The 52540-nt window shown below is 68.7% G+C and carries 61 protein-coding genes and 10 pseudogenes (1 of these 71 cut by a window edge); 37 read left to right on the forward strand and 34 right to left on the reverse strand.

Going from position 1 to position 52540, the window contains the following annotated elements:
- From ACWD3E_RS39360 to ACWD3E_RS39370, 3 genes and pseudogenes are all read left to right on the forward strand, one after another.
- A pseudogene (locus tag ACWD3E_RS39360) lies at window positions 1-285 on the forward strand (NF041680 family putative transposase); the annotation flags it as partial.
- A 165-nt stretch (window positions 286-450) separates the two neighbouring features.
- On the forward strand, window positions 451-954 hold the full coding sequence (locus tag ACWD3E_RS39365; RefSeq protein WP_451392297.1) for an N-acetyltransferase: 504 nt from the start codon (window positions 451-453) through the stop codon (window positions 952-954).
- A 271-nt stretch (window positions 955-1225) separates the two neighbouring features.
- Window positions 1226-2020 carry an IS5 family transposase gene (locus ACWD3E_RS39370; protein ID WP_451392364.1) on the forward strand — a complete coding sequence of 265 codons (795 nt, stop codon included), beginning with the start codon at window positions 1226-1228 and terminating at the stop codon, window positions 2018-2020.
- Here ACWD3E_RS39370 and ACWD3E_RS39375 read toward each other — a convergent pair.
- From ACWD3E_RS39375 to ACWD3E_RS39395, 5 genes and pseudogenes are all read right to left on the reverse strand, one after another.
- Window positions 1968-2495, reverse strand: a complete 528-nt coding sequence (locus ACWD3E_RS39375) for a hypothetical protein (RefSeq protein ID WP_451392298.1) — start codon at window positions 2493-2495, stop codon at window positions 1968-1970. The two genes, ACWD3E_RS39370 and ACWD3E_RS39375, sit on opposite strands and share 53 nt — an antisense overlap.
- 576 nt (window positions 2496-3071) lie before the next feature.
- A complete protein-coding gene (locus ACWD3E_RS39380) occupies window positions 3072-3650 on the reverse strand; it encodes a GNAT family N-acetyltransferase (protein WP_451392299.1) in 579 nt (192 codons plus the stop codon).
- A 196-nt stretch (window positions 3651-3846) separates the two neighbouring features.
- Window positions 3847-4023, reverse strand: coding sequence for a hypothetical protein (locus tag ACWD3E_RS39385; RefSeq protein ID WP_451392300.1), 177 nt, complete (start codon window positions 4021-4023; stop codon window positions 3847-3849).
- Between the two features lie 156 nt (window positions 4024-4179).
- A pseudogene (locus ACWD3E_RS39390) lies at window positions 4180-4744 on the reverse strand (transposase).
- Between the two features lie 260 nt (window positions 4745-5004).
- Window positions 5005-5913 carry a LysR family transcriptional regulator gene (locus ACWD3E_RS39395; protein WP_451392301.1) on the reverse strand — a complete coding sequence of 303 codons (909 nt, stop codon included), beginning with the start codon at window positions 5911-5913 and terminating at the stop codon, window positions 5005-5007.
- A 72-nt stretch (window positions 5914-5985) separates the two neighbouring features.
- Between ACWD3E_RS39395 and ACWD3E_RS39400 the strand changes: the two genes are divergently transcribed.
- Complete coding sequence (locus tag ACWD3E_RS39400; RefSeq protein WP_451392302.1) at window positions 5986-6375, forward strand: RidA family protein; 390 nt, start codon at window positions 5986-5988, stop codon at window positions 6373-6375.
- A 270-nt stretch (window positions 6376-6645) separates the two neighbouring features.
- Window positions 6646-6999: an antibiotic biosynthesis monooxygenase family protein gene (locus ACWD3E_RS39405; protein WP_451392303.1), complete on the forward strand. Its 354-nt coding sequence runs from the start codon at window positions 6646-6648 to the stop codon at window positions 6997-6999.
- Between the two features lie 100 nt (window positions 7000-7099).
- Here the strand turns inward: ACWD3E_RS39405 and ACWD3E_RS39410 are convergent, their stop codons facing one another.
- A complete protein-coding gene (locus tag ACWD3E_RS39410) occupies window positions 7100-7450 on the reverse strand; it encodes a hypothetical protein (RefSeq protein ID WP_451392304.1) in 351 nt (116 codons plus the stop codon).
- Between the two features lie 100 nt (window positions 7451-7550).
- Between ACWD3E_RS39410 and ACWD3E_RS39415 the strand changes: the two genes are divergently transcribed.
- Window positions 7551-7757 carry a cold-shock protein gene (locus ACWD3E_RS39415; protein WP_451392305.1) on the forward strand — a complete coding sequence of 69 codons (207 nt, stop codon included), beginning with the start codon at window positions 7551-7553 and terminating at the stop codon, window positions 7755-7757.
- Between the two features lie 441 nt (window positions 7758-8198).
- Window positions 8199-8429 (forward strand): hypothetical protein, encoded by a 231-nt coding sequence (locus ACWD3E_RS39420; RefSeq protein WP_451392306.1) that lies wholly within the window; start codon window positions 8199-8201, stop codon window positions 8427-8429.
- Between the two features lie 368 nt (window positions 8430-8797).
- On the opposite strand, the gene ACWD3E_RS39425 is transcribed toward ACWD3E_RS39420, so the two are convergent.
- A complete protein-coding gene (locus ACWD3E_RS39425; protein ID WP_451392307.1) occupies window positions 8798-9337 on the reverse strand; it encodes a 2'-5' RNA ligase family protein in 540 nt (179 codons plus the stop codon).
- Window positions 9338-9679: 342 nt separating this feature from the next.
- On the opposite strand from ACWD3E_RS39425, the gene ACWD3E_RS39430 reads away from it, so the two are divergent.
- Window positions 9680-10024, forward strand: a complete 345-nt coding sequence (locus tag ACWD3E_RS39430; protein WP_451392308.1) for an SCO0607 family lipoprotein — start codon at window positions 9680-9682, stop codon at window positions 10022-10024.
- 741 nt (window positions 10025-10765) lie between these two features.
- On the opposite strand, the gene ACWD3E_RS39435 is transcribed toward ACWD3E_RS39430, so the two are convergent.
- The 3 genes from ACWD3E_RS39435 to ACWD3E_RS39445 all read right to left on the reverse strand — a co-directional run bounded on the left by ACWD3E_RS39435 (window position 10766) and on the right by ACWD3E_RS39445 (window position 12396).
- A complete protein-coding gene (locus ACWD3E_RS39435) occupies window positions 10766-11257 on the reverse strand; it encodes an RNA polymerase sigma factor (RefSeq protein WP_451392309.1) in 492 nt (163 codons plus the stop codon).
- A 120-nt stretch (window positions 11258-11377) separates the two neighbouring features.
- Window positions 11378-11998, reverse strand: a complete 621-nt coding sequence (locus tag ACWD3E_RS39440) for a class F sortase (RefSeq protein ID WP_451392310.1) — start codon at window positions 11996-11998, stop codon at window positions 11378-11380.
- Window positions 11995-12396 carry a sortase-dependent protein gene (locus ACWD3E_RS39445; RefSeq protein WP_451392311.1) on the reverse strand — a complete coding sequence of 134 codons (402 nt, stop codon included), beginning with the start codon at window positions 12394-12396 and terminating at the stop codon, window positions 11995-11997. Before ACWD3E_RS39445 ends, ACWD3E_RS39440 begins: the two co-directional genes overlap by 4 nt.
- An 847-nt stretch (window positions 12397-13243) precedes the next feature.
- Between ACWD3E_RS39445 and ACWD3E_RS39450 the strand changes: the two genes are divergently transcribed.
- Window positions 13244-13480, forward strand: a complete 237-nt coding sequence (locus ACWD3E_RS39450) for a hypothetical protein (RefSeq protein WP_451392312.1) — start codon at window positions 13244-13246, stop codon at window positions 13478-13480.
- A gap of 16 nt (window positions 13481-13496) precedes the next feature.
- On the opposite strand, the gene ACWD3E_RS39455 is transcribed toward ACWD3E_RS39450, so the two are convergent.
- Entirely contained in the window at window positions 13497-13871 is a 375-nt protein-coding gene (locus ACWD3E_RS39455) for a DoxX family protein (RefSeq protein WP_451392313.1), read from the reverse strand.
- Window positions 13872-13985: 114 nt separating this feature from the next.
- On the opposite strand from ACWD3E_RS39455, the gene ACWD3E_RS39460 reads away from it, so the two are divergent.
- Together ACWD3E_RS39460 and ACWD3E_RS39465 are read left to right on the forward strand one after the other, a co-directional pair.
- Window positions 13986-14465 (forward strand): MarR family winged helix-turn-helix transcriptional regulator, encoded by a 480-nt coding sequence (locus ACWD3E_RS39460; RefSeq protein WP_451392314.1) that lies wholly within the window; start codon window positions 13986-13988, stop codon window positions 14463-14465.
- A 196-nt stretch (window positions 14466-14661) separates the two neighbouring features.
- Window positions 14662-15075: a DODA-type extradiol aromatic ring-opening family dioxygenase gene (locus ACWD3E_RS39465; protein ID WP_451392315.1), complete on the forward strand. Its 414-nt coding sequence runs from the start codon at window positions 14662-14664 to the stop codon at window positions 15073-15075.
- Here the strand turns inward: ACWD3E_RS39465 and ACWD3E_RS39470 are convergent.
- Window positions 15061-15406: pseudogene (locus tag ACWD3E_RS39470) on the reverse strand (IS5/IS1182 family transposase); the annotation flags it as partial. The gene ACWD3E_RS39465 and the pseudogene ACWD3E_RS39470 sit on opposite strands and share 15 nt — an antisense overlap.
- A gap of 12 nt (window positions 15407-15418) precedes the next feature.
- Window positions 15419-15838, reverse strand: coding sequence for a MarR family winged helix-turn-helix transcriptional regulator (locus ACWD3E_RS39475; RefSeq protein WP_451392316.1), 420 nt, complete (start codon window positions 15836-15838; stop codon window positions 15419-15421).
- 98 nt (window positions 15839-15936) lie between these two features.
- Here ACWD3E_RS39475 and ACWD3E_RS39480 point away from each other — a divergent pair, with 98 nt between their 5' ends.
- Window positions 15937-16758, forward strand: coding sequence for an SDR family oxidoreductase (locus tag ACWD3E_RS39480; RefSeq protein ID WP_451392317.1), 822 nt, complete (start codon window positions 15937-15939; stop codon window positions 16756-16758).
- A 33-nt stretch (window positions 16759-16791) separates the two neighbouring features.
- Here ACWD3E_RS39480 and ACWD3E_RS39485 read toward each other — a convergent pair.
- Window positions 16792-17143: pseudogene (locus ACWD3E_RS39485) on the reverse strand (transposase); the annotation flags it as partial.
- 120 nt (window positions 17144-17263) lie between these two features.
- Entirely contained in the window at window positions 17264-17614 is a 351-nt protein-coding gene (locus ACWD3E_RS39490) for a hypothetical protein (protein WP_451392318.1), read from the reverse strand.
- 52 nt (window positions 17615-17666) lie between these two features.
- On the opposite strand from ACWD3E_RS39490, the pseudogene ACWD3E_RS39495 reads away from it, so the two are divergent.
- From ACWD3E_RS39495 to ACWD3E_RS39505, 3 genes and pseudogenes are all read left to right on the forward strand, one after another.
- A pseudogene (locus tag ACWD3E_RS39495) lies at window positions 17667-18035 on the forward strand (helix-turn-helix domain-containing protein); the annotation flags it as partial.
- A 119-nt stretch (window positions 18036-18154) separates the two neighbouring features.
- A complete protein-coding gene (locus tag ACWD3E_RS39500) occupies window positions 18155-18283 on the forward strand; it encodes a hypothetical protein (RefSeq protein ID WP_451392365.1) in 129 nt (42 codons plus the stop codon).
- A gap of 50 nt (window positions 18284-18333) precedes the next feature.
- Window positions 18334-19065 (forward strand): dienelactone hydrolase family protein, encoded by a 732-nt coding sequence (locus tag ACWD3E_RS39505; RefSeq protein WP_451392319.1) that lies wholly within the window; start codon window positions 18334-18336, stop codon window positions 19063-19065.
- Window positions 19066-19767: 702 nt separating this feature from the next.
- On the opposite strand, the gene ACWD3E_RS39510 is transcribed toward ACWD3E_RS39505, so the two are convergent.
- Window positions 19768-20346 carry a TetR/AcrR family transcriptional regulator gene (locus ACWD3E_RS39510; RefSeq protein WP_451392320.1) on the reverse strand — a complete coding sequence of 193 codons (579 nt, stop codon included), beginning with the start codon at window positions 20344-20346 and terminating at the stop codon, window positions 19768-19770.
- Window positions 20347-20618: 272 nt separating this feature from the next.
- Here ACWD3E_RS39510 and ACWD3E_RS39515 point away from each other — a divergent pair, with 272 nt between their 5' ends.
- From ACWD3E_RS39515 to ACWD3E_RS39555, 9 genes are all read left to right on the forward strand, one after another.
- Window positions 20619-21206, forward strand: a complete 588-nt coding sequence (locus ACWD3E_RS39515) for a (2Fe-2S)-binding protein (RefSeq protein ID WP_451392321.1) — start codon at window positions 20619-20621, stop codon at window positions 21204-21206.
- Entirely contained in the window at window positions 21203-22195 is a 993-nt protein-coding gene (locus ACWD3E_RS39520; RefSeq protein ID WP_451392322.1) for an FAD binding domain-containing protein, read from the forward strand. The genes ACWD3E_RS39515 and ACWD3E_RS39520 overlap by 4 nt, the downstream gene beginning before the upstream one ends.
- Window positions 22192-24330, forward strand: a complete 2139-nt coding sequence (locus ACWD3E_RS39525) for a xanthine dehydrogenase family protein molybdopterin-binding subunit (RefSeq protein WP_451392323.1) — start codon at window positions 22192-22194, stop codon at window positions 24328-24330. Before ACWD3E_RS39520 ends, ACWD3E_RS39525 begins: the two co-directional genes overlap by 4 nt.
- A complete protein-coding gene (locus tag ACWD3E_RS39530; protein ID WP_451392324.1) occupies window positions 24323-25465 on the forward strand; it encodes an XdhC family protein in 1143 nt (380 codons plus the stop codon). The genes ACWD3E_RS39525 and ACWD3E_RS39530 overlap by 8 nt, the downstream gene beginning before the upstream one ends.
- 898 nt (window positions 25466-26363) lie before the next feature.
- Window positions 26364-27881: an MFS transporter gene (locus ACWD3E_RS39535; RefSeq protein WP_451392325.1), complete on the forward strand. Its 1518-nt coding sequence runs from the start codon at window positions 26364-26366 to the stop codon at window positions 27879-27881.
- Between the two features lie 339 nt (window positions 27882-28220).
- Window positions 28221-28391, forward strand: a complete 171-nt coding sequence (locus ACWD3E_RS39540) for a hypothetical protein (protein WP_451353233.1) — start codon at window positions 28221-28223, stop codon at window positions 28389-28391.
- A 248-nt stretch (window positions 28392-28639) separates the two neighbouring features.
- Complete coding sequence (locus ACWD3E_RS39545; RefSeq protein WP_451392326.1) at window positions 28640-28906, forward strand: 3-oxoacyl-[acyl-carrier-protein] synthase III C-terminal domain-containing protein; 267 nt, start codon at window positions 28640-28642, stop codon at window positions 28904-28906.
- A 249-nt stretch (window positions 28907-29155) separates the two neighbouring features.
- Window positions 29156-29974 (forward strand): SDR family NAD(P)-dependent oxidoreductase, encoded by an 819-nt coding sequence (locus ACWD3E_RS39550; protein WP_451392327.1) that lies wholly within the window; start codon window positions 29156-29158, stop codon window positions 29972-29974.
- A gap of 700 nt (window positions 29975-30674) precedes the next feature.
- Window positions 30675-30833, forward strand: a complete 159-nt coding sequence (locus ACWD3E_RS39555; protein WP_451392328.1) for a hypothetical protein — start codon at window positions 30675-30677, stop codon at window positions 30831-30833.
- Between the two features lie 259 nt (window positions 30834-31092).
- Here the strand turns inward: ACWD3E_RS39555 and ACWD3E_RS39560 are convergent.
- Window positions 31093-31542: pseudogene (locus ACWD3E_RS39560) on the reverse strand (IS701 family transposase); the annotation flags it as partial.
- Window positions 31543-31568: 26 nt separating this feature from the next.
- Here ACWD3E_RS39560 and ACWD3E_RS39565 point away from each other — a divergent pair.
- Window positions 31569-31846: pseudogene (locus ACWD3E_RS39565) on the forward strand (transposase); the annotation flags it as partial.
- Window positions 31847-32027: 181 nt separating this feature from the next.
- Here ACWD3E_RS39565 and ACWD3E_RS39570 read toward each other — a convergent pair.
- Complete coding sequence (locus ACWD3E_RS39570) at window positions 32028-33311, reverse strand: phosphatase PAP2 family protein (protein WP_451392329.1); 1284 nt, start codon at window positions 33309-33311, stop codon at window positions 32028-32030.
- A gap of 383 nt (window positions 33312-33694) precedes the next feature.
- Between ACWD3E_RS39570 and ACWD3E_RS39575 the strand changes: the two genes are divergently transcribed.
- Together ACWD3E_RS39575 and ACWD3E_RS39580 are read left to right on the forward strand one after the other, a co-directional pair.
- Window positions 33695-33886 carry a hypothetical protein gene (locus ACWD3E_RS39575; RefSeq protein ID WP_451392330.1) on the forward strand — a complete coding sequence of 64 codons (192 nt, stop codon included), beginning with the start codon at window positions 33695-33697 and terminating at the stop codon, window positions 33884-33886.
- Between the two features lie 16 nt (window positions 33887-33902).
- Window positions 33903-34151, forward strand: a complete 249-nt coding sequence (locus ACWD3E_RS39580; RefSeq protein WP_451392331.1) for a hypothetical protein — start codon at window positions 33903-33905, stop codon at window positions 34149-34151.
- A 107-nt stretch (window positions 34152-34258) separates the two neighbouring features.
- Here the strand turns inward: ACWD3E_RS39580 and ACWD3E_RS39585 are convergent, their stop codons facing one another.
- Window positions 34259-35152, reverse strand: coding sequence for a hypothetical protein (locus ACWD3E_RS39585; RefSeq protein WP_451392332.1), 894 nt, complete (start codon window positions 35150-35152; stop codon window positions 34259-34261).
- Window positions 35153-35209: 57 nt separating this feature from the next.
- Between ACWD3E_RS39585 and ACWD3E_RS39590 the strand changes: the two are divergent.
- Window positions 35210-35341: pseudogene (locus ACWD3E_RS39590) on the forward strand (IS630 family transposase); the annotation flags it as partial.
- Window positions 35342-35610: 269 nt separating this feature from the next.
- Here the strand turns inward: ACWD3E_RS39590 and ACWD3E_RS39595 are convergent.
- Together ACWD3E_RS39595 and ACWD3E_RS39600 are read right to left on the reverse strand one after the other, a co-directional pair.
- Complete coding sequence (locus tag ACWD3E_RS39595) at window positions 35611-36414, reverse strand: ABC transporter permease (protein ID WP_451392333.1); 804 nt, start codon at window positions 36412-36414, stop codon at window positions 35611-35613.
- A complete protein-coding gene (locus ACWD3E_RS39600; protein WP_451392334.1) occupies window positions 36411-37373 on the reverse strand; it encodes an ATP-binding cassette domain-containing protein in 963 nt (320 codons plus the stop codon). The genes ACWD3E_RS39595 and ACWD3E_RS39600 overlap by 4 nt, the downstream gene beginning before the upstream one ends.
- Window positions 37374-37588: 215 nt before the next feature.
- Here ACWD3E_RS39600 and ACWD3E_RS39605 point away from each other — a divergent pair, with 215 nt between their 5' ends.
- From ACWD3E_RS39605 to ACWD3E_RS39615, 3 genes are all read left to right on the forward strand, one after another.
- Window positions 37589-38323, forward strand: coding sequence for a helix-turn-helix domain-containing protein (locus ACWD3E_RS39605; protein WP_451392335.1), 735 nt, complete (start codon window positions 37589-37591; stop codon window positions 38321-38323).
- Between the two features lie 233 nt (window positions 38324-38556).
- The gene (locus ACWD3E_RS39610; protein WP_451392336.1) at window positions 38557-39411 is read left to right on the forward strand and encodes an IS5 family transposase; all 855 of its coding nucleotides are present in this window, start codon (window positions 38557-38559) and stop codon (window positions 39409-39411) included.
- Window positions 39408-39812: a hypothetical protein gene (locus ACWD3E_RS39615; RefSeq protein ID WP_451392337.1), complete on the forward strand. Its 405-nt coding sequence runs from the start codon at window positions 39408-39410 to the stop codon at window positions 39810-39812. The genes ACWD3E_RS39610 and ACWD3E_RS39615 overlap by 4 nt, the downstream gene beginning before the upstream one ends.
- Window positions 39813-39837: 25 nt before the next feature.
- On the opposite strand, the gene ACWD3E_RS39620 is transcribed toward ACWD3E_RS39615, so the two are convergent.
- Window positions 39838-40215, reverse strand: coding sequence for a VOC family protein (locus tag ACWD3E_RS39620; RefSeq protein WP_451392338.1), 378 nt, complete (start codon window positions 40213-40215; stop codon window positions 39838-39840).
- Window positions 40216-40298: 83 nt separating this feature from the next.
- Between ACWD3E_RS39620 and ACWD3E_RS39625 the strand changes: the two genes are divergently transcribed.
- The gene (locus tag ACWD3E_RS39625; RefSeq protein ID WP_451392339.1) at window positions 40299-40595 is read left to right on the forward strand and encodes an ArsR/SmtB family transcription factor; all 297 of its coding nucleotides are present in this window, start codon (window positions 40299-40301) and stop codon (window positions 40593-40595) included.
- Window positions 40596-40711: 116 nt separating this feature from the next.
- Here the strand turns inward: ACWD3E_RS39625 and ACWD3E_RS39630 are convergent.
- Window positions 40712-40888, reverse strand: a pseudogene (locus ACWD3E_RS39630) (ATP-binding protein); the annotation flags it as partial.
- A 108-nt stretch (window positions 40889-40996) separates the two neighbouring features.
- Between ACWD3E_RS39630 and ACWD3E_RS39635 the strand changes: the two are divergent.
- Both ACWD3E_RS39635 and ACWD3E_RS39640 read left to right on the forward strand, forming a co-directional pair.
- Window positions 40997-41539: an MOSC domain-containing protein gene (locus tag ACWD3E_RS39635; RefSeq protein ID WP_451392340.1), complete on the forward strand. Its 543-nt coding sequence runs from the start codon at window positions 40997-40999 to the stop codon at window positions 41537-41539.
- A gap of 53 nt (window positions 41540-41592) precedes the next feature.
- Window positions 41593-42627 (forward strand): transposase family protein, encoded by a 1035-nt coding sequence (locus ACWD3E_RS39640; protein ID WP_451392341.1) that lies wholly within the window; start codon window positions 41593-41595, stop codon window positions 42625-42627.
- Window positions 42628-42830: 203 nt separating this feature from the next.
- Here the strand turns inward: ACWD3E_RS39640 and ACWD3E_RS39645 are convergent, their stop codons facing one another.
- From ACWD3E_RS39645 to ACWD3E_RS39665, 5 genes are all read right to left on the reverse strand, one after another.
- A complete protein-coding gene (locus ACWD3E_RS39645) occupies window positions 42831-43790 on the reverse strand; it encodes an ABC transporter permease (RefSeq protein ID WP_451392342.1) in 960 nt (319 codons plus the stop codon).
- Window positions 43787-44743: an ABC transporter ATP-binding protein gene (locus tag ACWD3E_RS39650; protein WP_451392343.1), complete on the reverse strand. Its 957-nt coding sequence runs from the start codon at window positions 44741-44743 to the stop codon at window positions 43787-43789. The genes ACWD3E_RS39645 and ACWD3E_RS39650 overlap by 4 nt, the downstream gene beginning before the upstream one ends.
- Window positions 44740-45090, reverse strand: coding sequence for a transcriptional regulator (locus ACWD3E_RS39655; protein ID WP_451392344.1), 351 nt, complete (start codon window positions 45088-45090; stop codon window positions 44740-44742). The genes ACWD3E_RS39650 and ACWD3E_RS39655 overlap by 4 nt, the downstream gene beginning before the upstream one ends.
- A complete protein-coding gene (locus ACWD3E_RS39660; RefSeq protein WP_451392345.1) occupies window positions 45087-45608 on the reverse strand; it encodes a hypothetical protein in 522 nt (173 codons plus the stop codon). Before ACWD3E_RS39660 ends, ACWD3E_RS39655 begins: the two co-directional genes overlap by 4 nt.
- Window positions 45609-46064: 456 nt before the next feature.
- Window positions 46065-46343: a hypothetical protein gene (locus tag ACWD3E_RS39665; protein ID WP_451392346.1), complete on the reverse strand. Its 279-nt coding sequence runs from the start codon at window positions 46341-46343 to the stop codon at window positions 46065-46067.
- A gap of 99 nt (window positions 46344-46442) precedes the next feature.
- On the opposite strand from ACWD3E_RS39665, the gene ACWD3E_RS39670 reads away from it, so the two are divergent.
- Window positions 46443-47105: a hypothetical protein gene (locus ACWD3E_RS39670; protein ID WP_451392347.1), complete on the forward strand. Its 663-nt coding sequence runs from the start codon at window positions 46443-46445 to the stop codon at window positions 47103-47105.
- Between the two features lie 141 nt (window positions 47106-47246).
- Here ACWD3E_RS39670 and ACWD3E_RS39675 read toward each other — a convergent pair whose 3' ends face one another.
- Together ACWD3E_RS39675 and ACWD3E_RS39680 are read right to left on the reverse strand one after the other, a co-directional pair.
- Window positions 47247-47393 carry a hypothetical protein gene (locus ACWD3E_RS39675; protein ID WP_451392348.1) on the reverse strand — a complete coding sequence of 49 codons (147 nt, stop codon included), beginning with the start codon at window positions 47391-47393 and terminating at the stop codon, window positions 47247-47249.
- Window positions 47394-47410: 17 nt separating this feature from the next.
- On the reverse strand, window positions 47411-47734 hold the full coding sequence (locus ACWD3E_RS39680; protein ID WP_451392349.1) for a DUF6191 domain-containing protein: 324 nt from the start codon (window positions 47732-47734) through the stop codon (window positions 47411-47413).
- 196 nt (window positions 47735-47930) lie between these two features.
- Here ACWD3E_RS39680 and ACWD3E_RS39685 point away from each other — a divergent pair, with 196 nt between their 5' ends.
- Window positions 47931-48710 (forward strand): GNAT family N-acetyltransferase, encoded by a 780-nt coding sequence (locus tag ACWD3E_RS39685; RefSeq protein WP_451392350.1) that lies wholly within the window; start codon window positions 47931-47933, stop codon window positions 48708-48710.
- A 111-nt stretch (window positions 48711-48821) separates the two neighbouring features.
- On the opposite strand, the gene ACWD3E_RS39690 is transcribed toward ACWD3E_RS39685, so the two are convergent.
- The 3 genes from ACWD3E_RS39690 to ACWD3E_RS39700 all read right to left on the reverse strand — a co-directional run bounded on the left by ACWD3E_RS39690 (window position 48822) and on the right by ACWD3E_RS39700 (window position 50315).
- Window positions 48822-49070 (reverse strand): transposase family protein, encoded by a 249-nt coding sequence (locus ACWD3E_RS39690; RefSeq protein ID WP_451392351.1) that lies wholly within the window; start codon window positions 49068-49070, stop codon window positions 48822-48824.
- A gap of 116 nt (window positions 49071-49186) precedes the next feature.
- Window positions 49187-49750: an SMI1/KNR4 family protein gene (locus ACWD3E_RS39695; RefSeq protein WP_451392352.1), complete on the reverse strand. Its 564-nt coding sequence runs from the start codon at window positions 49748-49750 to the stop codon at window positions 49187-49189.
- 199 nt (window positions 49751-49949) lie between these two features.
- Window positions 49950-50315 carry a hypothetical protein gene (locus ACWD3E_RS39700; protein ID WP_451392353.1) on the reverse strand — a complete coding sequence of 122 codons (366 nt, stop codon included), beginning with the start codon at window positions 50313-50315 and terminating at the stop codon, window positions 49950-49952.
- 423 nt (window positions 50316-50738) lie between these two features.
- Between ACWD3E_RS39700 and ACWD3E_RS39705 the strand changes: the two genes are divergently transcribed.
- A complete protein-coding gene (locus tag ACWD3E_RS39705; protein WP_451392354.1) occupies window positions 50739-51677 on the forward strand; it encodes a MerR family transcriptional regulator in 939 nt (312 codons plus the stop codon).
- 44 nt (window positions 51678-51721) lie between these two features.
- Here the strand turns inward: ACWD3E_RS39705 and ACWD3E_RS39710 are convergent.
- Window positions 51722-52540: pseudogene (locus ACWD3E_RS39710) on the reverse strand (IS256 family transposase); it runs 147 nt beyond the window's last position.

A 52540-nucleotide genomic window follows, 5' to 3' on the forward strand; every position in this document is an offset into this window, starting at 1 on the left:
GCCGTCCACACACAACTCCGCCTTGCCCGGCCGCTGACCGAGGACCTCCGCCGCCCCTGGGAGCGGCCCGCCGAGCCCCGCCGCCTCACCCCCGCTCGAGTACGGCGGGGGTTTCGCAACATCCGGCCGACTACCGCTCGCCCAGCGGCGGCACCGAAACCGTCCAAGCCGGGCCCAGGACGGCCTCCCGGCTCGAAGAACAAGCAGAGGGCCACACGTCACGACGTCGGAAAGACGGTCAAACGCTCCGAGTCAATCAAGGAACACCAAGCCCGACGAGGATAAATGCCAAGCTGAGAAGCCGTTGCCATACCGATCATGGAGTCTGTCGATCGAAGGGGAGTCTCGATCGGGTGATCGCGGGCCCTGCCCGGCATGAGAGCAGGACCTGGCGGTATACGGGGAAAATCCAGGGGAGCGGACGGCCGCGCGCTGCTACGGTCGGGCGCCATGAGCTGGCTTCCCGATGACTTCGTCCACCCCGTCCTGGTACCGCTGCCGGGCGGTGGCCATCACCTGCGGCCGATCCGGGAGGCGGACACCCCGCTCGACTATCCGGCTGTGATGGGTTCGCGCGAGCGGCTGTGGACCATCTTCGGCCTGGCCTGGGGCTGGCCCGCGGCCACCATGACCTACGAGGCCGACCAGGCCGACCTGTTGCGGCACGAGAAGGAGATCGCCGCACACCAGTCCTTCAACTACGCGCTGTTCGACGCGGCGGAGACAGCTCTGCTCGGCTGTGTCTACATCGACCCACCGGAAAGGGCCGGCGCGGACGGCGAGATCTCCTGGTGGGTGGTGGACGAGCTGGTGGGCAGCAAGGTCGAGCAGGCCCTCGACGCGCTGGTGCCGCAGTGGATCGCCGCCGACTGGCCGTTCGAGCAGCCGCGCTTCCTCGGCCGCGAGATCTCCTGGTCGGACTGGCTCGCCCTGCCGGAGCATCCCGACACGTAAGTGGTTGTTGCCCGTACCGATCTCGAAGGCTGTCGATCGAACGGGAGTCTCGATCGGGTGACTGCGGCGGTTTCCGCGCGTGAAAGCAGGGCCTCCAGGTAGCTCGGGGGTGCGATCCCATTCCGAGTGGTTCCTGGAGGCTCTGTTGTCTTTGTTGTACGTGCCCGAGCATGTTGACCTCAACTCGCCCGCCGTGTCGTGCGATTGCCTCGCGCACGTGTACGGCAACGCGGCCGACCGTCCGGACCGGGTGCGCCGGTATCCGTCGGACATGACGGACGCGGAGTGGGCGGCCGTCCGGCCGTTGCTGCCGGTGCCGGCCTGGTTCCAGGGGCGGGGTGGACGGCCCGAGGGCTACTGCCACCGGCAGCTGTTGGACGCGATCCGCTACCTGGTCGCGGGCGGGATCTCGTGGCGGGCGATGCCCGCGGACTTCCCCGCCTGGGGCCGGGTCTATGCCTTCTTCCGCCGCTGGCGCGAGCACGGGCTGATCGCCGAGTTCCACGACCGGCTGCGCGGGACGGTCCGTGAGCGCGAGGGCCGCGAGGTCGAGCCCACTGCGGGGATCATCGACGCGCAGTCGGTGCGGGCCGCCGCGACGGTGCCGGCCGCCTCACGCGGCTACGACGGCAGGAAGAAGGTGCCGGGCCGCACGCGGCACATCGTGACCGACACCCTCGGCCTGCTCCTGGCCGTCGCGGTCACGGCTGCGAGCATGGGCGACCGGGACGCCGCGGCGGGCCTGCTGATGCGGCTGCGCCGTCTGCACCGCGACATCACCCTCGTGTGGGCCGACGGCGGCTACACCGGCTCCCTCGTCGGCTGGTGCCGGGACCAACTTGCCCTGACCTTGGATGTCGTCAAGCGCACCGACGACATGGCAGGGTTCGTGGTGCTGCCGAGGCGGTGGGTGGCAGAGCGCACGTTCGCGTGGTTGATGAACTCCCGCCGTCTGGCCCGGGACTACGAGACCCTGCTCGCCACCAGCGAGGCGATGATCCGGTGGTCGATGGTCACGCGGATGAGCCGGCGTCTGGGACGGCCACGGTCCGCCGGACGGCACTGAACGCCCCCGACGCCTCCAGGAGGAGCCACCCACGCTCCGCCAGGCGCCGGGCTTTCGACTGCAGCCCCTCGACCTTCGCTGGCGTCGCGTCAAGGCCCAGCTCCACCGCGATCTCCTTGGCCCGAAGCGGTCCGTGACCCGTGGATCGCTGCTGTTCCAGCACGCCCAGAATGCGCTGATAGCCCGGCGCCAGAACCGTCACCGGCAGCCCTTCCCGCCAGGGCGGCACCGTCGAGCCCGGCACCGGCGCGAGCGGCAGCACCGCTTTCTCCTCGGCCTCGGTCCCGGCGGTGGTCTCGGCAGCCGAGGCTGCCAGGGCCTCGACTAGCTCTTCCCGCGCGATCACCCGCCGGTCCAGCTCGACCTCGGCGGCCTCCAACACCTCAGCCAACCGGGCGACTTCCTCCCGTAGCCCTTCCACCCGCACACGGGCCGCTGTCTCCCGCTCCTCCAACATTCCCAGCACCGACGCCATCGCGCACCCCTCGCTCACGGAGCGGAAACAAGACGCGCTTCCAGGCTGGCTGCACCAGCTCGATGCAGCTCTATCGCGAGTTGCTCGCCCTCGGCTACACCGGCGGATACCACGTCGGAAACCGCTGCTACGTGATGGCCATCCGGGAGGGCATCGCGGTCCCTGCCCGCACTGCTGCCAGACTCCGATCCCCGACGGTCGGCCTGCTTCGGCTGTCGGCTCGGAAGCCTCGGGCCCTCCCGCATGCAGGGACACTCCGGCCCCATCCTGCACGGAAGTTGAGCCGGTCTCCTGGAGGCCAGGATCCATGAGGCGATGTCGTGAGGGCGCGGAGTCGCCGAGCTCCGGCCGCCTGGACCAGTGACGCCCATTCGCCCTCGTTCAGATGAAGGTCGGCCAGCAGATGTCGCACCCATGCCGCGTCGGCAACGAATGCCGCTCGGCAGAGGGCCCGTTCAAGGTGGTCCTTGCCAGAGGATGGTATGTAGCTCTTTGTCTGGTTCGCCGTTGTGTGTGGATGAGGTGCAGTGCTCAGTTGCTTGGGGTTAGCCGATATCGGGTGCCGAGCGACGGAATTCAGTGGGCGCGGATCGGCTCGGACGACGGCTGCCACTCCCGCCTGATCAGCCCATAGACCCACGAGTCAGAGACCTCGCCGTTGACGACGCAGTCTTCCCGCAACGTCCCTTCCCGCACGAAGCCGAGCTTCTCGAGTACGCGGGCAGAAGCCTCGTTGCGCGTATCGGTCTCAGCTTGGACGCGATTTAGGTTCAGCGTGTCGAATGCCCACCGCAGCAGAGCGCGCGCGGCCTCGGTCGCGTAGCCGTGGCCCCACGCTGCATCGTCGAAGCAGTAGCCAAGCGACGCGCTGCGGTAGTCCGGATTCCACCTGTTCAGGCTGCACCAGCCGATGAACGCGCCGTCGGAGACACGATCTACGGCCAGCCGCGCCCCGGTGCCCTCCTGTGCCATCTGCCGGCAAGCCGTGATGAACTTCTCGGCGCGCACGCGTTCGCTCCACGGTGGGGCGTCCCAGTAGCGCAGCACGTAGGCGTTGCTGTGCAGTGCGAAGAGGTCGTTCGCATCCGCGTCTTCGAAGGCGCGCAGTCGAAGGCGAGCGGTGTGCAACGAGGGGGTGGGTAGCGACCTCCTCATGTTCCCTCCCCTGATCGGTGGCCGATCAATCAGACATCCGATGCGGGTCACTCGCAACGGGTTTTCTCGGCGGGCTGGCAGAACGGCATGTCCGCTCATCGGCGCGACCGAGCGTCCCCCAGAGGGCCGCACCTGAGGTGATGCCCGGGGCCTTTCGGCTGGGCTGGGCAGGCTGGTTGCGGCCGGCCGGAGGGAGTTACGGCCGTGGCAGGGTGAACAGCCCCTGCTCGGTCTCGGCCAGGATCCCCCGCTCGGTGAGCCGCTTGAGCTTCAGACGGACGTTGTTGATGTTGCTGGGAGCGATCTCCAAGGCCATCGCCTCACACACCGCCCGCGCCCGCGGCGGGGCATCGGCCGCGGCGAATACTGCCATGATCTGCTGGTAGGCCGGATGGTCCGGCAGCTTCGCGGCCGGCGGCACGGGCAGTGGCGGTTCGGGCAGCTCCAGCAGCGTCTTGCGAGTGATCCGGATCCCCGCTCCCGCTCCTCCAGCCGCGCCAGCAGCGCCCCAGCGTCAGCTCCCCGCCGGTCATGCTCCGCGCCAGGAGGGCGTGGAGGTGCCGGTCAGCATCTTCGACATCCGGTCGCTTATCGCCCCGTACATCCGGCACTCGGCAGAGGCGGGCCGGTGCTCGCAGTCACGCACCAGCCTGCGGTGCAGCATCAAGATCCCGTTCGTCTGCTCCACAATCCACCGCTTGTGCTGGGGCACGAACCCCGTCTCGGCCCGACACGTCAACGGCCAGTCCCCGCTTGCGGCCCGGGACCTTCTTGGCCGCGTCCCGCCCCGTCGTCCCGGCGGGCACCCCGGCGGCGGCGTGCAGGCTCTGGGTGTCGAGCACCACCAGGCTGGGATCGGCTAATCGGCCCCTTTTCTCCCGCACCTGCCAGCGCAGCAGGTCGTGGGGGAAGCAGTCCCACTGGCAGCCGGTCCGGGACTGGTAGAGCAAGGCGTTGACGATCTCCCGCATGTCGTAGTTGCCCTGGTGGCCGCTGACGCAGGGGTGCCGGGCCTTCCGCGAGGTGATCACGGGCCCGATCAGGGTCCAGCGCTCGTCGGATAAGTCGCTCTTGTAGGACCGGCGGTCGCTCACAGGTGACACTCCAGCACCCCCATGCCTCCCGGGCAGCGGAGATGTAGCGATCCCACACGCTCCAGTGACGACAGATACGGCATCACGTCACATACCCCCCTCTCGGGGCCGCTGACCGCCAGGTCTCACGCGTTGTCGGGGTCGGTCGGTGCGGACAGGGCGGCGGCTACGAGCACGAGCCCTAACGACTCGTTCCGGCGTGGATCGATGGATCGGCAGTCAGTCGGAGCAGGTACGGGACGACAGTCGGCATCGTGGCACTAGGACCCGTCCGGCAGATCTTGGCCGAGAGCGGCTAGGAGGCGTGGGACCAGGGGATTTGAGTCGTTCTCACGCCAGGCGACGGCGACTCGTGTGCGAGTGGTGTTGGGCTCGATCCTGCGGAAGGCAACGCCTTTGAGGCGGATGCGGCGGATGCTCTCCGGGGCCACTGACACGCCCAGCCCAGTTTCTACCAGGGCGCAGACGGTCTGCCATTCCACGGCGTGCTGCGCCACCCGGGGCGTGAAGCCTGCCGCGATGCACAGACTGGTGATCTGGTCGTACAGCGGCGGGCCGACGGCGCGAGGCAGAAGCACAAAGGGGCAGTCCGCCAACTGCTCGATGCGGACGGTGTGTTGTGCTGCGAAGGGGTGCGCGGACGGCAGGACAGCCACAAACGGCTCGGTCAGCACGGTCGCGAATTCGAGTTCCGCGTCGTCGGCCGGTGGTTCGCGCAGCAGGCCGATGTCGATCGTCCTCTCGCGTAGAGCGGCCAGTTGCGGCGTGGTGGTCATTTCCTGGATGACCAGCTCCACGGCGGGAAACCGTTCCCGGAAGGTTCGTAGCAGGCCGGGCAGGACGGTCAGGGCGAGGGAGGCGGCGAAGCCGATCCGCAGCCGGCCGACCCTGCCGCTGCCGACGTCTCGGGCTGCGGCCAGGCCGTCCGCGAGGCCGTTGAGGGCGTGCCGAGCGGCAGGAAGGAGTTCTCGGCCCGCCGGGGTGAGGGCGATACATCCTGGTTCGCGGCTGAACAGCGCGTGGCCGACCTTGCCCTCCAGGCGTCGGATCTGCTGGCTCAGTGGCGGCTGGGCGATGCCCAGGCGGGTGGCAGTGCGGCCGAAGTGGAGTTCCTCGGCGAGCATGACGAAGGCGTGCAGTTGCTGAAGAGGAAGTTCAGGGCGTTCCATACGCTCAGAGATATCACTCCATACCCGAAGCTGTATTAGACGTATCTGTGCTGCTCACTTAGCGTTCGGCACATGACGGAGCGACGTTCCATCCTCAGCGGCTCGATGTTCGAAGAGCGGATCGGCTATGCCCGCGCCGTGGTCGACGGCGACTGGGTTCATGTGTCCGGGACGACCGGGTTCGACTACGCCACTATGGCGATCTCCGACGACGTGGTGGAGCAGGCCGAGCAGTGCCTGCGCAATATCGAGGCTGCGCTGGCCGAGGCGAAGTGCACCTTCGCCGACGTGGTGCGGGTGCGCTATCTGCTGCCCGACCGGGCCGACTTCGAGCCCTGCTGGCCAGTACTGCGTCGCGCCTTCGGCCAGGTCCTACCGGCCGCCACGATGCTCATGTGCGGCCTCGCCGATCCCCGCATGAAGATCGAGATCGAGGTGTACGCACGGCGGCCCACCGCGTAACCGTCCGCGCAATCGGCTCTGAGGGAACGGGGCGTTGTGTCTGCGGGCGGGTGGGGCGATCAGCCGAAAGGGCACCGGATCCTACCGGCTCGCCCATACCCGAGCCCAAGCCGAACAGGCCGACTGACCTGGGGCGCGAGGCCAAGCTAGCCCTCAGGCGGCCCGGAGAACGCCGGCTCGGACAGCTTTGACCAAGAGCCGTATCCCCTATGCATACCGTTCAGGAAAGGACACCGGATCGTCGTGCGCATCCTTCCTCACAGTGGTGCCGTGAGCAGTCACTCCGAAGCACGTGTCACGCCCGTCGAAGCATATGAACCCCCCTACTACGTGGCTGTCTTCACCACCGTGCGAACTCAGAACCAGAACGACTACAGCGAGACCGAGGCACGCCTGGAAGACCTGGTGAAGGACCTCCCCGGGTACCTGGGGATGGACCACGCACAGACTCCCGGCGGGCTGGGCATCACCGTCAGCTACTTCCGCGACGCCGACGCCCTCACGGAGTGGCGGACCAACGCCGAGCACCGCGCAGCGCAAAAGCGCGGGCGAGCCGAGTGGTACCAGAGCTACACGCTGCATGTCGCGAAAGTGGAGCGGAGCCACGGGTTCACGCGAGCGTAGGTCCCGTAGAGCCAGCACGCTGAGCCACGAAGGCCGCGCGGGCGCATCAGTATGCGGCCAGCGCCGCAAAAGGGGTGATCTGGAACGGGACTACCTGGGATCACCAGTACTTGTCGACGCACTCGCCCGCACCGGCTACGTCGCCGTCTGTCAAGGTCGCCCTGCGCGGCCGGGAGCGCCTGGCGCTGCTCCGCCCCCGCCACCCGGTGGCGTGATCGTTGGCGGCTGCTGCGGCGCGCAGGACGGTGAGGAAGCAGCGCTGGGCGGCTGCGTGGTGGCCGGAGTCGAAGGACAGCCAGCCGCACAGCCGGGCGCCCTCGGCGACGGCGGTGTGGAGCCGGGTGCCGACGGCGCTGGTGCAGCGGGCGTCGTCCGGCAGGCTGGTGGTGAGTTCGAGTTCCCGGTCCCAGGATCGCGAGCGCCCATGAGCTCGGCCCGGTGATGCGGGCAAAGCCCCTATCGAAGGTGGAGACTTGGGCTGCCGGAGCCTTGTTCGGCTGCGGTCGGTACCGCGTCTGGGTGCCGTGGGACGTCAAGAAGGACCTACAGCAATGGCAACTGGCCGCGTGAAGTGGTTCAACGCCGAAAAAGGCTTCGGCTTCATCCAGCAGGACGACGGTGGACCTGACGTGTTCGTTCACTTCTCTGCCATCACTGGCACCGGCTTCAAGGAACTGCACGAGGGCGACCAGGTCGAGTACGACGTCACCCAGGGTCCCAAGGGGCCGCAGGCGGAGAACGTCGCCAGAATCAGCTGACCAGCGGCTGGCCCCGTCCCGCCGGCCGAAGCCGGCGGGACGCTCTCGCGAGCCCTGCCTTCGCGCGTACCGCGGTTCGAGTGGACGTGATCACGGCGGCACAAGAGGCAGTGGCCAAGATCAGGGATGACGGACCGGGCGGCGATCAAACGGGGCAGACCGCGATCGGGATGCGCGCCAACTGCCGGCGGATGACTCTGGAGCCGGGCCACCGGCGCGGCTCGGCAGGCGCTTTCCGACCTTGGCAAAGACCTCCAGGATCATCGGCATGAGAAGGCCCCGCAGTCGGTCTTGCCCTGGCTGGCCGGGGCGGCGCCGGGAAGGTGTCCGGCCGGACATGCGGGGCGGACGGACGCCGCTTGTGCCGAGGGAGCGGAGGTTTCGCCACAGGCGTGCAACGGGCGTGCCCATGCCATGCAATGTTCACCTAAAGTCCGGGTCATGAGCATGCCTGTCACTGCCTCACGGTCCTTCTCGTCCACCGACGCACTCGCCCTGGGTGGTGGCCGGGGTGGCGGCCACCACAGCAGCTATCACGGAAGCTATTCCAGCGGCTACCACCACCACGGGAGCTCCGGATCCGGCGGCGGTGCCGACATCTGGGTATGGGTCCTCATCCTGATCGTCGTGATCGTGGCCGTCCTGGTCTGGAACGCCAAGCGCGACCGGTGACACGGATGGCCGGATTCTTCTGGTATGTGCGTGACGGCCGTTGGTGTACGTCGGTTCTGGTGGCCGCGCCCAACGGAGTAGCGCCTCTGCGGCGCCCAAGTGATGGCCCCCCTGTACGGCCTCGGACGCCTCGAGCCAGCGGCGCCACTGGGCCCGGTACTCGTCACCGGTGAGGCCCGCGAGCTGCGCGCGTTCCTCCTTGGCGGATCGTCCAAGCTTGATCAGCTCGTCGGTGACCTCCGTCGCAGGCACGGATCCTAAGCCGCGAGTGGGACAGATCGACGCGCCGAGCAGGTCGAAGCGGGCTGACTGACGTCTTCATGCTGGTCCGCTCCCCGTTGCGGCGGCCGACCGAACTCAGGGGCCGTTCATTCAAGGAGTGCGAACGACGCCCGCTCTTGCCACTTCGCACCGTCATGCACCATGAGGTCAACTGATGCGACCCGGGAGGTGAAGGGGAGTCTGCCGAGCAGGTCAGCCTCGATCTCATCCAAAACTGCATCCTCCGGACCGTCAGCGACGGTCAGGTGGGGCACGATCTCGGCGAACTGGCCCCCATAGGGAGGGGCTTCGGGCCACCGGTCAGCGATCACCTCAGTGAGCAGCCGCAACTGCGCGTCTGGCTCCGGAGCGAGATACAGCACTCCTGGAAACCGCCCGCAGCTCTCAAACCGCAGTTCAAAGGCATGCTGACTGCCGAGCACATCAGTGAGAGTCGAGTGGACCCGCGCATCTATTCGGCTCTCGTCGAGGAACGGGAAAAGCACCGTGACATGTGCTGGCACTCCTGCTTGGGCTGACGGATCGAACCGTTCACGCCATGCGTGGACGGCCGGCTCCGCGTCCGGGATCCTGACGATCAGTCCCGTCCGGCCTGCCTGAAACCTGCTGGTGCTGTCGTCTGCCATGACACCGCATGCTGCCACCTCGGAAGCCGACCGGCAGCACTCATGATGCGTCCGTGATCATGAGCGATCCGAGGCACGAAGCCGTCATCTCCCGTGATCACCTGCCGGTGATCCCGCCACCGCCCTCCCCGCTTCGGAGTCCGGTCCGGCAGCAACGGCTCGATGCGTGCCCACTCGGCTTCAGTCAACGACACACCAGGCCAACGATCCGATGATCCGAAGGGGATGACCCAGTGCTGCGCCCTGTTGAGCATCCACGCGGGTACTTCTGAGTACGTGTACTCACGCACGGCAACTCTCCGGGGGCGAGAGTGGGGGCAGACCGAGCGACCGGAGACCATCATGCGCATGCCCCGCACGTTGAGCCGACCCGCCACTGCCCGGCGCCCCGGAAGGTTCCGTGACGCGGCTGCTGCTCTCGCGAGCGCGGCCGCAGTCGTGGCCCTCGCCGGATGTGCTGGCGTTGAGTATGAGGAGGACATCTGCAGCAGCGGCGAGTATCCCGTCATGTCCGTGGGCGGGACCGGGTCCGCTTGCGTCTCGGACAAGCAGGAGCCCCCGGCCGGATTCGTACGGTACCCGGAGGGCAAGGTGCCGCAGCGAGTCGACGACAAGTGGGACGTGTACTGGAACACCCACACCGTCGACAAGGACGGCAACATCATCGACGCCCCGGACGCGGGCTGACCCGGACACGGCGGACGCGACCAGTTCGCCTGCCACCGGCTCTGTCGTCGGCCAGGAAGTTCGGTGCCGTGCGGGTGCTCGCCGCCCAAGGGTTGGTCCGACGACCTCGTTCGCTCAGGTCAGGGGGATGGCGGTGCGTCCTCAGGCTGTTCGGGCAGGTAGCCGACCGGCACACGGGTTCCGATGTCCAACCCCAGCCCTGTCCCCGTCGCTGCGGGCCGGAACTGATGCGGGACATGTCACCTCGCTCCAGAGGTTGCGGCAGCGTCGATGCGCGCCGAGTCCGTCGATGGCGCCGCCATGCGCGGGCGTGTAGTGGGGGCCGAGGGCCCGCGTTCTGTCGAGGCTGCCGAGGGGACGGCGGAGGGTGAGGCGGTGGCGGCCGGGGGGCGGGTGGGAATGGGTGTCGTACCCGTCGAGGGGCGGGAGCTGGGGCGAGGGGTGACACTCACGGGAGCCGACTCGGTCGGGGTCGGTAGGGCCGGGGGGCTGCTCGCGGGGGGCGGAGCGAGGGGGACCGTCGGGGGGGTGGGGTCCTGGTGGGCGGTGCGCAGCAATGGTATGGCGAGGAGGGCAGCGACCGTGCAGGTCGCGCCGGCTCCGACAACAGCGCGCAGGATGCGGCGGCGGGCCGCGCCACGGCGGATCTCCTCGTACCGGCCCAGGGGAGGGGCAAGGTGCTCGGAGGGCGGCCGCATGATGACGGCCAGGGGGTCGTCGGGTTCGAAGTCCGGACCGTCATCATTGTATGTGATCAAGGCTTCTCCTCAGATGGGCGCGGAGCAGTTCGCGGGCCGCATGCAGGTCGGCCTTGACGGTTCCTTCCTTTCGCCCGGTCAGCACGGCTACCTCCCGGATAGGCAAGTCAGCGTAGTAGTGCAGGAGGGTCGGTATGCGCAGTCGCTCGGGGAGCGCTTGGACGAGCAGGCGGACCGAGGGGTCGGTCTGCTCGGTGGGTGGGCGGACAGACGCCTCCACGGTGGCGCGACGCATGGCGTTGCGCTCGCGCTCCAGGCGGCGCCAGTGGTCCCGGACGATGTTGGCGGCCGTGACGTAGAGGAAGCCCCGGGGCTCTGACACGGACGTCCAGCGGGCCCAGAGTCGGGTGAACGCCTCCGAGGCGATCTCGTGGGCGGTCTCGTCGTCGTCGACCAGACGGCGGCACCAGCCGGCCAGGCGCGGGTAGAGAGCGGCGAACAGCTCTGCTGCCGCCTTCTCACGGGACCGTTTCAACGCTCTCCATGGGGGGATGGGGGCACTCTTCGCGCCCGGGGGCGCGGGGCACCCGCGGTAAAGACCCCGGACCGACGGCGTACGTTCCATCGGACCGGGATCGGGGCGGGCGGCAACCGGTCAGTGGCTCGCGGTGCTCAACGCGGCGAAGACGATCACGTTGTCGAGATAGCCGTCGCCGGTACGGGGTCCGCCGCACGTGATGAGCCGCAGCTCTGGCCGGTCGACGTCGCCGTAGACCGCCTTCGTCGGAAAGTCGGCCTTGGCGACGGTCCGTACGGAGGTGACGGTGAACTCGGCCGATCTGCCGTTCTCCAGGCGCACCGTGATCCCGTCGCCCCGGCGCAGCCGGTCGAGGTGGCGGAAGACGCCGTCCCCGTAGGCGCCGACTGTGACATGGCCGAGGATCACCGAAGGACCCGTCTGGCCCGGCGTCGGGGAGTTCTGGTACCAGCCCGCCTGGTCGTGCGCGGTGATCGGGGGCACCTGCACGCTGCCGTCCTGCGCGAGCCCGAGTCGCATGACCGGGGTGTCGACGCCGATCTCGGGAATCCGCAGCCGCGCCGGGACTGAACGGCCCAGCGTGTCCGACGCGTTCGCCGGGTTCGCGGAGGACCGGGCGGTCACGTGCGTGCCACTGGAGCGGGTGACAGATGCCCCGTCGCCGCCGTGGCCGGTGCAGCTCACGAGCAGCGAGGCCAGCGCCGCTGTGACGAACGCGCGCCTGGAGAGGTGAGTCATGCCCCGGTCGCCCGTCGGCGGCGCACGAGGAAGACTGCCGCGCCGCCCACCGCGAGGGCGCCGGCGGCACCGCCGCCGACAAGCATGCTGTCCGAGCTGGAGCCGTTGGAGCCGGTGGTCTCACCGGTGTTGGGAGCGCCACTCGGTACGACGCCGACCTGGCCGCGTCCCTCGCTCGGCGCGACGGTCGGCACGGGGGTGGCCGCCCGACTCGGCTCCCGGGTGGGGACCGCGCTCGGCTGCGCGCTGGGCGGCGCGCTCGGCCGGGCCGACGGTTCTGAGGTGGCGGAGGGAGGGGTGGTGGGGGACGCGCTTGCTCCGTGGGCGAACGCGGGCATCGCGCTTGCCAGCACGGTGACGCACGCGGCTGCCGTGGCGCTGAGGACTGTTCGTCGCATGAATCGCTCTCTTTCGTCGGCCGACCCGGCTGGTGGCCGGGCAGGGCTGCGTGATGGATCGAGCGGAGAGACGAGACAGGATCAGCACAGGTTGCAAAGGATCGGTAAAGGCGCGCGGGGTGCGGGCTGTGGCGCGCGGTCAGCCCCCGGGCAGGCGCATGCCGGCTGCGCGCCAGCCTCTGCAAGGCGGCGGCATGTGAAGCGCAAGCGACTGCTCGGCCCCAGGACCGGAAAGGGCCGCGCGGTGGCCGACCCGATCGGCCCGGTGCGTTGGCATGGGCGCGGCTTCGCCGCTTTGCGCGCTGACGCTGGGGCGGGACGGCCGACTGCACGCCCCGGTAGCCTCGCTGGTCGCGGCAACGGTACTGCTGGCCGCCGCTGTGTTCGCGCGGATCGATCGGCGCAGCACGGCCCCACTGGAGCGGGCCCCGCCACCAAGTTCGTCCTCACCGCCGCTTGATGCAGGAGGCTCATCGCCAACGGTGACGGCGAGTTCTTCTGCTGCCGTGCGCGGGTGCCAGCAAGTGGGGTCTCGACGCAGAGGACGGCCTGCACGCTCAGTTGCCTGGCCTCCAGCTTGGTACGGACGCGGCGGCGCCCTGGCCCACCCGGCCGCCTAGGACGTCCACGCTGCCGAGGTGTCCGGCCGCACCGAAAAACGCACCGGCATGGACCCGTTCATGACCTGGTCGCCCAGGCCACGAACCAAGAGCCGTACGCCGGCGCGAAAAGCGTGTTCTGGATCGTCGACAACGGTTCTTCCCACCGCGGGCGGAAGGTTGCCGTCCGGCTGACCGTTGCCTTCCCCAACGCCGTCATGGTCCGCACCCCTATCCACGCTTCGTGGTTGAACCAGGTGGAGATCTACTTCTCCGTCGTTCGGCGCAAGGTCGTCTCGCCCAACGACTTCACCGACCTTGCCCAGGTCGCGGATCGGCTCCGAGTTTTCGAAGACCGCTACAACGCCACGGCACAACCGTTCCAGTGGAGGTTCACCACCTCCGACCTGGACGGTCCGCTGGCCAGACTCGACCAGTACACCGCCGATCACCAGCAAGAATCCTCCGCCGGGCGGGCGGCATGAAGGACTTCCGGAGCCGTTAGAAGGCGTGGGGGCCGAAGCGGCCCCAGGCGACGACTGCGGCGAGGGCCAGGAGGACCAGGTTGACGGCGATCATCTGGTTCTCCTTGCGGCGGGCATGGACGGCCGCGGCGCCGAGCATGGTGACCGCCAGGCCCAGGGCGGCCCAGGGCACCAGGCCCGGTGCGATGTTCACCGCGGCGGGCAGTACAAGGCCGGCGGCGGCGAGGGCCTCGGCCGCGCCGATCGCCTTGATCGCGGCGGCGGGGAAGTCTTTGGCCCAGGCCATGCCGGAGGCGGCCAGCTTCTCGCGTGGCTGGCTGATCTTCATCAGCCCGGCCATCAGAAACAGGAGCGCGAGGACGCTGGCAGTGATCCACAGAGCGGTGTTCATCAGGGAATTCCTCATACATTGACTTGAACTTTCAAGTCGAAGCTAGCCCGGCAAACTTGAAGGGTCAAGTGAAGTGATTGGATTTGACTTGAAGGATCAAGCTAGGATGAGGTCATGGACGCGCAAGAACCCCGCTGGCTGAACGCCGAGGAGAGGCAGACCTGGCTCTCCCTGACCGCCATGGTGATCAACCTGTCGAACGCGCTGGACACCCAGTTGCAGCGCGACGCCGCAATGAGCCACTTCGAGTACCAGGTCCTTGCCACCCTGTCCGAGGCCGCCGAACGCACCATGCGCATGAGCGACCTGGCGATCCTCACCAACGGCTCGCTCTCCCGCCTGTCCCACGTGGTCAAGCGCCTGGAGAAGCAAGACTGGGTCCGCCGCACCCCCGACCCGGACAACGGCCGCTACACCCTGGCCATCCTCACCGAAGCGGGCTGGGAAAAGGTCGTCGCCACCGCCCCGGGCCATGTCGAGGAGGTCCGCCGTCTCGTCTTCGACCCGCTCACCCAGGCCCAGCAGCGCACCCTGCGTGCCATCGGCCACCGCGTCAACCAGGCCATCGACCCCACCGACACCTGCCTGGACTGACGATGCGCCTCACCTCTCGGTCCGGCCCGCCCCGCAGAAGGCTCACCGTCTCCTCGACACTCCATCCCACCGTCCCCGCCGGCGCCTACGACGACTTCCTGCCCGGCGCCCTGCGCGACTGGACCCCCGCCGACGGTCCCTGCCCGCCCTCTACCTCAGCCACGGCGCCCCGCCACTGCTCGACGACGGCCCCTGGATGCGCCGGCTCCTGAACTGGACCCAGAGCCTGCCCAAGCCCCGGGCCGTCCTGATCGTCTCCGCCCACTGGGAACACGCGCCGCTGTCCCTGTCGGCACCCGCCGCGCAGACCCCGCTGGTCTACGACTTCGCCGGATTCCACCCCCGCTACCACCGGCTGCGCTACGACACCTCCGACGCGAGCGCGCCGGCCCGACGGGTGGCGGCGATGATGCCGCACGACGAGCCCCTCCACCAGCACCCGGGCCGCGGCCTGGACCACGGCGCCTGGCTCCCGCTGATGGCCATGCTCCCGCTCGCCGACTCGCCGACTCGCCGACTCGCCGACTCGCCGACCCGCCGCCTGGCGCGACCACGCGCCCGGCATACGTTCCAGATCGCCCAAGAGCTCACGCGGCTAGGCGGGTACTGATGGGCGGCGTTTCGGGCGGTCGTCCCAGTGGTGGGTTGTCCAGGCGCGGCGGAGCAGGCTACGGACGGTGAGGATCGTGTCGGCGAGGTCGAAGAAGGCGTTGATGACGGTTGCGCAGCGTTCGTAGCAGTGGGCAAGGCGGTAGAAGGCGTTCTGCCAGGCGTGCGTGCACTCGACATGCCACTGCTGACTGGCCTGGATCGGCGCCTTCGCACCCTTGCGCGATGCGGCCGTGCAGGTTGCGGGCGGTGAGTTCGCTGCGGGTCTTGTCCGGGTCGTAGTCGGCGTCCAAGTGCACCGTGATGTTGTCGGGCAGCGGCCCGAGGTCGTCTGCCGGCTGCCGTCATGCCTCCAGGATCAGTTGCAGCAGCTCACGCAAGGTCTCGCGCTGCTGCGTGGTGAGCCGGGTGAGGGGTTCGGCGGCGAAGGGCATGCGGGCGCGGAGGTCGGTGGCGACGGTGTGGCCGGCCGAGGTGGTGGCGACGTGCTTGACGCGGCGGTCGCCCGGGTCGGGGCTGCGCTCGACCAGGCCGCGGGACTCCAGCCGGTCGATGATCACGGTCACGTTGGACGGTTCCGCGTGCAACCGGTCGGCGATGCGGCGCGTCGGGGCCGGGTCTTCGGCGGCGAGCAGTGCCTTGGCTTGGAGCGGGGTCAGGCCGTGGGTTGCCGCGGCGGCCTCGGACTCCTGGGTGTAGCGGCGGTTGATGGCCGCGAAGAGGCCGACGATCTCCCTGGTGAGCTCATCCGTTGGGGTGGACATGAGCCCCAGCCTACCGACGCGCTTGACACGTGAAGTATCCCAGAACATAGTTATGGCTAATATTAATTATGGAACATAAGTAAGTGGGGTTACTGAGGATGAGCACCAAGACCGCCCTGATCACCGGCACCTCCTCCGGTATCGGCCTGGCCACCGCCGTCGCCGCCGCACGAAGCGGCTGGCACGTGATCGCCACCATGCGCGACACCGCCAAGGCGGGCCCGCTGCTGGCGGCGGCCGAGGCGGCTGGGGCCACCGTCGACGTCCGGGCCCTGGACGTGACCGACCCGGCCTCGGTCGAGGCATGCCTGGCCGGCCTCGACCGACTGGACGTGCTCGTCAACAACGCCGGCGCGGGCCACCTCGGCACCCTGGAGCAGGAGAGCGTCGAGGACGTGCGCGCCGTCATGGAAGTCAACTTCTTCGGAGTGCTGCACGTCACGAAGGCCGCCCTGCCCCTGCTGCGGGCGAGCAGGGGCCGCGTGTTGACCGTGACCAGCGTCGGCGGAGTGATCGGCCAGCCCTTCAACGAGGCATACTGCGCCGCCAAGTTCGCGGTCGAGGGCTTCATGGAGTCCCTCGCGCCGGTCGCGGCCACGGTCGGCGTGTCCGTCAGCGTGGTCGAGCCGGGCGCGGTGGCCAGCGAGTTCGTCAGCAACGTGCGCCTCGCCGACAACGCACTGGAGCAGGCCGGGCCGTACGCGCCGGCACTGTCCGCCTATCTGGACCGCACCCGCGGCGCCTTCGCCAACGCGCAGACGCCGCAGGACGTGGCAGCGCAGATGGTCGAGCTGCTCGTGGTCGAGCGGCCCGCCTTCCGGGTGCAGACCTCGGACGTCGCACGCGCTTTCACTGCCGTGAAGCTCACGGATGGTGACGGCTCCGCCGTCCTCGCCCTCACCGGCGGCTGGGTCCACTGACCAGCGCCCTCCCCACCTCACCAGGGTGACCGACGCCCATTCCTTCGGCAGGAACAGCCTCCACTGCAGCGGGCAGGAGGCCGTGTCGGTGGCGGCGTTGACGCTGACCGCGACCACCGTCGGCGCGATGAGCGGCAGCATCCGTTCACAGATCCGCCGCTGCACCGGCACCGGATCCCAGGTGGATTGGTTAACGAACTGCTGAAGATTCTGCGCGTTGCCGAGTGGCCATGGCCTGCACCGACTTGCGACGGCCGTCCAGCATCAGTCCCCGCAGGTAGCAGTCGCCCTTGTCCCGCTCGTCCTTGCGCGGCACCGAGGCGAACACATCAGCCACATATAACGCCAACTTCGCCCGGACACGGTTCACTTCATATGCGTCCACCCACCCAACATGCCCAGGAACAGGCCGAACCGGAAGACCTAACGGAGTCCTAATAAGGCTTGTCCCGTAACACCTGACCGCAATTGAGATTTCTTCGGCATGCCTGCCTCCATGACCTGCTCAGGGCTCGAACGAGTCCTTCGTGCTGGGCGTCGAAGAGCGTTTGACACCGCTGCACGCCAAGAGCTCGGTCCCGGTGGCGTCGAAGTACAGAGTGAAGAACGAGAGCCGGTCTGCTGCGTCGATGGTCCCGGTGCGCAGTTGCTCGCCGCGGTGCGGTGCGAGGATCTCAACGGTCTCGTCGAGGCCGATGGTCTCGGGCAGGCCGCGGGCCAACGACCGTTTCAACCTCGTTGCGGCGATGCCGGCGACCATCCACTGGGGCACCTCCCTGTCCCCAACCCATACCTCGGCGCCGGCGGCGATGGCCTCGCGTGCTGGCTTGCACGCGCGCGTCTGGTCGGTGAGCATCGCGGGGAGGCAGAGGATCGCGATGTTGTGCCGATCATGGAACGATCTTGCGGTGGCTGGTGCGATCACGGCGTCGGAGTCGTCTTGGATAGCCCCGTTCAGCGGGCTGAGCCCTCCTTCAGGAAGCTGGTGACCGCGCTGCGCCGCGAAGGTGCGGATCCGGTCCGCAAGGGCCGGCCGTGGTCCCTTCCGCTGGAGGACCGGGTACTGCTCGTGTCGGCCTACTGGCGCACGAATTTGACGATGCGCCAACTCGCGCCGCTCTTCGGCATCTCGAAGTCCGCGGCCGACCGGAATATCGACCACCTCGGTCCCGCGCTTGCCCTGCGGCCCCGCAGGCGGTTCGCCAAGGGCACCGTGCAATTGCAACGACTGCAAGGCGTGGGAGGAGTCTGGCGCCAGGGCCGCTGTCGGCAAAACGCCGAAGTTCTTCGATAGCGTCCCCCGGGACCTGATCGTCAAGGGGGTCGAGGCCAACACCGCCCAAGGGCTCCGCACATTGGACGCTGCGCGGGTGGTGAAGCCGCAGTGCGCCCGCGGATGGCCGATGACCAGGTACTGCTGGAGGTCGAGGACGGCTCCGCACGGCGGCCGGCGCCGCGCCGGGTCAATCCGGAGGCCGCGGAGGGGCGCGGCCTGCTGCTGGTGGAGGCCCTGGCCGCCGCGTGAAGCGAGGCTAGGATTGCGTCGTCGTTGAGCAATCGAGGCATGGGGGACTGATGATTGGTCAGTGGGAGAGACTCGGCAAAGCGGGCGGCATTGAGGCGTACGTGCACCGCCCGGTGGGTGAGGTGCGGGGCGCCGTGGTGGTCTGCTCCGAGCTTTACGGAGTGAACGCCTACGTCCGCGACACCTGCGCGGAGTTGGCGGCGGCCGGGTACGTTGCGCTGGCGCCCGACTACTACTGGCGCAGCGCTCGCCGCACCGAGCTCGGCTACTCCGCCAAGGAGCGCGAGGACGGCCTGGTGCTGATGCGCGCGCTGGATCGGGACGAGTTGGTGGCTGACGCCTCTGCGGCGCTGGCGGCGGCGCGCGCTGAAGCCGGGGAGCGGGGCGTGGCCTTCCTCGGCCTGAGTATGGGCGGGCATATCGCGGTGCGGGCGGCGACTGAGCTGAGCTTCGAGTTGGTCGCGGTGTTCTACCCGGGTTGGCTGCTGAACAGCGGCTTCCCGCTGGTCGGCCCGGTGCCTCCGTTGGAGACCAGCGAGCGGATCGCCGCAGGCAGCGCATTCCTGCTGGGCTTTCGCGGCGAGCTGGACCACATCATCCCGGCCGAGGAGTGGGAGCAGGCCGAGCAGCGACTCACCGAGGCCAAGGTGCCGCACGAGCTGGTGACCTACCCGGGCGCCCGGCACGGCTTCGCCTGTGCAGACCGCCCGGACGACTACGACCCGCAGGCTGGGGCGGACGCCTGGCGGAGGGTCTATGCCGCTCTGGAATCGCATCTGTAGGGCCGCCTGCGCCAGATCATCGGATCGTTGGACTGTTGTGTCGTCGAGTGATGCCTAATAGGCGTGCATCGAGCCGCTGTTACCGGAGAAGGCCTCGAAGCGGGGCGGGTGGTGGCGGGTTCACGGCCAGGTGATCGAGGCGATCGCATCGCGTGGAAGTACCGCACGGGCTCGCCCTGGCACGACATGCGTGAGCGCCCCAATCAGTCGGCAAGGGCAACGTTCCCCGTAGCCTGCAAGGGCTCTTGGCTGATTGCGAGCACGAGGACGTGCGGGCAGCGGGGCGATGAGCTCCGACCGTCCGGTCGAGGCCCGGCAACAGGAGGTCGTAGAGCTGCTCCCGGTGTATCCGGTGGTCCGGTGCCAGGCACAGCAGCTTCAGCAGGCTTCGAACCTTGCGCAGTCGCCACGCCCCGGCGGCGACCGGGCGGTCTCCGACGAGCACGGCGAAACAACCGAGAAATCGGAAGTGCGCCTGATCGGCTGTGACTGCCCTCACGGGCAGACTTGCGCTCGGCCGCCGGCGGTGATCAGGCTCGTGGCGCGGCTCAGCGCGCGCCCAGATGCGTGATCTTGGTTGCAGTCGGATGAGCAGTAGCTCTCAGTCGGCGGCGGACTGCGTCGATGCGGTCGTGATCTGCGCTCGCGACCCCGTGGGACGCGGGCCGCCCTCGATGCCGTTCGCCGTCGGCAGTGCGGCGCTCACCTGCCGGGCGCCCCCGTGCGCAGGCCGTCCATGACCAGGTCGAGGAGCCGGGCGGCGCGTGGCTGCCAGTCATCGTGCGGGTCGAGCTGCCAGAGGCCCGCGATGGCGAGGAAGAAGTCGTCCGCGGTGACTCCGGGGCGGATGGTGCCGGCTTCCTCGTTGGCGCGAAGCAGGAGTTCCGCGGCGGAGGTCATGGGCGTGTGGGACGGCTTTGCCGGGCCGCCCGGTGCGCTGGTGGCCTGCCGAATCGCATTGGCCAGGCCCATCTTGGTCATGGCGAATTCGGAGAGCCGGTCCATCCAGGCACGCAGGGCCTGTTCGGGGGGCTGGCTCTGGAGCAGGTGGGCCGCACTATCGGCGACCTGCTGCATCTCATGGCGGTAGATCTCGAGGACGAGTGATTCACGGTTGGGGAAGTTGCGGTAGAACGTGCCCTGTCCGACACCGGCCTTCTTGGCGATCGAGCTCAGCGGGGCGTCCGCGCAGCGTGACAGCTCGGTGAGTGCCACTTCCAGAATGCGCTCGCGGTTGTGCTGCGCGTCCGAGCGCCGGCGGGGATCCTTCTGCTGCGGCACTCGTTCTCCTCGAGGGTTCCTGACCGAACCTTGCCCTTGCTAACCGGACAGCTGTCCGTTAAGTTTCCAGGTATCGGACAGCTGTCCGGTTACGTCCACCATAGCTGCGGACGCTGCCCCCGGCAGCCGTCAGCCGATACCTTTCGGCGCCAGCATCCCGCACCTTCGCTTCGCCCCGCGGCACAGGCCCGCGCAACGCAGATTCCCCGCCGCCCGGTACTCCGGCCGCAGGGCCCCTCCCGTCTGTCCTGGAAATGCGAAAGAAGCAGCTCATGGCCTCAACGACGTCGACGTCCAGTGTCATCACCTTGAAGATCAATGGCGAGAAGTACACACTGCCCGTCGATCACCGCACCACCCTGCTCGACGCACTGCGCGAGCGGCTCGATCTGACCGGCACCAAAAAGGGCTGTGACCAGGGACAATGCGGTGCCTGTACCGTCCTGCTGGACGGGCGCCGGGCCGTCGCCTGCCTGCAGTTGGCCGTCGCGGCCGAGGGCCGCGAGATCACCACCATCGAAGGAGTGGCCGACGGGGAGCGGTTGCACCCCGTGCAGCAGGCCTTCCTCGATCTGGACGGTTTCCAGTGCGGCTACTGCACGCCGGGACAGATCTGTTCGGCAATCGGGCTGATCGAGGAACACGCGGCCGGCTGGCCGAGCGCCGTCACCGGCGACATCCGCCCCGAAGCGGGATCGCCACCCCTGACTGCCGAGGAAATCCGGGAACGGATGAGCGGCAATCTGTGCCGCTGTGGCGCGTACGTCTCGATCGTCGAGGCGGTGGCCCGCGCGGCCGAAGCCCGGACGAACGAGGGCCGCATGAGCGCGCGGACGGGTGCGAAGGAGACCGCGGCATGAGGGAGTTCGGCTATCAGCGGGCGTCCGACGTCGCCGACGCCCTCGCGCTGCGCGGTGCCGATCCGGACACGCGCTTCCTCGGCGGCGGCACCAACCTCGTCGACCTGATGAAGACCGGCGTCGAGCGACCCACCCGGCTCATCGATATCCGCGAACTCCCGCTGGACAAGATCGAGTCGACGCCGCAGGGCGGCTTGCGCATCGGAGCGACCGTCACCAACGGCGACCTGGCAGCCCACCCCGAGGTCCGGCGCCGCTACCCCGCGCTGGCGCAGGCGGTGCTGGCCGGCGCGTCCGGGCAACTGCGCAACATGGCCACGGTCGGCGGGAACTTGCTGCAGCGCACCCGCTGCGGCTACTTCACCGACGTCACCAAGCCGTGCAACAAGCGCGTCCCCGGCAGCGGTTGCCCCGCGATCGAGGGCGAGCACCACAACCACGCGATCCTGGGCACGTCCGACCACTGCGTCGCCGTACACCCCTCGGACATGGCCGTGGCCCTCACCGCCTTCGACACCGTCGTCCACTTCGAAACGGCGGACGGGCCGGGGGAGTTGCTGCTCGCCGACCTCTACCTGCCCATCGATGAAACCCCGCACAACGAGACCGCCCTGCCGCCGGGGGCGCTGATCACCGGTATCACGCTGCCGCCCACGCCGGTCGCCACCAACTCGCGCTACCGCAAGGTGCGCGAGCGCGCCTCGTACGCCTTCGCCATCGGCTCCCTCGCTGCCGCGCTCGACGTCCGTGACGGCGTCGTCCGCGACGCGCGCCTCGCCTTCGGCGGGGTCGCCTCCCGTCCGTGGCGGGCCACCGCTGCCGAACGCGTCCTGACCGGTGCGCCGGCCACCCCCGAGACTTACGCCGTCGCGGCGGACGCCGAGCTGGCGGCGGCGCGCCCGCTGTCGCACAACGCATACAAGGTGGACCTCATGCGCAACCTCGTGGTGGCCGTCCTGTCCGAACTCGCCGAGGAGGCGGCCCGATGACCACCGTCACCACCGGAACACCCGCACAGGCGCCCTCCGTCGGCACCGCGCACACCCGCGTGGAGGGCCGGGACAAGGTCACTGGAGCAGCGCGCTACGCGGGAGAAGTGCCGTTCGCGGGCCTCGCGTACGGCTGGTTGGTGCTGTCCACGGTGGCCCGAGGCCGCATCCGCGCCCTCGACACCGACCCCGTCCTCGCCATGCCGGGCGTGCTGGCTGTGCTGGACCACCGCAACGCCCCACGCGTCGACACCGACTACACCGGCCTGCTGGGCACGCCCCCGGACCCGACCTGCGCGGTCTTCCAGCACGACCGTGTGCCGCACCTGGGCTGGCCGGTGGCGCTGGTCGTGGCCGAGACCTCCGAGCAGGCCAGGGAGGCCGCCGAGGTGCTCGTGGTCCACTACGAGCAGGAGCCGCACGACGTCGACTTCACAGACGAGCACGCCGGCGCCTACCCGGTGGACGGGCACATGCCCGGTGTGACCGAGAAGGGCGACCTCGATGCCGAACTGGCCGCCGCCGCCGTCGTCGTGGACGCCGAGTACACCACTCCCGAAGAGCACCACAACCCGATGGAACCGCATGCGGCGACCGCCCGCTGGGACGGCGGCCGCCTGGAGGTGATCGACTCCAACCAGGGCGCGACCTGGGTCGTCGGCGAACTCGCCAACCTCTTCTCACTCGACCCGGCCTCGGTGCGCGTACGCTCCGAACACGTCGGCGGCGGCTTCGGCAGCAAAGGCGTCCGCGCCCACCAGGTGGCCGCCGTGATGGCAGCGACCGTCCTGCAGCGGCCCGTACGGGTCGTCCTGACTCGCCGACAGATGTTTTCGCTGGCCGGCTACCGCAGCCCCACCACGCAGCGTGTCAGGCTCGGCGCCGACGCCGACGGACGGCTGCGCGCACTCGAGCACCGTGCGCTCAGCCTCACGTCCACCGTGCACGAGTTCGTCGAACCGAGCGCCGGGGTGGCTCGGGTGATGTACGACGCGGAGGCCCACAACACCGCCAACCGCGTCGTACGACTCGACGTACCGACCCCGACGTGGATGCGCGCCCCAGGTGAGGCGCCGGGGTCCTTCGCGCTGGAGGTGGCGCTCGACGAACTCGCAGAGAAGTGCGGGATCGACCCGATCGAGCTGCGTCTGCGCAACGAACCCCACAAGGGTCCGGTGTCCGGCCTGCCGTTCGCCGGCCGCAATCTGGCCGCCTGCTTCAGGGAGGGTGCCCACCGGTTCGGCTGGGCCGACCGGGACCCGCGCCCCGGGCGGCGCAGGGACGGCCGCTGGCTGCTCGGGACCGGCACGGCGGCGGCCTCCTTCCCCGCGGGCGCCGCACCGTCCACCGCGACCGCGACCGCGCACCCGGACGGCACCTTCACCGTCCGGATCTCCGCGGCTGACATCGGCACCGGGGCCCGTACCGCACTCACCCTGGTCGCCGCGGACGCACTTCAAGTGCCGGTGGAGTACGTCCGCGTGCGCATCGGGGACAGCGACTTCGGCCCGGCGATGATCGCCGGCGGCTCCATGGGCACCCGGTCCTGGTCCTGGGCCGTCAGGGCCGCGGCCGGCGAACTCCGCGACAGGCTGACCCTCGGTACCGACATCCCGCCGGAGGGCATCACGGTACGGTCCGACACCACTGCGGCCATCGGCGCCCTCGCCCCTGCCGAACGCCACTCCTTCGGCGCCCAGTTCGCCGAGGTGGCCGTCGACGTCACCACCGGCGAGGTACGCGTCCGGCGCATGCTCGGCATCTTCGCGGCGGGCCAGATCGTCAATCCGCTCACCGCACGCAACCAGCTCCAGGGCGGCATGATCTGGGGCATTTCCATGGCCCTGCACGAGGAGGCCGTCCGCGACCGAGCCTCGGGCGGCCACGTCGGCGCAGACCTCGCGGGCTACCACGTGGCGACGCACGCCGACGTACCCCGCATCGAGGCCGACTGGATCGAGGACACGGACCCCGACGATCCGGTCGGCATCAAGGGAATCGGCGAGATCGGCATCGTCGGTGCCGCGGCAGCCCTCGCCAACGCGGTCTGGCACGCGACCGGCGTACGCCACCGCAGCCTGCCCATCCGACCGGACCGCGTCCTGTCGGCCTCCGCGGGGGCGCCGGATGCTTGACCTGTCCGAGGAGCTGAACCACTGGATCGAGGAGGGCCGGGAGTTCGCCGTCGCCACCGTGGTGGCCGTCGACGGCAGCGCGCCGCGCGGTCCCGGCGCCGCCGTCGCCGTCGACAGTGCGGGCACCGTCATCGGCTCGGTCTCCGGCGGCTGCGTCGAGGGTGCGGTGTACGACCTGTGCCTGCAGGCGCTCGAAACCCGGCAGAGTGTCCTCGAGCGGTTCGGCTACAGCGACGAGGACGCCTTCGCCGTGGGACTGACCTGCGGCGGGACGATCGACGTGCTGATCACACCGGTGGGCTTGCAAGCGCGCGCCCGCGCGGTCCTCGGGCCGGCTCTCTCCGCCGCGGCCCGGGGTGAACCGGCGGCCCTCGCGCGGGTCGCCCGCGGCCCGGCCGATCTCCTCGGCCGTGCTCTGCTGGTCCGGCCCGACGGCACGTACGAGGGCGGCCTCGGCGGCCACCCGGACCTGGACCGGACGGCGGCGGCCGAAGCCGGGGCCCTGCTGGAGGCGGGGCGCACCGGCACGGTGGACCTTTCGGCGGACGGCGCGCACTGCCCCGGCGGTCTCACCCTGCTGATCGAGTCGAAGGTGCCGCCCCCTCGCATGATCGTCTTCGGCGCGGTCGACTTCGCGTCGGCGCTGGCGCGAGCCGGCAAGTTCCTCGGCTATCACGTGACTGTCTGCGACGCCCGCCCGGTCTTCGCCACGCGGGCCCGCTACCCCGACGCCGACGAGGTCGTGGTCGACTGGCCGCACCGCTACCTGCGGGGCACCGAGACCGACGCCCGTACCGTCCTGTGCGTGCTCACCCACGAGGCGAAGTTCGACGTACCTCTGCTGAAGGTGGCCCTCGGTATGCCGGTGGCGTTCGTCGGCGCGATGGGCTCGCGCCGCACCCATGAGGACCGCAATCGGCGTCTGCGGTCGGAAGGCGTGACCGAACGGGAACTGGCCCGACTGCGCTCGCCGATCGGCCTGGATCTCGGCGCCCGAACGCCCGAGGAGACCGCCCTGTCGATCGTGGCGGAGATCGTCGCGGCCAGACGCGGCGGGACGGGCGTTCCCCTGACCGGCTCGAAGACGTCGATCCACCACGACGGCGGCGAACGCGAAGGGCCGGCAGCTGCCTGAAGGAGTAAGACATTCGGCAACCGATGAGTCACTGCTCGTAGACAGCTACGGACGGCCCGGCTTGATGCCCTGCGGCAGCAGCCAGGCGGTGGTGCCGATCCCGCCGCCGATGCTGCCCCCCTTTGAGGTCCGGCGGTGCAGACGCCTGCAATACCCGGACTTGTACGGGCAGGACGCGCGATTGGTAACGATCTTGGCTCAGCCCGTGTGCGTAGTGTGATCCGTTTGAGCCCCCGGGCATGGGATTTCTTTCAAGCTGCACGAGAGCCAGGCAACGCGACCGTACTCGTGCTGCATGCCTGAACCCAGGTCGCCCAGGCCCGGGCCCAGGGCCATCCGGGCGACGCGGCCGACGCCGTAGAAAGCTGTCTACGCGCCGCCCCTATATCAACATGCTGTCCTATCTCAGTCCGGAAGAAGCCGGCTCCCGGCTGCAGGTCCTGGAGTTCGTGGACGCCCTGCGCGCCCGTGTGCCCGCCATGCACCCTGCGTGGCGACCGAACTCACCACCCAGGTCTTCCAGTACCACGCCATCCTCGGCCGGGGCGGATACGAAGCACTGGTGGCGCGGAACCACTGGTCCCACATTCTCCCGTCACGCCAAGGCTCTCGCCGACCTGAACCGGGGTGGCGGTGCCACGCGGCGCGGACCACAACTGCACGGTCCGTGCCTGCCCGGTGCCTCTGGCTGCGTCTTTGACGGGAGCTTGGCCTCTGCGCCGCGAAGGCCGCGAGCCGCCGACCACCCCGACGCATTGCCGACGCGTGACCCTCATGCCTCGGGCAGCAGTCCGGCTGGCCTTCCTTCGGGGAGGTTCAGGTCGCAGGCTGTGATGTGTGCCAGTGCCCTGCCGGGGAACTTGATCCGTCCGGGTGCGGTCCTGTGAGAGGAGCACACGTGGCGGCGTTGACGCCAGCGGCCGGCGGTCGAGACCCGGGCGCTCAGGAGGCCGGATACGAGCCGGATCCGCACCGGTGGCGGGCCCTGTGGGTCACCTTGGTGGCCGGCTTCATGAGCCTGCTCGACGTGACGATCGTCGCGGTCGCCCTGCCCACCGTCCAGCGCGATCTACACGCTTCCCCGACACAGGTGCAGTGGGTGGTCTCCGGATACGCCCTCACCTTCGCCCTCGCCCTTGTCACCGCCGGCCGCCTCGGCGACGCCATGGACCGTCGCCGTATCTTCCTGTTGGCTCTCAGCCTCTTCGTGATCTTCAGCGCGGCCTGCGGCGCGGCCCCCGACATCACGCTGCTGGTGGCGGCCCGCCTCGCCCAGGGCCTGGCGGCCGGCTTCATGGCGCCCCAGAACTCCGCGCTCATCCAGCAGATGTTCCGCGGCGCCGAGCGAGGCCGCGCCTTCGGCTTCTTCGGCGCCACCGTCGGCATCTCCTCCGCCGTCGGCCCCGTCACCGGCGGCGCCATCATCGCCCTCGCCTCCGGAGCCCAGGGCTGGCGCTGGATCTTCTACGTCAACGTCCCCATCGGCATCCTTGCCGTCCTCCTCGGCCGCCGCCTGCTGCCCCACACCCGGCGGTCCGGGCGGGGACACGTGGACCTGTCCGGCGTCCTGCTCCTCGGACTCGGCGTGCTCGCGCTCATGTACCCGCTGGTCCAGGCGGCCTCCGGCGGCCTCGGCCACCTGTGGTGGCTGTTCCTCGTCGGCGGCGCGGTCCTCGCCGTCTTCACCCAGCGGCAGCGGCACCTCGCCGCTCACGGCGTCCAGCCGCTGCTCGACCCGCGTCTGTTCACCACCGTTCGCGGCTATGCCGTCGGAGTCGGCGTCGGCACGCTGTACTTCATCGGCTTCAGCGGCCTCTGGCTGGTCTTCGCCCTCTTCTACCAGCACGGTCTCGGCTTCTCCCCGCTCCGCTCCGGCCTCGCCGTGACCCCTTTCGCCCTCGGCTCGGCGAGCGCAGCCGTGGTTTCCGGCCGTCTGGTGGACAGGCTCGGCCGCCTGCTCACCGTGTGCGGCCTCACGGGCGTGATCGTCGGCTTGGGTGGCACCGCGCTGCTGCTCTGCTTCGCGCCCCTCCACGTCGTTCCCTGGGCCGCCGCCCCGGCCCTGTTCCTCGGCGGCATCGGCGGAGGCTTCGTGGTCTCGCCCAACATCACCATGACCCTGCGTGAAGTGCCCGTGCGCATGGCGGGCGCGGCGGGTGGCGCCCTGCAGACCGGCCAGCGGCTCGGCGCCGCGGTGGGCACCGCCGCCCTCCCGGGCCTCTTCTACCTGGTGCTCGGCAAGGGCGACAACTACCGCGGTGCAGTCGTCACTGCGCTGGGCGCAGCCCTCGTCGGCATGGCGGCGTCCCTGGCCCTCGCGACGTTCGACTGGAGGCGCGACCGGCGGATGCGCCGACCTCACCGGAAGTGCCCGGACGAGGTCGCCAACCAGCCGGTGCACGCCCGGCAGACCTGACCCATCCTCCCGCGCCCGATCACCGTCGGCGGGTCCGCCGCGCCAGACCCTCCGGCGGGCGGGCGCCGGTGCTGCCGGTTCGCCCGTGCAGCGGCGCTATGGACGGCGGTGAGACCGGCCTACCAGCACCTGACCTCCGGCTCCTCTTGAGGAGACCGTCTCAAGTATTTGGCCCCCGCGTGGCCCGCCGCCCCGGGACCGGCGGGCCAGCGCCTCGAGGCGCCGACACGGGGTGAACGGAACCTACGCTCCCGTCGCTCAAAACGGAAGACCCTTTTCCCATTGACCCTCAACCTGCACAGACGCACCCTGAATCCCACGCACCAAAGGGAGCACAGGATGAGCCGAGCGACCGACACACACCGCATCGTCGAGTACTGGACGGACAAGGGCACCCACGTGATCTTTCCAGTCGAACGGAACGAAGAAGTCGACCGCATGAGCGACACGCAGCTGATCTCGAAGTACGGGAACCCCGAAGACGGGGCAGCCGCGCGCATCGTCCGGTAGGCCACTCCAACGCCGGCCATAAGGGCGCGGTTGGGCCGACCCGCTCCGACCCGCCCTGCGCTCTGTCGCCTGAGTTCGCGCCCGCATCACCCCGGTGGTCTCAGAACAGGCCGCCCTTCGCGACCCATGCACACGACTGGCTTGCGTTTCTGGCGCGCACATGCCGAACTCAGCTTGTGCGCCGACATTTCTTCGTCCAGTCAGCCTCGATCTCCGAGTGCATGGTGGTCCAGCCGCGTAGTCGCCACATGGTGGCCACGTCCGAACAGGCTGTCGCGGCGACCGGGTGCACCACCACGGACATCGACTACATGGTGCCGCACCAGACGAATGTCCGGATCACCGACTTCGTCGCCCGCCGACTCGGCCTCATCGACAGCAGCCAACTGCACAACGTCGAGTCCGTCGGCAACACCGGCGTCGCCGCCATCCCGCTCCTGCTCGCGCAGGAGGCCGCCGCGGGGCACCCGAAACGCGGCCAGTGCCCGGTGCTGCCGCATTCGGCGCTGAACTGACCTGTGGCGCCGCCCCATCACCTGGCCGGAGCTGCCCTGCTCCAGTGCATTCGACGGCGGGGGGAGACGGAGCGATCGCCCGCACCTGCCGCTCTCACCTCGAGTTGGCTGCGTCGGTGGCCGTGCTACTGCTGCACAGCCCAAGTTCGGGTTGATGTGGTCGAGTTAAGCCATGCCGACTCTTGTCGACCCTCCGCAGCTGCATAAGATCACGTCACTCATATGTCCGAGGTAGGAGGCCGAACGCTCGTGAGGGATCAGCGTGTTGTGGTCGTGACTGGGGGAGGAACTGGCATTGGCGCGGCAACTGCTCGGTTGTTGCGAGGGGCTGGGCACGAAGTTGTGGTCTCCGGGCGGCGACCGGAGCCGCTGCACCGCATCGCCGCGGAGACCGGAGCCCTGGCCTGCCCTGCTGACACCACGGACCCGGAAGCTGTTCATCGCCTCGTTGAAACAACGGTTGCGCGATTCGGTCGGCTCGATGGTTTGGTCGTCAATGCGGGAGTGGGGCGCAGCGGGGGCGTCGGGGAGCTGAGCGACGAGGACTGGGAGTTGGTAATGCGTACCAATCTCACCGGACCCTTCCTGGTGATGCGAGCGGCATTGCCGCATTTGCTCCAGGTCCGAGGATCCGTCGTCGCGGTCGCTTCGGTCTCTGCCCTGCGCAACGGGGTGGGTAATGCCGCTTACGCCACGTCCAAGGCGGCTCTGCTTCAGCTGTGCCGGTCGCTGGCCGTGGACTATGGGCCGCGTGGCCTGCGGGCCAACGCGGTGTGCCCCAGCTGGGTGCGTACAGAGATGGCGGACCGCCGTATGGCCCGATTCGCTGAGGATGCCGGGTTGGTCTCCGAAGGCGTCGAGGCTGCATACGATGAGGCCACCCGGCTGCTGCCAGCACGTCGCCCCGGTGACCCGCGCGAGGTTGCCGAAGCCATCGCCTGGTTGCTGTCGCCGGCAGCGTCCTTCGTCAATGGTGCTGCTCTGACAGTGGACGGCGGCGTGACCGCGCTGGATCCCGGAACCATTCCTTTTGAATTCAGCGTCACCCCGCGTGACGCGACCAGTTGATCTTGATGCCGGAATGTGAGTTCGTCTGGCACAGGACCGCCGCGGTCCACGAGGCCGCCCGAGGTCCGCGGCGGTTCACGGTGGCGCGCTCGATGCCGGGACGGGCTCAGAAATTTGTGCCCGAGCCGCGCCTTGCTCCGTCGGCCGCCAGCTGGATCGGCGTTGCCGATTCGGTACCGGCAACGCCGAGGCCGTCGCCTTCCGCGTACTCAACGGGAAGCCGGACCTCAAGGGCGTCCCCGACGAGTTGGTCAGCGTGATGGAGTCCCGCCTCGCTGAAGGCCCGGCCCACTGACCCTCTTTCGCCGCCGTCGCGGAGAAGACCGCCGAACGGTTCGGCGAGTAGGCGACCCAGGTTCTCCGGTACTTTCCGCGACCAGCCCACCGAGGCCCCGAACCTGATCGCCGAGCAGTGGCACCGCCTCGGACGGTACAGCGGTGGTCGCAGCGGCCGGAACAGACGCGTGGTCGGGGCTCCGGCAGGCGGTGGCCCGCTGGCTCGCCCGAGGTGATGAACGGCGTGAGCAGGTGGAGTTGGAGCGTCTCGACGCGACTGCGGAGGCCCTGACGTCGGCGTCGGGCCGGTGGAAGCCGAGCGGACCGGAACCGTGATGAGTCGGCGTTGCAAGCACGCATCGAGGCTGTACTGGAGGGTCTTTCCGAGGAGTAACGAACTCGGTCCGAAGCCGAGTTGGTCAGCGTGCTGGGCCGGACCGCCGTGCAGGGCGGCGCGGCGGCCGGCGCGGGCGGACTGACTGTGGGGCACAGCGCCCGCATCCGTGCCGAGGGCGGCTCGATTGCTGCCGGAGTGGTGCAGGGCGGGGTGCAGCCGGGCCTCCCTCCGTTGCTGCAGCTGTGAGGGGCGTAGTTCGTCTCCAGCCTTCCGCGGTTACGGTCATTCCAAGCCGTCGCCCCGGTCAGCAGCTGCCCACCAAGCGACCAGTTGGGCAGCAATCGCGTCGGGCTGCTGGAACTCGGTGTTGAGACCGCAGTGATCACGTAGCTCGTGCAGTAGGAAGTCACCGATCTCCGCCTGATTTGCGCCACTACGCAGCCGCTGGAGCAAGGGCGCGAGCATGCCTCCACGATGACCGGGACCGCCAGCCCCTGGCCGGCCAGGGCAGGAACAGCTCCCACTCCAACGGGCACGAGGCGCTGTCGGTGCCCGCGTGCACGCTGACCGCGACCTGGCAGTTCGCCCGCTTGCCCAACATCCCGCAGTACTGGCGGGCCACCCCCACCGATGCGGTGCCGCACTTGGGGAACGACACGTCGTCGACGACCCACACCTCGGGCTGGATCGCCTCGCACAACCGCTCGGCGATCCGCTCGCGCACGGGTGTCCACTGCCACGGCGACTGGTTCACGAACTGCTGCAGGGCCTGCATGCTGCCGTCTGGCAGCTGGTCGGCCATCGGCTGGATCGACTTGCGTCGCCCGTCCAGCATCAGGCCCCGCAGACAACACTCGCCCCACCGCCGTTGATCCCGCCGCGGCGCCGACCCGAACACATCGGCAACGAACTCCGCTAACTCGCCCCGGAGCCGCTGCCCACCACCAAGCGAGATCACCCGACGTAACGAAGCACTACTGGATCGTCGGGCAAAAGCGGAGCATCGTCATCGACACGATCGGCCTCCTGCTCGGGTGCTGGTCGCCGCGGCCGGCGTGCAGGACTCCGTGGCCGGCATCCAGCTCCTCGACCAAGGGGCCGCCGACCACCCGGGCATCCGCAAGGTGTGGGTCGACGGCGGCTACCGTCAGCACCTCGCCGAGCACGTCGCCGCCCACGGCATCGACATGGAAATCACGGCCCGCACCCTCGGGACCAGGGGGTTCACCCCGATCCCTAAGCGGTGGGCGGTCGAACGACCTAGCGCGATCCGAAAAACATCACTGAGCCTCTTTCACCCCCTGAAGCACGGGTTGAAAGAGGCTCAGTATGGTGGTGCTGCGGCGCTTCCGGCATCATCTGCGGTGTCGTCCCCGCGCTGGAGCGAACGCTCAAAGCCTGAGCCGGACGCGGTCTTCAGTCCGTTGCATGCAAGGTGGCTCAAGCCAGTTCGGGTTGCGGTTCCGGTTCCAATTGCCGCACGGGTGCGGCCTTCGGTTCCCACAGTCTGGTGGTCTGCACGTAGCCGTAGACCACTGAGGTCATCGCCAGAATGAGAAGTGGTCCGAACACCCAAGGGTGTTCGGCCATCTGCATCGGCAGATAGCGATACGACACCAGGAGCGCGGCGAAGACCGCTGCGCCATGGGCGACCAGCTGGATTCGTGACCGATCCCAGCCGCGTTCGACCGAGCGCAGGGCTGCCTCGATCGTGAGCGCGAACACCACGCCGGCTATGAGATCCGCGCCGTAGTGATAGCCGAATCCCAGCGTTGCGCCGAGCGTGGCGATCAGCCAGAACGCGCCTGCGAATCGCAGAATCCGTGGGCCCTTGCGGGAATGAATGAAGATCGCGGTGGCCCACGCTGTGTGCAGGCTGGGCATGCAGTTGCGTGGGGTGATCTCGTCGTATGGCACCGGGTGCGGGGCGTTGATCGGCGGTGGCGTGTCCGGCCACAGGTTGGCCACCGCCCAGTGCACGCCGCCGGTGCCGGAGGCGCCCGGGCCGTAGGCGAAGACCGGTCCGACCACCGGGAAGAGCATGTAGATGGCCGGCCCCAGGAGGCCGATCACCAGAAAGGTGCGCACCAGATGGTGGCTCGGGAAGCGGCGCTCGACCGCCACGTTGCGCAGCTGGTACAGCGCGACGACGACCGCGCCCACCGCAAGCTGAGCGTAGACCCAGCCGAGAACATGGGTTCCGATCGGGCCGGTGACCTCGACAACCCGGCCTGCCAGCCACGACGGGTTGCCCAGTGCGTGATCGGCGGTCGCCACGTACTGGTCGAGCACCGCCGGCCGGGTCTTCGACGTGATGAGCAGCCAGGTGTCGCCGGTCTTTCGGCCGGCCACCAGCAGTAGGCCCAGCCCGACGCCCTTCAGTAGCAGGACACGTTCTGAGCCGGTGCGGCGCGTGACCGCGATGACCGCACAGCCCAACATCACCCACAACGCGCCGTTGCCGAAGAAATGGTCGTCGGTCACCTCGACGCCGAGCGCCCACCGCACCAGTACGAAGACGACGTCGATGCCGATCGCGACACCAGCCGCGATGAACCGTTCCCGCCAGGTGAGCACCACCATCATCAACGCCATACCGGCGTACAGGGGCCCTGGCTTGGGGGCAAATATCACCTCTTTCACCTGATTGGTCATCGGCCCCGGTACGCCGCCGCAGCGACGTGCGGCGATCTCCAGAGTGATGAGCAAGCCGAGTGCCGCCACACCTGCAGTGGCCCACGGTATCGCCCGTGGTTGACGCCACGCGGCGAACGTAATTCTGCTGTTTATTCGCGAAAACACCCGCGATGCTATAGATATCAACTGTCTCGCCGATTTGTTATTTAGTTGACCAGGCCATTTTTCGCGCTGGATGCATGGCTTTCCGGTGAAGGACGGAGGGGTGATCGTCGTTAGTTCGAACATGCTATCGGAGCGGTGGGGCGGGTTTCGGTGGTCACGGGTGGCGCGAAGGTCGGTCGATCCTGCGCCCGATGGTCCAGGGAGGGATGTCCAGGTGGGACGCAAGTCTCCGTACCCGGAGGAGTTCAGGAAGTACGCGGTCGCGCTCTGCCGCGCCGCAGGCGCGAAGCGCACCATGCGCGGCGATGGCCGCGGACCTCGTCATCACCACCGAGTCGCTGCGGACGTGGGTCCGCAAGAAAGACGAGTCCCAGGCACTGCCCGAGCGCCGCGAGGCCGACAGGAGTCCTGCTGAGGAACTGGCCCGGTTGCGGGCGGCGATCGCGGTCTTCTCGTCGATGGACAGGACGACCGCCACTTCGGGCGGGTCTAGGTAGAGGGCGGTGGCCGCAGGTGGACGCCATCACGGTCCGCTTCCGTGCCGGATTCGCTTATGTCGGAGCCGAATTGCCGAGCGGGCACAGCCTCCCGCTGTGTCGCCTGCGCTTCACCGGGGTGCTGCACACCTGGGGCTTCGCGCTCTACCTGGCCAGCAACGACAGCTACAAGGACAACATCCTGCCCAGCGGACTACCCGTCGGCTCTCCAGAGGAGGCCCTCGACTGCGCGGGCGACCTCTACCTCACGGCACTGGCCACTTGACCAACGCCCCTCAACGAAAGGACGTCTCCCCGGGGCCATTGGACGGGCGGCGCAGGCCGGTCCGGCCGTCCCCCGTCCCCCGTCTGCCGACGACCGGCCGCCCGGCCTCAGGCCTCGGAGTCCAGAAGCTGCCAGTCGAAGGGCATGAGATCCCGCTCCCAGCCGGGCGATCCGGCCAGTGCGTCGGCGGCCTCGGGCGTGCGCAGCAGGCAGCGGTGGCGCAACAGCTCGCGCCGGTCGCCGGGCGTCAGGAGCCTCTCCTCGGGGCTGAGATTCTTCGGGTGGTCGGGGTGTAGGTCGGCACTGCCGTCGATCGGGCGGTCCCCCGCCATGTTGAGCCGATCGCCGGCCGGGGTCCGGTAGTCGAGGCGGAAGTCGGTGCGCCACTGGGAATTGCTGCCCCAGCCCTGGGACAGGTCGACCGTTGGCCGGTGGCGGCGCCGGAAGGTCCAGTACAGCGGCGAGCGGTCCGCGACGCCGCGCTGCGCGTACTCGACGCCGGCGCGGATCCGCACGCCGGCCCGGTTGAACAGCAGCTGGCCCAGCATCAGGCCGGGCCAGAGGACCTCGGTGATCTCGATCGGCGTGTGCGGGTCGTCGGCCTGTTCGACCTCGACGATCTCGTGGAGGAACGGGTCGAATGCGTCGCCGTCCTCGAACGGCGTCATGCCGAGCGAGGTGAACACGTCGAGGTACTCGCGCTCCGAGAGCGAGGGCCGCGGGTCCGGGGAGCCGGGCTCGTCGGAGGGAGGCTGGAAGGTGAGCAGCAGCCGGTCGCTGACCCGGTGCAGGGCATATAGCTCCCACACGAGTTCCTGGCCGTCAGGCTCCGCTTCCTTCTCGGCCCACCAGGAGCCATCTTCGGCCGCCGTGGCCAGCCAGGCGCGGTAGCAGTCCTGGGCCCGATCAAGCCACGACACGACGATCGCCTCGTAGGGCTCCACCCCCTCGTACCACGCCAGGGCCTCGTACAGTTCCCGCGCATCCACCCCGTAAGGCATGCCAGGAGCCTACGGGAGGCGCCGGGGGCGTCTGGCCGGAGTCGGCAAGGAGATCCGGACCGGGTCCGGGATGTGACCCACAACTTCAACACCGACGGATTCGGCTCGCTCGACCCCAAGTACAAGGCTGGGCGACCGAAGACCTTCACCCTGCCGGAACGCCGGGAGATCAAGAAGATCGCCAAGTCTGGCTTCGTTCATCTCTCGCGACAGCGTTTGTCGATAAGTTTGGCCGGCAGTTTGCGATCAGCGAGCCTGCGGATGTTCACAAGTTTTGGCGGCACCAGCGGGTGTGTCTGTTTCAGAGGGTGTTAGGTCCGTTTCTGGTAGCGGCCTCGTCCGGGGTTGGGTGAGGAAGCGTTGGCCGTCCGAGGTGGCTGCGGGGGATGTTGACGGTCCGTCGTCGGTGGGCATGCCGAGGTGGTGGTGCAGTTCACGGGCTGACGCAACGAAGACGCTCACTTGGTGGGCTCGCGATTGTAGAGCTTCTTTGCCCATAAGTAGCCGCCCAAAGCGATCAGGGCGCACCAACCGATGGTCAGGATTGCACTGTTGTCGATCGGGGTGCCCATCAACAGCCCGCGCAGGGTTTCGATGAACGGGGTGAACGGCTGGTAACTGGCGAACCATTTCAGCCCGGCCGGCATCGAGTCGGTGGGGACGAACCCGCTGCCCATCATGGGCAGGATCATCAGCGGCGTCAGCATGTTGCTCGCGGCGGCGACGCTCTTAGCGAGCATGGCCAGTGCGACCGACAGCCAGGTGAGCGCGAGGATGATCATCACGAGAACGCCGACCGCGCCGAGCCATTCACCGAAGTCGGCGGTCGGCTCGAATCCCACCAGCAGCGCGACCCCGATGACGGCAGCGATGCTCAGTAGGGTCTGGATCAGGCTGCCCAACACATGGCCGGTGAGCACCGAGACCCGGGCGATGGCCATGGTGCGGAACCGGGCGACGATGCCCTCGGTCATGTCGATGGCTACCGAGATCGCCGTGCCCTGGGCAGCGGTCGCGACAGTCATAAGGATGACGCCGGGGACGACGTAGTTCGTGTAGGTGTCCCGGCCGCCCGACGGCCCGCCAAGGCCAGTCCCGAGGGTGCTGCCGAGGACGTAGACGAACAGCAGCAGGAAGACCACCGGAACGCCGGCGGCGGTCAGGATGAGCGTCGGATAACGCAGCATGTGCCGCAACTGGCGGCGCAACATCGTCACCGAGTCGGCGAAGGCGTGGGAAACGGTAGTGGAAACGGTGCTCATCGGGCGGGCTCCTGTTCCGTGACCGGGTTGCCCGTCAGGGCGAAGAAGACGTCATCGAGATCGGGGGTGTGGACCTGCAGTTCGTCCACCGTGATCGAGGCGTGGTCGAGCCAATCCAGCAGCGCGCGCAACGACCGGACATCGCCCTGGCTGGGGATCTGCAGGATGTATGCCTCTTCGTTGCGGGACACCACGTCCAGCGTCCGGACCGCATGGTCGTAGCCGCGTGGGTCGGCGAAGTGCAGGGTGATGTGGCCGCCGCCGACCTGCCGCTTGAGCTCCTCCGGCGAGCCTTCCGCAACGAGCTTTCCCTGGTGGAGCACCGCGATCCGGTCGGCGAGTTGGTCGGCCTCTTCGAGGTGCTGGGTGGTGAGGAAGATCGTGACGCCCTCGTCGGTCACCAGCCGGCGGATGATCTCCCACATCGTCCGCCTGCTGCGCGGGTCCAGCCCGGTGGTCGGCTCGTCGAGGAAGATCACGCGGGGCTGGCCGACCAACGTCATCGCGAGGTCCAGTCGGCGGCGCATCCCGCCGGAGTACGTCGCCGCAGGCTTCCGGGCCGCGTCCACCAGGTCGAACCGCGCCAGCAAGTCCTGGGCACGCTGCCGCCGTTCCCGGCGAGGCAGGCGGTTCAGGTCGGCCATCAGCAGCAGGTTCTCCTCGCCGGTGAGGAAGCTGTCCACCGCGGAGAACTGGCCGGTGACGCCGATCGCGGCACGGACCGCGTCCGGATCCCGGACCACGTCGTGGCTGGCGACCCGCACTTCGCCGGTGTCTGCGCGGATGAGCGTGGACAGGATCTGCACCACGGTGGTCTTGCCGGCGCCGTTCGGGCCGAGCAACGCGAAGACAGACCCCGCGGGGATGTGGATGTCGATGCCGTCGAGCACCACGTGGTCGCCGTACGCCTTGCGTACGGCAGTCGCCGCGACCGCACGTTGACCGAGATCGGTAGTCATGGGTTTCACTTCCGCTGGTGAGGCGGCGCCGCAGTGAGCGCCTTTACAACTCGGCGAAAGTTACGTTGCATTCATGCAATCGTCAATCACGACCAGGCGAAGCAGCTGCATAACTACAGGTCAACGGCATTGAATTGTTGCATGGCTCATGCCGACTAATGCAACGAACAGCGTTGCATTAACCTGACCTCGACGCCGACAGTGGAGGACACCTGATGCCCGGTGACAGACTCACGCTCCAAGAACGACAGCAGATCGCCGCGGGGCTGCGCGAGGAGTTGACCTACGCCGCCATCGGCCGCCGCATCGGGCGGCCGACCTCCACCGTCACCCGCGAAGTGACGCGCAACGGCGGGCCGCGCGGCTACCACGCCGAGGCGGCCCACCGAGCCGGCACACGACACGGGCGCCAGCACAGGACCACTGCGCCGACACCGTCACCAGGAAGGGCTGACCCCGGGCGCGATCCACGGCTCGTGGACGAGGTGGACGCGCAGAGCGTGGAACTGATGATTCAGGCCGGGCTCCCACAGATGATGGCCAGGGTCCTCGCCGCGCTGTTCACCACCGACAGCGGCAGCCTCACCTCCGCGGAACTCGTGCGACGCCTGCACGTCAGCCCCGCCTCCATCTCCAAGGCCGTCGGCTACCTGCAAAATCAGGCACTCATCAAACGCGAACGCGACCCCCACAGCCGCGCCGAACGCTACGCCATCGACGACGACGTGGCGTTCCAGTCCATCGTGGCCAGCGCGCGAGCCCAGACCCAAATAGCTGAGGCTTGCAAGATCGCAGCCCAGAAACTCGGCACCACCACCCCCGCCGGGGTCCGACTGGAGAACACGAGCCAGTTCCTCCTCCACGTCATCGACGACCTGGTCCGCTCCGCCCGGCACTGGCATGAGATCTACCCGACCCATCCTCGGAAGACGTCCGAAACCGACGGCTGAGCAGATCGGTCAGTCGGGTGCAGTGCGCTGACCTGGGGCGACCGCGTTCGATGTCAAGGGGGAGGTTGACCGTTCATTCGCTATACGACACCCCCAGCCGGCTCACCCCTCGCGACTAGATTCACTGTCAGAGGGCGCTAAAGTCCCGTTATCCATGGTTCGTGATCACTCGTTCGTGTGGTCGTGATCCCTACTGGCGTGCTGGATGGAGCTCGGATGATCTTCTGCAGCGCATGAAGAGACCGGCGTATCCGAGCGACATGACGGACGAGCAGTGGGATCTGGTCAGGCCGATGATCGAGTCGTGGAAGCAGGGGCGGGTGGCGCGGTCGGCGACGGGGGATCCGGGCTCCTGTGATCTGCGGGAGGTCGTGAACGCGATCTTCTACCAGAACCGGACGGGCTGTCAGTGGCGCTACCTCCCGCACGACCTGCCCGCGTGGTCGGCGGTGTTCTACTACTTCACGCTGTGGCGCCGGGACGGCCTTGACCAGCGAATACAGGAACTCTTGCGCTGCCAGGTGCGGGAGAGGGCCAAGCGATTAGAGGACCCGTCCCTCGTGGTCATAGACACCCAGTCCGTCCGTGCGGCGGCCGGGGTTCCCAAGACCACGACGGGGCTGGACGCGAACAAGAAGACACCGGGCCGCAAGCGCGGACTCGTGGTCGACGTGCTGGGCCTGATCATCGGGGTCGTCGTGCTCGCCGCCTCCGCGCACGACAACGCCGCCGGCACCGCCCTGCTCACCCTGGCCGCCGAGCGGTGCGGCAATCGTCTGGAGAAAGTCCTGGTGGACCAGGGGTTCAAGGACGAGACCATCATCCACGGTGCCCTGCTCGGCATCACCGTCGAGACCGTGGTCCGCAACCCCGACGACAAGGCTAAAGGGTTCGTCCCGCAGCCGAAGCGGTGGGTAGTCGAGCAGGTCAACGGCACCTTGATGCTTCACCGGCGTCTGGTGCGCGAGTACGACCACCGGCCCGACAACTCCGCCTCGCGCGTCTATTGGGCGGCCACCGCGAACATGACCCGCCGCCTCACCACGCCTTCCCCGACCTGGCGCGACGAGATCGTAGCAGCCGCATGAACGACGACATCACCGAGCTCCTCATCAGCCTGCAGGCCGAGCACGACCGGGCCGCGGCCAGGGCCGACGACCTGCGCCGGCAGATCGAGCACCTCACGCACGCCCTGGGCGAGGCCGAGGCCCGGCTGGCCGAACTGGCCACCGCCGGGAAGGTCTTCGCCGAGCTCGTACCCGCCACAGCCGCACCCGATCCGGCCGAGCAGTCCACCGCATACCAGGCCATCGTGAACGCCTTCAACCAGCACCCCGACCGGGAATTCCGGGTCCGCGACCTGCACGAACTCCTCGGCATGCCTACCGGCGACCCCGCCCTGAACGTCACCCGCAGCCGCCTCGGACGCCTCACCCGCCAAGGTTTCCTAACCCAGCCCGGACGGGGCCTTTACCGGAAAGGGACTTAACGTCCTCTCAGGGCGCCTGTTTGACTCATGCGAGTGCTGATCGTGCGGTTGCGTGGAACTGCACGTACTCGATGGTCGCGCCTCCGGGGTGCTGCACGGTCAGGTTGCGGCCGGTGGGGACCTCGTTGGGGCCGTCGAGGATCTTTCCGCCGTGTTGCTCGGTGAGCTGCAGGACCTGGTCGAGGGACTCGACGATCGTGGTGGCGTGGGTGCCGCGGTATGGGGAGAGGGCTTCTTCTGAACCTGCGAGCAGCAGATAGCCGCCGATGCTCGCGAGGTCCAGGTCGCGGTAAGTGAACCGGAGTCGTGGCTGCTCTCCGGTGAGCTCGATGAAGGTGGGCAGTGCCGCGTCCAGGTCGTCGACGTAGACGCGGGCGAGGGTGGCGAGCACTGGCACGGTCATCTCCTAGATCATTTCGACTTTCCCGAAACGTCGAAGTGATCTGCATACTACTTGTGTGATGTAGGCGAAGACGAGGAGGGCCAGTGGGACAGCCCGACTATGCGGACGTGGACTTGGCTGTGGTGCTGCATGCCCTGGGCGATCCGGTTCGGTTGGCACTGGTCCGTCGGATGGCCGAGGACGGCGAGAGCGCCTGCAGCCCGGACGGCGTGGACGTGCCCAGATCGACGCTGTCCAACCATTGGCGGATCCTGCGCGAAGCCGGAATTACTCACACCCGTCGGGTGGGAAAGGCTCGTCTGATGGTTCTGCGTCGCGCCGATCTCGATGCCCGCTTCCCGGGACTCCTTGCAGCCGTATTGGCCGAAGGCAGGCGGTGAGTGTCTCGGTTGCCAGCCCGGTCAGGATGAGGCCGCCCGCCGTCCTGGCCGGTGGACGGCGACCCAGCATGCGCTTTAGGCCACCCGACAGCAGTGTGTTGTTCGGTGGTGGCTCGTGTGCTGGCGAGGCGGTAGGAGTCTGTGCCGGTCTCGATGATGGTGCCGTTGAAGGTGAGGCGGTTGACGATGGCTGCGCAGAGCGGTGGGTCCGTGAAGGTCTTCGTCCAGCCGCTGAAGGACTCGTTGGAGGCGATGGCGAAGCTGTCCTTCTCCTCGTGTTCGGTCAGGACCTGGGGACAGGCGCTTACGGCCCCACCCGCGATTGATCGTGGATGCTGTGCCTTGAGGGGCCAGGGCTAGGCTCGTGCTGATCACGGTTACCGACGAGGGGGTTCCGAGGTATGAGCGGGAAAGTGACGGCGGTCAGCAGCAATGGGGAGTACTCGTTCACCAAGCCGAACCGGGACAGCGTCAGATTGCTCGCCGGGCTCGGCGTGGAGGGGGACGTTCATGCCGGTGTGACGGTCAAGCATCGCTCGCGCGTCGCGCAGGATCCCACCCAGCCGAATCTGCGCCAGGTCCACCTCATTCATGAAGAGCTCTTCGCCGAGGTCGGTGAAGAAGGGTTCAAGGTGGCGCCCGGTGAACTCGGCGAGAACATCACCACGCGCGGCATCGATCTGCTCGGGCTGCCGGTCGGCACATTGCTGCGCATCGGAGACTCCGCGGTCCTGGAAGTCACAGGCCTCCGCAATCCCTGCCGGCAGATCGACGACTTCCAGAACGGGTTGCTGAAGCAGGTCGTCGGCCGCGACGAGGCGGGGAACATCGTGCGCAAAGCCGGAATCATGAGCATCGTGAGGGAAGGCGGCGTGGTGCGCCCTGGCGACACGATCGAAATGGAACTTCCCAGTGGTCCGCACCAACCCCTGGACCGGGTCTGACCACCTTCCCAGGCAGTCCGTGACATGACGACGGCCGCGCGGGTTCTTGAGGTGTGAAGATCAAGCAGGCTCGCGCGGCCATGGCCCATCCTGCCTTCTGCGGCGTCGCGCGCCAACATCTCGGCGAGTTGATCGAAGAACTCGCGCCACGCTGGGAGGCGCGCTGCGAGTCCGCGCGGCACAAGCGGCGCCGCGGCGCGCGCCGACGGCAGGCCGGGGCTGGGCCGGGCCGAAGCACGAACTCGTCTTCCGACCGGCTGCTGGCCACCCCGGTGCACCTGCGCACCGGCCTCACCGACGAGGCTCTCGGCGTGATCTACGAGGTGGCCCCCTCCACCATCGGCCGCGCCATCAGCGAGATCCGCCCGCTCCGGGCGGAGCGCGGATTCGCCATTCCCCACCGGCCCGGCCAGCGACTGCACACCTTGGAGGACGTGTTCGCCTACGCCGCCGCCGAGAACATCACCCTGTGCATCGACGGCACCGAGACCCAGGTCCGGCGCCCCAGGGCCAACCGGCCCGGCAGGCGGGCCTTCGTCTCCGGCAAGCGCAGGCAGAACACCATCAAGACCACCACGATCAGCGATCATCAGGGCCGCACCCTGTGGTCCGGCGCAATGCGTTCCGGCCGGATGCACGACCAGACCCGCGTGCGCACGGAGGGCATCGCAGAGCAGTTCCGCCTCCAGCCCAGTGTGAAAGCCGAGGTGGACGAGGGTTACCGGGGCCTGGCCAACGAGTTCCCCCGACCAGGTCAGCGCCCCGCCGAGAAAATCGAAAGGCTTCGACGAGGCGCCGCTGACCGAACGGTACGGGTGGCGCGAGCAGCGGCGTCGTCAGTCCTCCCGACGGATCTGTGTCGAGCACGCCAACGCCGAATACCGACAATGGCGCACGCTGCAGCGGTACACCGGACGGCGCGAGGACTACGGCGACACACAGCGGGCCATCGCCGGCCTGGTCTCCGACCGCCGCCAAGCGGGCCACCCGGCACGCCAGCTCCCGTGACCCACGGATTTCAAGATGGAATCAGCTCATTCGAGTGGGCTCCGGTGCGGACGAGTGGGACGACGGGTGTGAGTAGTTGAGGCACAGGAAGGAGCGCCGAGCTCGATCACGGCCGTGGGCTGAGGACCTCGGCGTCCGGGCGGGACCCGGGGGCGTCGGCGTTCTGGAGCGGGGCGAGGTCCGTATGCGCCTGAGTGATGGCTTCGGGGTACGCCTGGGCGGCGCGCCATCGCTGCGAAGGTGGGCTGGATGCCGCTCCGGCCCGCGGTGCCGAAAGGGCGTGTTATGTCGTGAGCGCGCCGCTCAGGCGCGCCTTGCCCTGGCGTTCGGTCAGCCGGGAGCCGGACTCGCGGCGGGCTGCGCGGCGCAGCAGCGGGACGGCGAGCAGGAAGCCGATGACGGCCCAGCCGGCCAGCACCAGCGCGACGGTGGGCAGCTGCCAGGAGCCGGACGGCTCCACGGCCCGCGCGGCGTCCGGCAGCAGGGCCGAGCGCACGCCCTGCGCCATCCACCGGAGTGGGAAGACGGACGCCACGTCCTGCACCACCACCGGCAGCCGGCTGATCGGGAACATCGCCCCCGAGGTCACCAGCAGCGCCATCGCGGGCAGCATTATCATCGCCAGCGCCTCGCGGGCGTTGGGCAGCACGGCGCCGATGGCCGCGCCCAGCGGTACGACGGCGAGCAGACCGAGGGCGATGACCCATATCAGCGTCAGCCAACTGCCGGGGCTGTGCGGCAGCGGCCCGTCCACGAACAATGCGGCCGCGCCCAGCAGGACGGTGATGATGCCCATCGCCATGATGACGATCAGCACGGACTTCGCGACGAGATAGGCCAGTATGCCGCCGGGCGTGGCCCGCAGCCGCAGCAAGGTGCCCTCGTCGCGTTCGGTCACCAGGATCTGCGGGAGGTTGATCAGCCCCACCTGGAACAGCAGATACGCGGCGAACCCGGCGATCGTCAGGTGCGCGGCGGGGATATGGGTGCCGGGCAGGTCGTCATGGATGAAGGAGGCGACCATCAAGGCGACCACCACATTGCTGAGATAACTGACGAACTCCTTGCGGCTGCACAGGAGATGACGCACCTCGATACCCCCGCGCCGCAGCCCGGCCTGCCAGGAGCGCAGTCGCCGGCCGCGAGCGCGGTCCGGCCCTGCGGTGCTGGCCGCCCCGTCCGTCGCGCCGGTCCCGCCCCGTGTGGTCCTGTGCCGCACCGCTGTCATCTCCGTCTGCCTCATGCGGATCGTTCCTCCCCCGTCCCGGCGCCCACCAGGGCTGTGTTGTCGGCAGTCCCCGCGTCCGTGGTGCCGTCGGCGTACTCGTGCACCATGTGCAGATAGGTGTCCTCCAGCGTCGGCCGGCGGACCTCCAGGTCGGCGATCGGCCCGTCGGCCTCGCAGTGCAGCTCCCAGACCAGCAGGGAGGGATCCGCGGTGCGCTCGCGGCGCGGCGCGCCGTCCGGCGCCGTCCAGCGGACCTCCGCCTGAGCCGCGGCCCGCCGGGCGAGCTCGGCGGGTGTGCCGCAGCCACGGATACGACCGTTGACCAGCATCGCTATCCGGGTGGCGAGCCGCTCGGCCTCGGCCAGGTCATGGGTGGTCAGCAGGATGGTGACGCCCTCGTCGCGGGCCAGCCGCTCGACCAGGTCGTGGAACTCGCGGCGCGCCTCGGGGTCGAAGCCGGTGGTCGGCTCGTCCAGGAAGAGGAGCTCAGGGCGGCCGACGATGCCGAGCGCGACATCGACGCGCCTCCGCTGGCCGCCGGACAGCTGGTCGATCCGGTGCCGGGCCCGGTGGGTGAGACCGACCAGCTCCAGCAGCTCTTGCGGGTCACGCGGATCGGGGTAGTACGTCGCGAAGTGCCGCAGCAGCTCGGCGACCTGCCAGCGGCGGTGGTCGCGCCACGACTGGAGCACCAGGCCGATCCGGCCGCGCCACGCATCGTCGGCGTGCGCCGGGTCCTTACCGAGGACCCGGACCTCGCCAGCGGAGCGCTGCCGGAAGCCCTCCAGGATCTCGACGGTGGTGGTCTTCCCGGCGCCATTAGGGCCGAGCAGGGCGAAGATCTCCCCGCGGTGGATGTCCAGGTCGACGCCCTGGAGCACCTCGGTGCCGCCGTACGACATCCGCAGGTCCCGTGCGGAGACGACCGGTTGGCGGGAGCCGGCGGCTGTGGTGGGGGTGCTGGTCATCGGCTCGCCTCCGCGTGCTGCTGTTCGGGTGCCGTCTGCTGCGCCGCCGCGGGGCCCGCACCCTCGACGATGGCGCGGAGAGCGGTGACATGGCCTTCGAAGGCGGTGCGTCCGCGGGCCGTCAGCCGTACCTTGGTGCGGCGTTTGCGCCCGCCGCCCTCCTTGCGGATCTCCAGATACTCGGCCTCCTCCAGGGTGTGCAGCTGCTTGGAGAGCGCGGAGTCGCTGAGCGAGAGGCTGTCGCGGATGAACGGGAAGTCGGCCCACTCAGTGGCGGCCAGCAGGGCCACCACGGACAACCGGGTGGAAGGATGGATCAGTTCGTCGAAGCCCGTGGGGGTGCTCATAGGCCCGCCTCCTCGTCAATGGCTTGTGTGGCGCGGCCTCGCAGCGCGCGTTCGCGGAGTGGGCTGACCGCCCAGCGGTTCGCCGGTCCCGTGAAGAGGACGAACACGGCAGCTGCGGCGGTGGCCGTGATCAGACTGGGGCAGGGCAGGGCGAGCGAGCCCGCCAGGTGGTCGGAGAGCAGGATCGTGCCGCCGGTGACGCACCCGCCCGCGATGAACGTGGCGAAGCTGCGCCAGCTGTACCGGGAGCGGTGCAACTGCATCCGGGCGCGGCGGCTGTAGATGACGGCCAGGGTGCCCAGGATGCTGGCATAGGCGGCGAGCATCAGCCACAGGCCCCACGCCGGGAGCTTGAGCCCCATGCTGGCGAGGAAGACCCACATGATCGCAGCCGTGATGTAGGTCGCCTTGGGATCACCGTGCGCGCATCGCTCGATCTCGTCGTACACCCGCTCCTGCGGCACCCGGATCCGCTGGAGATCCCGCCAAGCCCGCTCGGCATCCACCGGTGTAGTCATGCCATCGCCTCCCCGACGACGCTGCTGGACCGCCGGGGCGCGTCGGACCGAATCAGGCTGGACCGCCCCCGCGTTTACTTGCCTACTGGGAAAGTTAACTGGGGCTTTCCCGATAGGCAAGTCGAAATGACCCTGTGGGCGCCGACATTCTTGTCACCTACGCTGAGCTGCGACTTGGGGGTCAGGGGCGGTCCTCCGCGGCCAAGGGTGTCGGGATACTGGTGCTCCGGCAGCAGTTGGCCGCCTTGCAGCGCAGCAGCCCAAAGCCCGCCTTCAGCGGATCACGTTCGCCGCGGTAGCCCGCGAGGTCGGCGTCTCGAGCTGGCTCGTCTATGCCCCTGGCTTGCACGAACGCATCGACCAGACCAGGCACGGGCCCACCAGGCCGCCCAAGGCCACCAGGACCAGCAGAGCAAACGGAAGGTCTCCACCGCGAGCAAACAGGCTGACCTGCTTCTAGCCCGACAAGAAGTCAAGCGGCTCCGGACCGAGAACGGTCGGCTGCGGCAGCATGCCCGCATTCATCTCGGGCGGCAGGTCGAACAGCTTGGCAACCGCGACCTGGTCGACCGCATCAACAAGTTCACCGAGGAGAACCTGCGGCTGTCCACGGCGGAACGGCGGGCAACCGCGCAGACCGCGCAACTCCGACAGCGAGTCGACGAGCTCGAGGACGACCTCGCCGCCGCCCGCACCAGCCTCCGCCGCATGATCCGCAATGAGAACCGGCTTCAATCCAGCCCCTGAGGCGTCGGTCGACAGCGCTCATGGAAATATGCCCCAGGCGGGGTGGTGCTGGCCTCCCCGGACCAACCAGGCGAGGGGTCTGCTCACATGGGGGACATATCGGCCGAGCGGCGTCGCATCCTGCAGTCGCCACCGCCCGAGCTCGTCGCAGAGGCGGCCGCGAACCCGGGCGGGTCGGTTGCGGTGATCGACCCTGACCTCATCGGCGACCCCAACGGCTACGTCCCGGGGGAAGCCGTCCAGGGTGTCTGGCGGGTCGGCGCGGACGGAAAGCTGACCGGCGAGTTCGTGGAGAATCCGAACTACGGCCCGCCCAAGGACGACTTCGCCAAGCTCACGGATTCCAAGCACTGGCTGGACTGGCTCGGTGAACAGCCCGCCGTCGCAGTGCGCGACTCCATCGCGGGGATCCTGGACGAACAGGTCCCCGGAGCGGTTCTTGAGTGGATCAAGACCCTCGACGCCCCGCGCTACCTCACCGGAGGCCGCCCCCAACCGGACGATCCGAGCCACATGATCGTCACCCGGGCCGGCCTCGCCCTGCCCTTCGCGCTCTCCGTGACCAGCCCTGGACGCAAACGAGAGATCCTCCAGGGCGTCTTCTCCTGGGTCGCCGTCAGACTCGACCAGCCTGGCAAACGCAAGGACCAGGTCTGGTTCGACCTACGAGCTGACCTGGACTGGGCCGAGACGGAACTCCGCAAACGGATCTACCTTGTCGGCCAGACCTCGGCGCCCGGCACCACCTGAAACCCGCCCGTCCGAATCCGGGGTCGACGCAACATGCCTCACGTCCCTCAGACTGCTGCACAGACTTGACCTGCGGCATCGTCGTGGTGACCCCAGATAGCACCGTCCGAGTCCACTGCGACGAGAGGTGCCTCCCTGACCTCATTTGTTCGCGCGGTCGGCCAACATCAGGAAGGTGTTCATCGGCCTCACCGCCGACAGCGGCGGAGTGTGCTGTCTGTCTTCACAAACCACGATGACCATCGCTGGCCGCACCTGTCTGCGGACCACCCCGACCAGCAAGATCATGACCTACAGCTGGACGACTATCCTCGCCGTCGGACCACCGCCGTACCCGAGTCCAGATCTATGCCCATGCGGGGCGGCGCACCATCTTGGATGTCATCCCGCAGGACCAGCTCTGTCTGGCGCTGTTCGAACTGCACCCGCTTGTTGGAGTTCATGAACGCATGCAGCTCTTCGGTGACAGTGGCGCCCACGCCGAGTCCGCTGCTCGGGGTGCGAGCAACCAAGATGCGGCGCAGCCAGTCTGGATGTCCCGATCGCACCACCACATAGCGGGCCGACGCCAGCAGGAAAGGCACGAGCACTAACACTGTCATGATCAGCAGGCCCGACATCATCACCATGCCCAACCAACGTCCTCACAAGGCGCACCGTTCCCGGTTACTGTGCGCCTGACTATCGAGGTACCTTCGCGGCCCGACGCCGGTACGGAACATGGAGCTGCTCGTGCTAGCCAGGTGGCCCGGCCCGAAGGTGGACAGGTCGGCTCGCATGGAATTGGCCTGTGTGATGGGTCAATTTCGCACTACCGTAGGCGCAATGACAACGGGATCCACTTCGACCGACCAGCCCACGTCCTTGGCCGAGGCGCCGATGCGTCAGGCCCGCAACTCCGCCGCCTTTTGGATCGCGACCGGCCGATGCCGGGGACATGAGGTGATCCGGCGCCGTGGATTCGTCGCGGTCGACGGCGACGAGCGTGCGGGCCTGCGGATCCTGATCCAGGAGCCCAACCTCGACCCGGGTGAACTGGCCGAGTTGAGCGAGCTGGCCCGACAGGCCGCGGGCCCGGTGAACGCCGAGGATCCGTTCAGCTCGACCGACCTGAGCCACCTGGGCATGCGCAGCTGGCAGATGCCGATCATGCTGCGCCCGCCCGGGCCCGTCGGCGAACCGGTGCTGGACGTGATCCGGGTACGGCAGCCCGAGGACCTCCAGGCGGCCGAGCGGATCGTGATCGAGGGCTTCGAGCTGGCCGGATTCGAGCCCTACCGCCCCGGCGAGTTGTTCCCGATGGCGCTGATCAGGCAGCCGGGCGTGGACGTGTTCGTCGCCTCGCACGACGGTGTGGCCGCGGGAGCCTGTGTCAGGGTCGTGGACGACGGCGTCGGCAGCCATTACTGGGTCGGTACTTCGCCCGCATTCCGGTCGCGTGGCGTGGGTCGGGCCGTCATGCTCGGTTCCCTCGCCCACCTGGCGGATCTGCCGGTCACACTCACCGCTTCGAAGCTGGGCAGGCCGCTGTACGAGTCGCTGGGTTACATCGCCGCGACGCCCTCGACCTGGTGGGCCTCTCCTCATGTGACAGCGTCACGGTGAAGCCCGCTGGCTCGCCAGTTCCCCGAAGGGCCCCAACCATGTGGACAGATGCGCCGGTAGGCGCTGTGCTCGTGCTGGTTGCGGGCGGATCACTTCGGCGTAGATCGTCGGTCACCGGGCGACTTCGCGATTCGTCAGGACCAGCACGGCCCGCACCAGGGTGGTCGCCCACTTCGGGTCGGTGCGGACCTTGCCGAGGACCCGCCAGTTCTTGAGGCGGGCGAAGCCGTGTTCGACCGGTTCCCGGATGGAGGCGAGGGCCTTGTTGGACGTTTTCTGGTCGCCGGTCAGGGGGCGGTTCTGGCGGCGCGGGGCCTCGCCGTCTCGTCTGGCACAGACGCGCGCTGTCAACGACGTCATGACCCGCAACAACTAGACCGCTGTGACTGAGCGCCGTACCTGGCTGGTCTGGCCAAGTACGGCGCTCAGTAAGGTGCGTCAGCGGCGAGCCAGGTTGTCGGGAGCGGCCGACGGCGTCACTGCCCCGTCGCCCCAAGGGCCTGGTCGGCCGTCGCGAAGCGGTGCTCCGTCGGCTTCAACACTTTGTAGAGGTAGCCGAAGTACTCCGTTTCCGCTGTTCCGGTGAGCACCGCCAGCAGGAAGGCGAGGCACCCCATGTCGTGGTGCTCCCACAGGGGGCCGCGCCCCTCGTTGTAGAGCACGGTCCACTCGTCGGGGTGCTGACCGGGCCGGGCCAGCCAGTACAGGAACGCCCCCGTGCCTTCCTCGAATGCCCACGGCAGGACCCTCGCGCCCGCCTCCTGCAGGCCGGCGGGCTTGTCCTCGAACTCCCACAGGTGGGCCAGGATCTCGTCCCGTTCCGCCGTCTGCGCGTGCAGGTCGCAGTCGTTGTAGGCGGAGTCGGGGACAAGCAGCCAGAGCGTCTCGGTGAAGATGCCGTCGCCGTATGTCTCGACGAGCTGCTTGTAGTCGGCGGGCAGAGCCGTACCGAGGGCGCGCTCGGCTTGCGCCCAGTCCACCGCGGGTGGCGGATTGGCGGGCGGCGGACAGAGGCGAACGAGCGCATCGAGGGCGATCATGGAACGCACGCTACCGGCACACCGGCCGGTGCCTGTGTGCGGGTCGGCAGGCCAGGCGAAGATCCGCAGCGGAACCCGGCTCAAATATCCGCTTGCCCCGGTGAAGGCCTCGGCACGCCGGGAGCTGCGTACGTCGGTGGTCGATGAGCGCGCACTTGGCCGGTGAGGCCGCCTATAGCGTGCGAGGCAGGAGAAGTGGTCAGCCAACGCCCAGCCAGGTCACGACGGCCAGAACGAGTGGGACAGGACACGCCACCGCAGTCAGCAACAGCCGACGTCCGGCCGGCGTCATGCGACGCACCGCGGGCACAAGGGCGAGCGCGGCGAGCAGTGCGGCACCGCCGGCCACGCCCGCCGCGTACTCCGCGAGAAGACCACCGACGGCCGTGCCTTCCGCCGCGCCCCACAGTGCGAGCACGCTTAGCAGGAAAGTCAGCCACGCCATCGACAGGACTGTGGCGGCGCCGAGCAGAGCTGTCAGCAGCGTGACCCCTGGGCGGGCCGTAGCCGACGGGGTCGTCGGCTTCCACGGGCCGTAGAGCCTCGCATAGGTCTGAGGATTCATGAGCCGATGATCGTCGGGAGCCCCCGTGCACTTCATGAGGCGCTCTACTCAACCAAGCGCGTAGACGTACTCATTCTCGGCTGCTCCAGGCGCCAACTGAAGTGCGCAGGTGCCAACTCGCGTGCGGAGCGGTCGGGCCGATCAGTAGAGGCTCCAGTCGTCTGTGTCCCAGTAGCCGTCGTGGCGGACGCAGCTGCCGTCGGCGATGACCAGTCCCGCGTCGCGCTGTCGCTGAGCCCCGGCCGACGTACCGGCAGCCGGTGACCGGGTCAGTCTCCGGCTCCGTCGTCACCTTCCATCCCCACGCAGGATGCGCTGGCCCTGGACTTGAGCAATTGTCAAGACTTGTGGACCGTAAGTGGCCCGCTACGGGCGGGTGGATGGGCTTGAGGCTCCAGTAGGGGGAGGTTCGAGGGCGAGGGCATGGAAGGCGACACGCTCTACTCGATCGGTGATCTGTCTCGGCGGACCGGGCTGACGGTCAAGGCCATTCGGTTCTACTCCGATCGAGGCATCGTGCCGCCGACTGGCCGCAGCCCGGCCGGCTACCGCCTCTACGGCATCGACGCCGTCGCACGCCTGGACCTGGTACGGACGCTGCGCGATCTGGGACTGGACCTTCCCACGATCCAGAAGGTCGTGGACCGGGAGCTCTCGCTTCCCGAGGTCGCCGCAGCGCACGCTGAAGCGGTTGCGGTGCAGATCCGAACACTGCGCCTGCGGCGTGCGGTGCTGACGGTGGTGGCCAGGCGCGGGTCGACCCCTGAGGAGATGGATCTCATGCACAAGCTGGCCAAACTCTCCGAGGACGAGCGTCGACGTCTGATCGATGATTTCCTCGACGCCGTCTTCGGCGGCCTCGGCACTACGCTCGAGTTCACGGGGATCATGTGCTCGATGACCCCAGAACTGCCCGACAACCCCGAGGCCGAGCAGGTCGAGGCGTGGGTGGAATTGGCTGAACTGTCCCAGGACCCGGATTTTCGTGCCAGCGTGCGGCGTATGGCTCAGCATCAGACGACCGATCGTGACCAGGGCGCGGCCGCACGCCTGCTCCGTGACCCTGCCGCAGCGGTTCGCGATCAGGTCAGGCCAGCCTTGGCAGCCGGCATCGACCCTGCCTTGCCCCAGGCCGATCCGGTTGTCGAGGCGGTCATGGCTCAGTACGCGCACGTCCTCGGTCGCCCCGACGATGTCGAGCCTCGACACCGGCTGCTGACCCGCCTGGAGACCGCGAATGATCCTCGTAGGGAGCGATACCTTCGGCTCCTCGCGATGATCAACGGCTGGGCGGCTCCGGAGAGCCTGGCGCCGGTGTTCGATTGGTTCGTCCAAGCCCTGGGCGCCCGAATGCCAGGGTAGCGGACCTGGCTTCCTCGACGTGGCACGGCCTCAGCCGGTTCACGTCATGCCGCGTGCGCCCGGTCACGTTCGACGAGCTGGCCGCGTTCGAAGCGTGCTCCGGCGCGGACGAGGGGAACGATGTGGGCGCCGTTGACGGCTCGCCAGCGGGTCTGAGCCGACTCGACGAGCTTGAAGACCATGGCGAGCCCGGCGGCGCGGGAGCCGGCGCCTTTGGTGCCGAGGCGGACGGTGGCGAAGGCCTGGATGGCCTGCTCGGCATGTTCGCGGTCCTCGGCGTCGTAGATGCCCTGGATCGCCTTCTTAGCCGCCGACTGGGCCGATTTCGGCATGGTGTCCAGTATGTTGGCGGTGAACCCAGAACCTCTGCTCGCGGGTGTCGGGGAAGACCTCGCGTAGAGCCTTCCAGAACCCGAGTGCGCCGTCGCCGACCGCGACCACGGGGGCGCGCATGCCCCGTCTCGCGCAGTCCCGCAGCAGCGCAGCCCAGGACTCGGACGATCCCCGGTAGCCGTCGGCCATCGCGACCAGTTCCTTGGTGCCGTCCGCGCGCACTCCGATGACCACGAGGACGGCGGCTTTGGTCTCGTCCAGGCGTATGCGCAGGTGGATGCCGTCGACCCAGACGTAGACGTAGTCGGTGCCGGACAGGTCGCGCTCCTGGAACGCCTGATGATCGGCCTGCCACTGGGCGGACAGCCGGGTGACCGTGGCTGGCGACAGCCCGGCCGAGGAGCCGAGGAACTGTTCCATCGCTGGGACGAAATCGCCCGCGGGGCCTTGACCTCGATCACGCCAGCAGCGGTGGTGACCTTCCGGGCCTGGTGGTAGCCGTTGCGGACCACCAGGCGGTGCCCAGCCTC

Source organism: Streptomyces sp. NPDC002676 (genome assembly GCF_053592455.1).

Bases quoted from the DNA above. Each gene is read 5' to 3' on its own strand.
- ACWD3E_RS39420 (WP_451392306.1), top strand. From the start codon at position 8,199: ATGAGCATGCCTGTCACTGCCTCACGGTCCTTCTCGTCCACCGACGCA.
- ACWD3E_RS39605 (WP_451392335.1), top strand. From the start codon at position 37,589: ATGCCCGGTGACAGACTCACGCTCCAAGAACGACAGCAGATCGCCGCG.
- ACWD3E_RS39385 (WP_451392300.1), bottom strand. From the start codon at position 4,023: ATGGCAGTATTCGCCGCGGCCGATGCCCCGCCGCGGGCGCGGGCGGTG.
- ACWD3E_RS39415 (WP_451392305.1), top strand. From the start codon at position 7,551: ATGGCAACTGGCCGCGTGAAGTGGTTCAACGCCGAAAAAGGCTTCGGC.
- ACWD3E_RS39525 (WP_451392323.1), top strand. From the start codon at position 22,192: ATGACCACCGTCACCACCGGAACACCCGCACAGGCGCCCTCCGTCGGC.
- ACWD3E_RS39375 (WP_451392298.1), bottom strand. From the start codon at position 2,495: ATGGCGTCGGTGCTGGGAATGTTGGAGGAGCGGGAGACAGCGGCCCGT.
- ACWD3E_RS39460 (WP_451392314.1), top strand. From the start codon at position 13,986: ATGGACGCGCAAGAACCCCGCTGGCTGAACGCCGAGGAGAGGCAGACC.
- ACWD3E_RS39575 (WP_451392330.1), top strand. From the start codon at position 33,695: ATGGCCGCGGACCTCGTCATCACCACCGAGTCGCTGCGGACGTGGGTC.
- ACWD3E_RS39505 (WP_451392319.1), top strand. From the start codon at position 18,334: ATGATTGGTCAGTGGGAGAGACTCGGCAAAGCGGGCGGCATTGAGGCG.
- ACWD3E_RS39680 (WP_451392349.1), bottom strand. From the start codon at position 47,734: ATGGTGATGATGTCGGGCCTGCTGATCATGACAGTGTTAGTGCTCGTG.
- ACWD3E_RS39540 (WP_451353233.1), top strand. From the start codon at position 28,221: ATGAGCCGAGCGACCGACACACACCGCATCGTCGAGTACTGGACGGAC.
- ACWD3E_RS39650 (WP_451392343.1), bottom strand. From the start codon at position 44,743: ATGACCAGCACCCCCACCACAGCCGCCGGCTCCCGCCAACCGGTCGTC.
- ACWD3E_RS39500 (WP_451392365.1), top strand. From the start codon at position 18,155: ATGGCCGATGACCAGGTACTGCTGGAGGTCGAGGACGGCTCCGCACGG.
- ACWD3E_RS39700 (WP_451392353.1), bottom strand. From the start codon at position 50,315: ATGAATCCTCAGACCTATGCGAGGCTCTACGGCCCGTGGAAGCCGACG.
- ACWD3E_RS39595 (WP_451392333.1), bottom strand. From the start codon at position 36,414: ATGAGCACCGTTTCCACTACCGTTTCCCACGCCTTCGCCGACTCGGTG.
- ACWD3E_RS39490 (WP_451392318.1), bottom strand. From the start codon at position 17,614: ATGCTCACCGACCAGACGCGCGCGTGCAAGCCAGCACGCGAGGCCATC.
- ACWD3E_RS39685 (WP_451392350.1), top strand. From the start codon at position 47,931: ATGACAACGGGATCCACTTCGACCGACCAGCCCACGTCCTTGGCCGAG.
- ACWD3E_RS39475 (WP_451392316.1), bottom strand. From the start codon at position 15,838: ATGTCCACCCCAACGGATGAGCTCACCAGGGAGATCGTCGGCCTCTTC.
- ACWD3E_RS39705 (WP_451392354.1), top strand. From the start codon at position 50,739: ATGGAAGGCGACACGCTCTACTCGATCGGTGATCTGTCTCGGCGGACC.
- ACWD3E_RS39455 (WP_451392313.1), bottom strand. From the start codon at position 13,871: ATGAACACCGCTCTGTGGATCACTGCCAGCGTCCTCGCGCTCCTGTTT.
- ACWD3E_RS39670 (WP_451392347.1), top strand. From the start codon at position 46,443: ATGGGGGACATATCGGCCGAGCGGCGTCGCATCCTGCAGTCGCCACCG.
- ACWD3E_RS39365 (WP_451392297.1), top strand. From the start codon at position 451: ATGAGCTGGCTTCCCGATGACTTCGTCCACCCCGTCCTGGTACCGCTG.
- ACWD3E_RS39530 (WP_451392324.1), top strand. From the start codon at position 24,323: ATGCTTGACCTGTCCGAGGAGCTGAACCACTGGATCGAGGAGGGCCGG.
- ACWD3E_RS39655 (WP_451392344.1), bottom strand. From the start codon at position 45,090: ATGAGCACCCCCACGGGCTTCGACGAACTGATCCATCCTTCCACCCGG.
- ACWD3E_RS39660 (WP_451392345.1), bottom strand. From the start codon at position 45,608: ATGACTACACCGGTGGATGCCGAGCGGGCTTGGCGGGATCTCCAGCGG.
- ACWD3E_RS39400 (WP_451392302.1), top strand. From the start codon at position 5,986: ATGACGGAGCGACGTTCCATCCTCAGCGGCTCGATGTTCGAAGAGCGG.
- ACWD3E_RS39370 (WP_451392364.1), top strand. From the start codon at position 1,226: ATGACGGACGCGGAGTGGGCGGCCGTCCGGCCGTTGCTGCCGGTGCCG.
- ACWD3E_RS39620 (WP_451392338.1), bottom strand. From the start codon at position 40,215: ATGACCGTGCCAGTGCTCGCCACCCTCGCCCGCGTCTACGTCGACGAC.
- ACWD3E_RS39430 (WP_451392308.1), top strand. From the start codon at position 9,680: ATGCGCATGCCCCGCACGTTGAGCCGACCCGCCACTGCCCGGCGCCCC.
- ACWD3E_RS39600 (WP_451392334.1), bottom strand. From the start codon at position 37,373: ATGACTACCGATCTCGGTCAACGTGCGGTCGCGGCGACTGCCGTACGC.
- ACWD3E_RS39425 (WP_451392307.1), bottom strand. From the start codon at position 9,337: ATGGCAGACGACAGCACCAGCAGGTTTCAGGCAGGCCGGACGGGACTG.
- ACWD3E_RS39445 (WP_451392311.1), bottom strand. From the start codon at position 12,396: ATGCGACGAACAGTCCTCAGCGCCACGGCAGCCGCGTGCGTCACCGTG.
- ACWD3E_RS39515 (WP_451392321.1), top strand. From the start codon at position 20,619: ATGGCCTCAACGACGTCGACGTCCAGTGTCATCACCTTGAAGATCAAT.
- ACWD3E_RS39545 (WP_451392326.1), top strand. From the start codon at position 28,640: ATGGTGGCCACGTCCGAACAGGCTGTCGCGGCGACCGGGTGCACCACC.
- ACWD3E_RS39615 (WP_451392337.1), top strand. From the start codon at position 39,408: ATGAACGACGACATCACCGAGCTCCTCATCAGCCTGCAGGCCGAGCAC.
- ACWD3E_RS39380 (WP_451392299.1), bottom strand. From the start codon at position 3,650: ATGAGGAGGTCGCTACCCACCCCCTCGTTGCACACCGCTCGCCTTCGA.
- ACWD3E_RS39690 (WP_451392351.1), bottom strand. From the start codon at position 49,070: ATGACGTCGTTGACAGCGCGCGTCTGTGCCAGACGAGACGGCGAGGCC.
- ACWD3E_RS39440 (WP_451392310.1), bottom strand. From the start codon at position 11,998: ATGACTCACCTCTCCAGGCGCGCGTTCGTCACAGCGGCGCTGGCCTCG.
- ACWD3E_RS39635 (WP_451392340.1), top strand. From the start codon at position 40,997: ATGAGCGGGAAAGTGACGGCGGTCAGCAGCAATGGGGAGTACTCGTTC.
- ACWD3E_RS39675 (WP_451392348.1), bottom strand. From the start codon at position 47,393: ATGATCTTGCTGGTCGGGGTGGTCCGCAGACAGGTGCGGCCAGCGATG.
- ACWD3E_RS39645 (WP_451392342.1), bottom strand. From the start codon at position 43,790: ATGAGGCAGACGGAGATGACAGCGGTGCGGCACAGGACCACACGGGGC.
- ACWD3E_RS39395 (WP_451392301.1), bottom strand. From the start codon at position 5,913: ATGGAACGCCCTGAACTTCCTCTTCAGCAACTGCACGCCTTCGTCATG.
- ACWD3E_RS39695 (WP_451392352.1), bottom strand. From the start codon at position 49,750: ATGATCGCCCTCGATGCGCTCGTTCGCCTCTGTCCGCCGCCCGCCAAT.
- ACWD3E_RS39480 (WP_451392317.1), top strand. From the start codon at position 15,937: ATGAGCACCAAGACCGCCCTGATCACCGGCACCTCCTCCGGTATCGGC.
- ACWD3E_RS39610 (WP_451392336.1), top strand. From the start codon at position 38,557: ATGAAGAGACCGGCGTATCCGAGCGACATGACGGACGAGCAGTGGGAT.
- ACWD3E_RS39520 (WP_451392322.1), top strand. From the start codon at position 21,203: ATGAGGGAGTTCGGCTATCAGCGGGCGTCCGACGTCGCCGACGCCCTC.
- ACWD3E_RS39585 (WP_451392332.1), bottom strand. From the start codon at position 35,152: ATGCCTTACGGGGTGGATGCGCGGGAACTGTACGAGGCCCTGGCGTGG.
- ACWD3E_RS39465 (WP_451392315.1), top strand. From the start codon at position 14,662: ATGCGCCGGCTCCTGAACTGGACCCAGAGCCTGCCCAAGCCCCGGGCC.